Genomic DNA, 56475 nt, shown 5'->3' with positions numbered 1-56475 from the left:
GCCGCGCGTGCTGCCGACCGGTGTCCCGCACGTCCTGATCGACGGGCGTTTCGTCATGCGCGACGGGCGCCGGACGGACGTGCTCGCCGGACGGGCGGTTCGCCGAACCGCCCGCGATCTTCGGTAGATCCGACATCTACGATGGGCCGCATGGTCGCCTTCGCCCTCGCCGCCCTCCTCTTCCTCGCGTTCTGCATAAGCGTCCGGCAGGACCGGCGGCGCTTCCAGAACGCCGTGCTCCTGGGGCTGACCTTCCTCAGCGCGTTCTCCGCGCTGTTCCTCCAGGTCGGCAAGCTGCCCACCTGGGCGGCCGTCACGATCGTCGTACTCGTCTTCGCCTCACCCGCGTTCGCCGCCCTGGCCCTGGGCGTCTTCCTCGTCCGCAACGGCATGGTCATGATCCGCAAGGAGGGCTTCCGGCCGGCCAACCTGCTGTCGATGCTCGCGGGCCTCACGATCTTCGCGCTGATGGCGCTGCTGGTCGTCGTCGGCGTGGTCGGCTCCCCCCTCCTCGGCGGCATCGCCGGAACGGTCACCGTGGTCGCCGGCTACGTCTCCTTCGTCTTCTTCTGCTTCCTCGGCTACGCCTTCCTCTACGGGCGGATCAAGGTGCGCGGCGACGTCGACCACGTGGTCATGCTGGGCTCGGGCCTGGTCGGCGGCGACCGCGTGCCGCCGCTGCTGGCCTCCCGCCTGCGCAAGGGGCAGCAGATCTACGAGGCCCAGCTGGCCCGGAGCGGCCGGCCGCCGGTCCTCCTCGTCTCGGGCGGCAAGGGCTCGGACGAGAAGGTCGCCGAGGCCCGGGCGATGGCGGACTGGCTGATCGCGCAGGGCGTGCCCGAGCAGCACGTGGTGCTGGAGGACCGCTCCACCACGACCGAGGAGAACATGCTCTTCAGCCGGGAGATCATGACGGCGCACGACCCCGCCTACCGGTGTGTGGTGGTCACCAACAACTTCCACGCCTTCCGGGCGGCGATGCTGGCCCGCAAGACCGGCGTCAACGGGCAGGTGCTGGGCTCCCCCACCGCGAAGTACTACTGGCCGAGCGCCACCATCCGCGAGTTCGTCGCGGTCTTCTGGGAGCACCGGATCGTGAACCTGTCGATCTGCGCCGTGCTCACCGTCTTCGGCGCGCTCGGCACGCTGGCGGCGGTCCTCGTCTGACCCGCGCACACGGAGGTGCCGTGACTCCCCCCTTGGCAGTCACGGCACCGGTCCGCGCGTGCGCGGTTCGACGCCCTGGGCCTGTTCCCCGGTGTTGTGCCCGGGGCCGTCCGGCGGCCCGCGCGCGGTCGAGGTGCGTTCATGGGGCGGCGGCCGGAGGATGGGGCCAGGGGAAACCGTAGGAGGTACGCGATGGTCAGTGAACCCGACGAGCAGCCCACACGGTCGGACCGCCTCTTCACCGGCGGGGAGCGACCGTACGACCCCGAGGACCTCGTGATGGTGACCGGCCACGACCCGACTCCGGAGCGGATCGAGAAGGCCCGGAAGCTCATGGAGAAGGAGGGCCCGCAGGTCATCGAGCGCTACCTGCCGTAGCGACGGCACAGCCCGAGGACTGCCGCAACCGCCCCCGGCCCCGCCGGGGGCGTCCCCGATCTTCCAGCCTCGCCGGCGTTCGAGGCGCGGGGGCTCGCGGGCAGCGCCCCCGCAACGGCGCCGCACCCGCCCGGTGCGCAGTACGGGTCGGGCGCATCCAGAATCGTTAATGCTCGTTAGCCGCAAGGGGGACACGACCCTAAGGACAGTAAAATGCACGTACTCGATGTCGACTGGGACCACCCCACCGACCCGCGACCCGGCCCACGGCTCGACCACGTACGCGCCTACGTGAGCACCGCGGGAGCTGACGGGCACCTGTGGCATGGAGTCCGCACCCTCCTGCTGACCACGCTCGACCGCGTCGGCGGCCGCACCGTCCGCACCCCGCTGATCTACGCCGAGGACGCCGGTCGCCACATCGTCCTGGCCTCCGCCTACGGCGCCCCGGACCACCCCCACTGGTACCGGAACCTCACCGCCCACCCGGAGGTCCGCCTCCAGGTCGGCGCCGCCACCTTCACGGCGCGGGCGCGCACCGCCACCCCCCTGGAACGGGAGGTGTACTGGGAGATGATGACGGCCCTGTGGCCCCCGTTCGAGGACGACCGCGCCGCGGCCCGGCCCCGCGAGATCCCGCTGGTGATCCTGGAGCGCGAGGGCTGAGCACTCCACGCGCGTAGGTCAGGGTCAGGGCCAAGGTCAGGGTCAGAGCGTGGCCGCGGCGACCGCGCTGTACGTGCGCCCGCCCGCGACGAAGTCGCCCAGCGGGACCATGCCGAAGCCGTCGACGTGCACCTTCCAGGACGGCACGTTCCCGGCCTCGATGAAGGCGACCACGGCGTCGGCGCGCTCCGAGGCCGCCGCCACCGCCATGGTGAAGAGCGCCCGCGACACACCACGCCCCCGGTACGCGGCGGCGACCACGACCGGCCCGTAGAGCAGCCACCGCGCCTCGGCCAGCGGGCGCCCCTGCCAGTCCAGGGCTGCCTGGGCCTGGAGCAGGCCCGCGACCGGCGGCGAAGGGTCGGCAAGAGCCGCAGGCGCCGACAGCGCGAGCAGCCCGGCGATCCGGCCCCCGTCGTCCGCGACCAGCAGCTCCCGCGCACCGGCCATCGCCCGCAGCACGCCGACGTCGAAGTGCCCCTGCACGAAACCCTGTTCCGCCCGCTGCCGTTCCGTCAGCGCGTCGTGGTGGTTGGCGGCGAAGAGCTCAGCCATGGCGGGCGCATCGGCCTCGGTGGCGTACCGGTACTCCATCCCGCGATCGTGCCACGCCCCCACGGCCGGACCGTGCCGCCGACACCGGGCCTACGGGTGACACCGGGGGCAGTATTGAACACGTTCAACGCTCTGGCAGAATGGTCTCCGGTGAACCTGCCGGAACAGCGGGAACGCGAATCCGTCTGCCCTCGCGACGGGTTGCCACGAGACCGGAGGTGGGCACGACATGGGCCTTGTCCTGATCATCCTCGCCCTGATAGTCGCCTTCGCGCTCGCCCTCGTGGGCCTGGCCGTGATCCTCACGGCGAGCGCGGGCCTGGGCCTCGCGACGGCCGCGGTGAGCCGCAGGCTGCCGCTCTGGGCCAGGATCACCCTGCTGCTGACCCTTGCCGCCGCTCCGGCGGCGGCTCTGGTGAGCACCTTGGACGTCGCGACCGTCTGGCAGCTGGCCGCCTGGGCGCTGCCGTTCCTCACGACGGTCGCCTCAGGAGCCGTCTGGCTCGCCTTCGATGCTGACAGGCGCCGCACGCCCAGGCTCCCGAAGCCGGCATGGCCGGCCCGCCACGCACCGGCCGCCGGTCGCTGAGGAGGCGCCACTCACCCGTGGTCGTACACGGTCACTTCCACGTCACGCGCACACAACGCCCGGGTGATCAGCGGCTCGACACGCGACCACGTACCGCCCGCGAGCCCGCACCCGATGCGCGGCATGTGAACACTCGCCCCGAGCTCGACCGCGTGATCGGCGAGCGCGGTGAGGCACCGCTCCACGGCGTCGTAACGAATGGGCGGCCCCCCGCTCCCGGTCCGGATGCCGCGCTGACCGACCATGTTGGCCACCCACACGTCAGGCTTCACCCGCACCACTTGCACCGCGCCCAGCCCGAAGTCATTCCCGCTGCGCCCCCGATGCCAGGCCCGGAACGCGGCCTCGGGCTCGCCCCACCGCTTCGAAACGGCCAGCACGAAGCCCTTCCCCCACCCCCCGAGGTCGTTGCAGACATGCGCGATGACCTTGGGCCCTTTGGCCTGGGGACTCGTCGCATCCCCGGCAATGATCCTGAGCGGCTTCACACCTCGAACGGTATGCGCCGGCACTGACAGCGGGGGGATGGGCGGGGGCTTCGGTAGGCGGGGTCTGCTCGGGCGGTATCAGGGATGTGTACGGGGGTTTCCCGTCAGTCCCATCGTCCCTCCGTGTCGGGCCGGTCCCTCAAGGGCGCTCCTGCGTCGCGTCACTGCGTGATGGCCTTCGGCCACCCTTGACCGACCGACCCGCCCCGGAGAAACGAAAGACTGCCGGGAAGCCCCCAAAGGAACGGGCCGGGCGATCCAGGAGCAGGACGGGGCGATCAGAGACGCCCAGGGAGATCCGGGCGGGAGTGGTCCAGAGACGGGGCCCATGGCAGCGGCCTGCCGGGATGGAGGAAGCGCGTCCAATCGCTACGCGCTCCTCATCTCTCGGCGTCCGACGGCCGTCCTGGGCTGGACATAGGCCGCCTCAGATCGCTACACGCTCCTCCACGACCGCGACCGACGGCCTCCCGGGGCTGATGAGAGCCGCTGAGAGGGACGGACGGCCGGCAGCTCGGCCATTCCGTCGTGGAGCCGGGTCAACGCGAACATCACCCCGCAAGCTCCCGCCCAAACAGGGGTAATTGGCACAAACGGTCGGCCCTTCCGGCCACTCACCTGTACTGACCCACATCCACGACGAAATAGCCGCAGTTTCACGCCTTCCCACCCCAGTCGGTCGGCAGACGCCCCCCATGAGGAGCAGCCAAGGCTCGTGGGCGGCCTATGTCCAGCCCAGGACGGTCGTCGGACGCTGAGAGATGAGGAGCGCGTAGCGACTGGACGCGCTCCCCCCGACGCGGGCGCTGGTCCGTGATGGACCCCGCCTCTCGGTCGTGCCAGCCGAGATCTCCCCTCACATCTTTGGCCGCCCCGCCCCTGTCTTGATGTCCCGGCCCGTTCCTTTGGGGGCTTCCCGGCAGTCTTTCGTTTCTCCGGGGCGGGTCGGTCGGTCAAGGGTGGCCGAAGGCCATCACGCAGTGACGCGACGAAGGAGCGCCCTTGAGGGACCGGCCCGCCCCGGAGGGACGATGGGACTGACGGGAAACCCCCGTACGCGACTCTGATACCGGTCGAGTGGCTCCCGCCTACCGAAGCCCCCACCCCAGGTCCTGACCCCCGACCGACCGGCTCCCGCCCACCGAAGCCCCCACCGAAGCCCCCGCCCCCTCACAGGTACTCGCGGGCGAACTCCACCGCCCATTCCACCGCCGCCAGGGGGACGCTGCCCGAGTGGGGGTCGATGGCGAGGCGGGCCGATTCCCACTCCTGGCCGTGTTCACGGAAGATCGCGAAGCGGGCTTCCTCCAGGACTCCTTCCGGCCTGACCAGGAATTCGATCGCCCGGTCGTCGCCATCCGTGCCGACCGTGGCGATCTCCATGTCACCGACTACGAAAACCACTGTCCCGCGCTCCTCAGTTGCCGCTGTACACGTACACCGGAAGGACGGACCCGATGCGGACCGCTCCTGCCGCCATGAAGGCGCCCGCCACCGCGACGACGACCGTGCCGACCCGTTCGGTGCGCCGGCGGCGGTCCGCCGGCTTCCACTCGCCCTGGTTCATGCACCCAGCCTCCGCCGCGGCACCGGCGCCCGCATGAGTGCACGTACTCATGCGGGGTACTCATGCGGCCTACCCGGTCGTTCCCGATCCAGCCGGCCACCTGGGGTGACGAGCGCAACACCAGGTGCTCGTACGCGCCCGCGTCCCACTCATTCCGCAGGCCGGAACGCGGGCGCGGCCCCGGATTCCAAGGGGGGACCACTCCCCCACCCACGCATTGCCCGAAGTGGGACAAATCACCCCTCGGGCCTCTCTTCGAAAACACACGTCAAGCGCGCACCCGGGCCCGTAAGCTCCCGTCATGCAGGTGATCCAGTCAACCAAACTCGCCAATGTCTGTTACGAGATCCGCGGCCCCGTGCTCGAAGAGGCGATGCGGCTCGAAGCAGCAGGTCATCGCATCCTCAAGCTCAACACGGGCAACCCCGCGGCCTTCGGCTTCGAGTGCCCTCCGGAGATCCTTGAGGACATGCTCCGCAACCTGGGCACCGCCCACGGTTACGGTGACGCGAAGGGGCTGCTCTCCGCGCGCCGCGCGGTCATGCAGCACTACCAGACCAAGGGCATCGACCTGGACGTCGAGGACATCTACCTCGGCAACGGCGTCTCCGAGCTGATCCAGATGTCGATGCAGGCGCTGCTCGACGACGGCGACGAGGTCCTGGTCCCCGCACCGGACTACCCGCTGTGGACCGCCTCCGTGTCCCTCGCCGGCGGCACGGCCGTGCACTACCGCTGCGACGAGCAGTCCGACTGGATGCCCGACCTCGCCGACATCGAGCGCAAGGTCACCGATCGCACCAAGGCGATCGTCATCATCAACCCGAACAACCCGACCGGTGCCGTCTACGACGAAGAGATGCTGCGCGGGCTCACGGACATCGCGCGCCGCCACAACCTGGTCGTCTGCTCGGACGAGATCTACGACCGGATCCTGTACGACGGCGCCGTGCACCACAACACCGCCGCCATCGCCCCGGACCTGCTGACGCTGACCTTCAACGGCCTCTCGAAGAACTACCGCGTCGCCGGCTACCGGGCCGGCTGGATGGCGGTCTGCGGCCCGAAGAAGCACGCCACCTGCTACATCGAGGGCCTCACGATCCTCGCGAACATGCGCCTGTGCGCGAACATGCCCTCGCAGTACGCCGTGGCCACCGCGCTCGGCGGCCGGCAGTCGATCGAGGACCTGGTCCTGCCCGGTGGGCGGATCCTGGAGCAGCGCAACGTCGCGTACGACCTGCTCACCCAGATCCCGGGCGTCACCTGCGTGAAGCCGAAGGGCGCGCTGTACGCCTTCCCACGGCTGGACCCGTCCGTCTACAAGATCAAGGACGACCGGCAGATGGTCCTGGACCTGCTGCGGGCCGAGAAGATCATGGTCGTGCACGGTACGGGCTTCAACTGGCCCGAGCCCGACCACTTCCGGATCGTGACCCTGCCGAACGCCAAGGATCTGGCCGATGCCGTGACCCGGATCGGGAACTTCCTCGACGGCTACAGCCAGCTGTAGCCGCGCACGGTGCGACTCGCCGGAGTCCAGCCGGCGAGACACACCCCCCACCAGCAGGATTCAGCTCAACTTTAGAACCGATCCAATGTAAGATGGTCTCCTGACCACGCAGGAGGCCACCTCATGTACGAGCCGATCCGCACGAAGCCGGTCGTCCACCGCATGGGCGACACTCCGGCCGACTACCCGCACCGCAGCCGCGGCGAAGCCCTGGACATCCAGCTCGCCGGCCACCTCGCGGCCCTGCTCGCCGTGACCGACGAGCTCGGGCTCGACGAGGATGCCGCCGCGATCGCCGCCCAGGTCGCCCGGCTGCGCGGGGCCCGGCCCGCCCGCGCGCCGCACCACTCCCCCGAAGACGCCGCCGCGCTGCACCAGCGCGCCCACGACCTCGCCGCCCGCGCGCTCCTCGTCGCCGCGTCCCGCGCCGACACCACCGTCGCGATCCTCGCCGCCGAGCGCATGGACGCGCACGCCGCCGCCCTGAAGTCCTCGGACCTGGCCGGCGCCCTCTAGACGGCCCCGGTCCGGGGCCGCGGAGGCTCCGGACCGGGTGCCATGTTCCTTGCGCGAGGGCCTGCGGCGAGGACGGAAATTGGACAGAAGCCGGTGCTCCGAACACGATGATGGCTGAAAGATCGCGGCAGCACGGGGGAGGCCGCTCCACATGGTCGATCTCCTCCACTCCGCTTCGTCCCCGTTCGAGCATTCTGGAGAGACTCGCCCATGAGCTTCGGCGACCCGAACAACCCCTACGGCCAGCAGCCTCCGCAGGGCCAGCCCGGCTACCCGCAGCAGGCCCCGCAGGGCGTGCCCCCGCAGTACGGCTACCCCCAGCAGCCTCCGCAGGGCGGCGCCCCGCAGTACGGCTACCCGCAGCAGGCCCCGCCGCCGTACGGCGCCTACCCGCCGCCGGGGATGCCCGCACCGGGCATGCCGGGCACGGGGATGCCGCCGCTGGCCCACTGGGGTCTGCGCCTGGGCGCGACCCTGCTCGACGCACTGATCATCGCGGGCCCGATGTACGCGCTCATCGGTGTCGGCGCCGCCGTCGCCACCAACGAGACGGGTGAGACGATCGCCGGCGTCCTCAGCCTGATCGGCATGCTGTACACCCTCGGCATGGTCTTCTTCCAGATCTACAAGGAAGGCACCACCGGCCAGACGTTCGGCAAGAAGATCGTCGGCATCAGCGTGCACCGCGAGCTCGACGGGGCCACGCTCGGCTTCGGCATGGCGTTCGTCCGCAAGCTGGCACACTTCCTCGACAACATCGCCTGCTACATCGGCTACCTGTGGCCGCTGTGGGACGAGAAGAAGCAGACCTTCGCCGACAAGGTGTGCAGCACCGTCGTCATCAAGGTGAACAAGAACGGCTGATCGCCCCACGGTGAGGACCGGTGGCGACTCCCTGCGCAATCCCTTCTAGGCCGTCGGCGCGAACTCCGCGCCGGCCACCCCGCACCAGGGCACCGTCGCCACCGGCCACACCGGGCCGACCGCCTCCCCGTACTCGGTCGCGCCCGGGGCCACGCCCGGGATCTTCACCAGCGCCTGCGCGGCCCGCCTCTGCGGGTCCGCTTCGGCGCTGTCTCGGAACTCCACCGTGACGACGTACGCGCCGGGGCCCTCGGCCCGCCCCGTCGCCTCCACGGCGGCCACCACCCGGCGGCTGGCCGGATCGATTCGGCACCCGGTGACCCGTACGTCCTCCACCGCCGCCCGCGGTGGTGCCTGCGGCGGATCGCCGCCGCTCGCCCACACGTACAGACCCAGCGGGGCGAACACCAGCAGCCCGGCCACCGTCACCAGGCCGACCAGCCAGCCCTGCCATTTCAACGTGCTCACGCCCATGCGCCGATCCTCCCGGGCCGCCGCCCCGCCCACCAGCACCCGAGGGCTCACACAGCATTTCGAAGTGGGACCGCCTGGACACCTGACGTTCATTCAAATCGGCGCGGAATGTGGGTTTCCGCGAGCACTCTGCACCCGTGAGACGCATCCTAGGAATCGTCCTGGGCCTCCTCCTGATCGGCGGCGTGCTCTACGTCGCCGCATTCCAGGGGCAGGATCACCCAGCAACCACGGCAACGAAGACCGTGCGTGGCGTCATCGGCTCGGAGAAGTCCGAATTCTTCCGCGACCCCGACGTCGTCAAGGCCCTTGCCGCCAAGGGCTACACCGTCAAGACGGAGACCTCGGGCTCCTGGGCGATGGACCAGCTCGCCCTCAAGGAGTTCGACTTCGCCTTCCCCAGCAGCAGTGAACCCGCCAAGGAGGTCGCGGCCGCCGCCGGGCTCAAGGGGGCCCAGGAGACCAAGCCGTTCTTCTCCCCCCTCGTCGTCATCGCCCGCTCCGGCGCGGCCCAGGTGCTGGCCGACAACGGCCTCGCCAGGATGACGGGCAAGAACACCGGGACCCTGCTCATGGGTCCCTTCCTCAAGGCCTCCGGCGAGGACCGCACCTGGCAGCAGCTGCCCGGCTCCGCGGCCCACGCCGAGCTGACCGGCACGGTGTTCATCAAGACCACCGACCCGTCGTCCTCCAACTCCGGCGCCCTCTTCCTCGCCGCCACGTCCAACGTGGCGAACGGCAACACCGTGGTCGCCGACGACGCCGGCATCGCCCGCACCGCGCCGCTGATGCGCAAGCTGATCTCCGTCCAGGGCGCGCTGGAGCCCAGCACCGACGACCCCTTCCGGGCCTTCATCAGCGGCAGCGGCGAACCGCTGATCCTGGTGTACGAGTCCCAGGTGGCCTCGCTGCTGATGCAGAAGCAGGATCCGGGCGACATGGTCGTGCTCTACCCGGACACCACCGTCAACTCGGCGCACACCTTCGTGCCGCTGACCGAGCAGGCGAGGGAGCTGGGCACCCTCCTCGCCACCGATCCGAAGCTGCGCGAACTGGCCGTGCTCCGCGGGTTCCGCCCGCAGGAGGGCGTGGCCGAGTTCGCCGCGGCGACGGCCCCGCACAACGCCTACCTCAACACGGGGCTGACCGGTATCCGCCAGGTCGGCACACCCACCGTCAAGATCCTGATGGCGCTGGCCCAGCGCGCCAAGGGCCAGGGGGACACGCCATGACACTGACACCGCCCGAGGACACCTCCTTCCGCCTGAGTCCTCCGGAGCCCGTCGCCCCCGTACGCCAGGAGCAGGCCGCCGGGCTGGTCCCGCTGCAGGACGGCGTCCGCGAGGAGATGGCCCGCCGGGCCGGGGAGTACGTCGGCTCGCTCGCCGCGATCGATGCCCGCTCCCCCGAGTTCGCGCAGCGCATCGGGGAGATAGCCGGCCTCGGCCAGGCCGACATCCGCAGCGCCGCCCAGCAGTCCAACCGGATGCTGGAGCGGGCCGTGCGCTCGCTGGGCCCGGACGGCGGCGGCGACGCCCAGGCCCGGGTCGCCGGGTCCCTGGTGGAGCTGCGGCGCACGGTCGAGGACCTCGACCCGCGCGACACGCCCGCCAAGGGGGCCCGCAAGCTGCTCGCGAAGCTGCCGGGCGGCAACAAGTTCCGCGACCACGTGGCGAAGTACGCCTCCTCGCAGGCCACGCTCAACAAGATCGTGGGCTCGCTGCGCAGCGGCCAGGACGAACTGCGCCGCGACAACGCGGCCCTGCACACCGAGCGCTCGCGCCTGTGGGAGACGATGGGCAAGCTCCAGGAGTACGCCGTCCTGACCGAGGCCCTGGACAGCGCCGTGGAGCAGCGGGTCGCCGAGGCGGAGCACACCGATCCGGGTGCGGCCGACGCGCTGCGCGCGGACGTGCTCTTCCCGGTCCGGCAGAAGCACCAGGACCTGCTGACGCAGCTGGCCGTCTGCGCGCAGGGCTACCTGGCGATGGACGTGGTCCGGCGCAGCAACGACGAGCTGATCAAGGGCGTCGACCGGGCCGCGACCACCACCGTGTCCGCGCTGCGGATCGCCGTGATGCTGGCGTCGGCCCTCGACAGTCAGCGCAAGGTGACCGAGCAGGTCAACGCCCTGAGGGGGACCACCGAGGAGCTGATCCGGGGCAACGCGGAGATGCTGTCCTCGCAGAGCGGCGAGATCCAGCGGATCGCGGCCGATCCGGCGGTGGGCGCGGAGACGCTGCGGACGGCGTTCGCGCAGATCTACAAGACGCTGGACGCGATCGACACGTTCAAGGTGCAGGCGACGGAGAACATGGCGGCGACGGTGGAGTCGCTGGCCGGGGAGCTGCAGAGCGCGTCGGCGTACCTCGCGCGGACGCGGACCGCCGGTGCGCTCGACGGGGGTGCGCTGTGAGCGCGGCCGGGCGGGTACGGGCGGCGGTGGGGATCGCGCCCCGGCCCCCGCGGACGGGCCGTGGGCCGGGCCGGACGGGCTTCGCGCTCGCGCTCGCGCTCGGCGTGCTCATGGCGGCGACGGCCTGCACCTCCGGGGGTTCGGCCGAGCCGGCAGAGACGGCCTACAAGGAGGGCACCCTGCGGGTGCTGGCCTCCAGTGAGCTCAGCGACATGGAGCCCGTGCTGAAGGCCGCCAAGGCCGCCACCGGGGTCACCGTGAAGCTCACCTGGTCCGGGACGCTGGACGCCGCCGAGCAGGTCGCCTCCGGGCAGGCCGACGGCAAGTACGACGCGATCTGGCTCTCCTCCAACGACTATCTGCGGCTGCGGCCGGAGGCGGCCGGGAAGCTGTCCAGCGAGACCTCGGTGATGTCCTCGTCCGTCGCCCTCGGTGTGAAGCCGCAGGCGCTGGCCCGGCTCGGCTGGAAGCCCGAGGAGGTCACCTGGCCGGCGGTGCACGAGGCCGTCGCCGCCGGGAAGCTGACGTACGGGATGACGGATCCGGTGCGCTCCAACTCCGGTTTCTCGGCGCTGGTGTCGGTGGCGTCGGGGCTGTCGGGCGCGCAGGCGGCGCTGAGCGACGCGGACGTGAAGGCGGCCACGCCCCGGCTGAAGGAGTTCTTCACCGGGCAGAGGCTGACCTCGGGCTCCTCGGGCTGGCTCGTCACCGCGTACGGCAAGCGCGGGGACGTGGACGCGCTGGTGAACTACGAGTCGGTGCTGCTGTCCATGAACCGGGACGCGAAGGACGCCGGGGGTCCGCTGGCGGTGATCCGGCCGCGCGACGGGGTGGTCACCGCCCACTATCCGCTGACGCTGCTGACCTCGGCCCCGGCCGGGGCGCGTGACGCGGGGCGGGCGCTCACGGAGTACCTGCGGGGCCCGGAGGCGCAGAAGGCTATCACCGAGCAGACCTTCCGCCGCCCGGTCGCGGCCGGGGTGGCGCCGGCCGCCGGGCTGGACGCCGAGAAGCGGCGCGAGCTGCCCTTCCCGGGTTCGCGGTCGGTCGCCGACGGGCTGCTGGCCTCGTACGAGAACGAGCTGCGCCGGCCCTCGCGGACGGTGTACGTGCTGGACACCTCGGGTTCGATGAGCGAGGAGGACCGGATCGGGCGGCTGAAGTCGGCGCTCACCGATCTGACGGGCTCGGGGAGTTCGGGTACCGGGCAGCGGTTCCGGGACCGTGAGGAGGTGACGCTGCTGCCCTTCGGGTCCAAGGTGAAGAAGGTGCGCACCCACGTCGTCGAGCCCGGCAATCCGGGTCCGGCCCTGGACGCGATCCGGGGGGACGTGAAGTCGCTGGAGCCGGACGGGGGTACGGCGGTCTACGGCAGTCTGGAGGCGGCGTACCAGCACCTCGGCCAGGGCGGCGCGGACGCGTTCACCTCGATCGTGCTGATGACGGACGGCGAGAACACCGAGGGGGTCGGGGCGAAGCACTTCGACTCCTTCTACGCGGCCCTGCCGCCGGCGCAGAAGCAGACGCCCGTCTTCGCGGTGCTGTTCGGCGACTCGGACCGCAAGGAACTCACCCACATCACCGAGCTGACCGGCGGGCGGCTCTTCGACGCCACCGGCGGCACCGGTTCGCTGGCCGGAGCCTTCGAGGAGATCCGTGGCTACCAGTAGGACGGCCCGGGGCCTGATGTACCTGGAGTCGAAGAAGAACCTGGCCGGCTCCGCCTGCGGCGTGGCCGGCCTGGCCCTCACCCTCGCCGGGGTGGCCGGTGCGTACTGGCCGGTGGTGGTCGCCGGGCTGTACGGGGCGGGCGCGCTGATCGCACCGCCGGAGCGGACGGCGCCGCCGCCGTTCGATCCGCGGGAGGAGCTCGGCGTACTGCGCGAGGACTTCGGGCGACTGCGGGAGTACGTCGCCGGGGTGGAGCTGCCGTCGGGGGCCGGGGAGGCCCTCGCGGAACTGCTGGAGCTGTACGGGGCGCTGCTGGAGCCGGGGTGGGTGGCCGATGTGCTGGTCACCGATCCGGAGGCGGTGCACGCGGTGTCGCGGGCGGTCCGGCAGGACGTGCCGGAGAGCGTGGACGCGTACCACCGGACCCGTTGGTGGAGCCGGATGACGCCGGGCGGAGAGTCGCCGGAGCGGCACCTGGAGCGGCAGTTGGGGCTCCTGGGTGAGGAGGCGCAACGCGTAACGGCGGGCCTCCACGAGGTGGAGGCCCGCCGTCAGCAGACGCACACGGCCTACCTGGAGGAGCGCGGACGCTCCTGACAGGACGGGCCGGTGCTGCGGTGGGCGCCGCTTGGTCGGGGGCTCCCACAGCGGTGGGACGCCGCTTGGTCGGGGGCTCCCACGTTCATTGGCCCTTCTTCAGGGCGCGTCCTGGCTCAGCCCAGGCGCTCCACGAGTGCGTGGTACTGGTCCCACAGCTCCTTGGGAGTGTGGTCGCCGTAGGTGTTGAGGTGCTCGGGGACCAGGGCGGCCTCCTCGCGCCAGACCTCCTTGTCGACGGTGAGGAGGAAGTCCAGGTCCTCGGCCGGGAGGTCGAGGCCGTCGAGGTCGAGGGAGTCCTTGGTCGGCAGGATGCCGATGGGGGTCTCCACGCCTTCGGCGGTGCCGTCGAGGCGGCCGACGATCCACTTCAGGACGCGGCTGTTCTCGCCGAAGCCGGGCCACACGAACTTGCCCGCGTCGTTCTTGCGGAACCAGTTCACGTAGTAGATCTTCGGGAGCTTGGCCTGGTCCTTGTCGGCGGCCACCTTGACCCAGTGGGCCATGTAGTCGCCCATGTTGTAGCCGCAGAACGGCAGCATGGCGAAGGGGTCGCGGCGCAGTTCGCCGACCTTGCCCTCGGCGGCGGCGGTCTTCTCGGAGGCGATGTTCGAGCCGATGAAGACGCCGTGGTTCCAGTCGAAGGACTCGGTGACCAGCGGCACGGCGGAGGCGCGGCGGCCGCCGAAGAGGATCGCGGAGATCGGGACGCCCTTGGGGTCCTCCCACTCGGCGGCGATCGTCGGGCACTGCGAGGCCGGGACGGCGAAGCGGGCGTTGGGGTGGGCGGCCGGGGTCTCCGAGGCCGGAGTCCAGTCGTTGCCCTTCCAGTCGATGAGGTGCGCGGGCGCCTCTTCGGTCATGCCCTCCCACCACACGTCGCCGTCGTCGGTGAGCGCGACGTTGGTGAAGACGGTGTTCGCGTACATGGTCTTCATGGCGTTGGCGTTGGTGTGCTCGCCGGTGCCGGGGGCGACGCCGAAGAAACCGGCCTCGGGGTTGATCGCGTAGAGGCGACCGTCCTCGCCGAAGCGCATCCAGGCGATGTCGTCGCCGATGGTCTCGACGGTCCAGCCGGAGATCGTGGGCTCCAGCATGGCCAGGTTGGTCTTGCCGCAGGCGGACGGGAAGGCGGCGGCGACGTACTTGGTCTCGCCCTCGCCGGCCGGCGGGGTGAGCTTGAGGATCAGCATGTGCTCGGCGAGCCAGCCCTCGTCGCGGGCCATGACGGACGCGATGCGCAGGGCGTAGCACTTCTTGCCGAGGAGGGCGTTGCCGCCGTAGCCGGATCCGTAGGACCAGATCTCGCGGGTCTCCGGGAAGTGCGAGATGTACTTGGTGGTGTTGCAGGGCCACGGCACGTCGGCCTCGCCCTCGGCGAGCGGAGCGCCGAGGGTGTGGACGGCCTTGACGAAGAACCCGTCGGTGCCGAGCTCGTCGAGGACGGCCTTGCCCATGCGGGTCATGGTGCGCATGGCGACCGCGACGTAGGCGGAGTCGGTGATCTCGACGCCGATCGCGGAGAGCTCGGAGCCGAGGGGGCCCATGCAGAACGGGACGACGTACATCGTCCGGCCCTTCATGGAGCCGCGGAAGATCCCCTTCTCGCCCGCGAAGATGTCCTTCATCTCGGCGGGGGCCTTCCAGTGGTTGGTCGGGCCCGCGTCCTCCTCCTTCTCGGAGCAGATGAAGGTCCGGTCCTCGACGCGCGCGACGTCGGAGGGGTCGGAGGCGGCGTAGTACGAGTTCGGGCGCTTCGTCTCGTCGAGCTTCTTGAACGTTCCCTTGGCTACGAGCTCCTCGCACAGGCGCTCGTACTCTGCCTCGGAGCCGTCGCACCAGACGACGCGGTCCGGCTGGGTGAGGGCAGCGATCTCGTCCACCCAGGAGATGAGCTCCTGGTGAGTCGTCGGGATGGTGGGAGCCGCGTTGTCGCGCGCCACGATTGCTCCTTGTTGAGGGGTTTGTTTGGTGTAGGCCCCGTGGGGGCTGCGACCCGGACGCTTCGCGCTCCGCTCATCCGGTGTCGACCGCACTCATCTGATCATCCGGTGGATGTGCGCATATGTCCAGAGGGCCTCTCACGTGAGCATTGCCACGTCCGTCAATCTTCCGTAAAGACCACTAACGGAAACCTACGGACCCGTAGGTAGCATGGCGCGCATGACTTCTGATGCCGCGGCCATCCCGGCCGCCGAGGCCACACCGGTAGTCGAGGCCCTGGAGGCGGCAGAGACCGCCCTGGAGGAGAAGCCGCTGTTGCGCGGCTGGCTGCACCTCGGGATGTTCCCCGCCGTGGTCGTCGCCGGCCTGGTGCTCATGGCCTTCACCGACTCCACCCGGGCCCGCGTCGCCTGCGGTGTGTACATCCTCACGGCCTGCCTGCTCTTCGGCGTCAGCGCGGTCTACCACCGCGGCACGTGGGGACCGCGCGGCGAGGCCATCCTGCGCCGGCTCGACCACGCCAACATCTTCCTGATCATCGCGGGCACCTACACCCCGCTGACCGTCCTGCTGCTGCCGCCCTCGACCGGGCGGACCCTGCTGTGGGCGGTGTGGATCGCGGCCGCCGCCGGCATCGCGTTCCGGGTCTTCTGGGTCGGTGCCCCGCGCTGGCTCTACACCCCCTGCTACATCGCCATGGGCTGGGCGGCGGTCTTCTTCCTGCCCGACTTCATGCATACCGGCGGGATCGCCGTCCTGGTCCTGGTGGTCGTGGGCGGCCTCCTCTACAGCGTGGGCGGGGTCATCTACGGCATGAAGCGCCCGAACCCCTCCCCGCGCTTCTTCGGCTTCCACGAGGTCTTCCACTCGCTGACCCTCGCGGCCTTCGTGGCCCACTACGTCGGCATCTCGCTCGCCGCGTACCAGCACTGACCGAGGGGCGGCCCGGCCCCGGCCCCGGTCGCGTTCCGCGCGCTCAGGCGGAGCCGGAACCGGAGTCGTCCAGGGCCGCGTCGAAGAGCCGGTCGGCCAGCTCGCCGAAGACGGAGCTCAGCTTCTCGTCGGCGAAGCCGTCGGCGCACCCCTGGAACGCCAGCCGGGCCACCGCCGCAACCAGGACCCCGCCGCCCCTGGGGGTGGCGGGGTCCTGGTCCGTGGCCGTCGCCGGGTCCGGCTTCAGCAGGCGTAGCCGTCGCGGTCGGGGTCCAGGCGCAGCGGGTCGCTGCCGTTGACCTTGAGGCGCTTCGGGTACGTGTGGGAGGCCAGCCAGTCGCAGCGGGCCTTCGTCGTCGCCTGCACCTCGGCCGGGAAGCGGGTCGGTACGCACACGTTGACCGTGCCGTAGTGCCGGTCGCAGCCGGCCACGCTCGGCGCGACCGGGGCAAAGTCGCGCGCGGCCCCCTCTTTATCAGGAACAGCCTCCTTGGCGGGCCCCAGCTTGTCGGCGAAGGTGTGCTCGTGCGCGGAGGGCTGCTCCTGGGTGGCCGCGAGCGCGGACGGGCCGCCGAGGTGCACCCAGGTCGCGATCGACGGGATGCCGTTCGCGTCGACCGCGAAGAGCATGTACCAGCCGGGCGGCGCCAGGTTGGGGTTGCTGGTGACGTTCAGGTCGATGTTGTTCCCGTCGACGGTCATGGGCAGGTCCACGAACCGCTGGTTAGGGTCCGAGGAGTGGGTGACCGCCGCCGGACGGATCAGCTCCGCCTTGGCGACCGGCCGGTTGACGGTGATCCGCTGCGTGTCCCCGTACACCCACTGCGTGTCGATCACCGAGGTGATCTGCGGGCGGGCGCCCTTGAAGAGATAGGGCGGGGTGTAGATCGACACGTTGTGGTTGTACGTCCCGTTGCCCGGATTGTCGCCGACCGACATGACCCGGCCGTCCGGCATCAGGAACGACGCCGAGTGGTAGGTCCGCGGGATCGGGTCGGTGGCGAGACCCGCCTGGTAGGTGTTGGTCGCCGGGTCGAAGAAGGAGGCCTCGAAGACCGGGTCGGCCCGGTCGTGCAGCCCGCCGCCGGTCTCCAGCACCTTGCCGTCCGGCAGCAGCACCGCCGACACGAACATCTTGCCCTCGGCGCCGGTCTGCGGCCGCTTGCCCTGGCCCTGGTCCACCAGGCCCTGCGGGATCGGCGGTCCGGCCGTGTAGGCGGGGCTGGGCTGCTTGAGGTCGATGATGTCGGTGAGCCGGTTGGCCGCCGGATTGCGCTCGTTGTTGCCGCCGCCGATGGTCAGCACCCGCTGGTCCTGGGCCGGGGGCAGCAGCACGCTCGCCGACTCGTCCCGCTCGTCCTTGTTCCGCAGGCCCGGCACGTCGGTGATGGTGTTGGCGTCGTAGTCGTAGATCGAGGCCCCGGTGCCCTGCGTGCCGTTGCCGAAGGTGTGGCTGCCCGAGTAGAAGAGCCGCCCGTCCTGCATGAGGATCATCGACGGGTACAGGCCCCAGTACGACCAGGTCTGGTTGACCTCGTTCATCGGCAGCCACTTGTTCTGCGCCGCCGAGAACTTCTCCGCCGTCACATTGCCCGTGGAGTCCTCCTTCAGCCCGCCGAAGGAGATCACGTCACCGTTGCCGAGGATCGTCGCCGACGGGTACCAGTGCCCGCCGTTCATGTCGTTGGTCCTGGTGTACTTCTCGGTCGCCGGGTCGAAGGTGTACGAGTCCTTCAGCCCCTGGTAGCCGATCTTGCCGTCGGCCGACGGGTACCCCTTGTTGCCGCTCATCACCAGCACCCGGCCGTCCGCCAGCTGCACATGGCCCGCGCAGAACATGTCGACGGGGGTCGGGATCGTCTTGAAGGAGCCGTTCGCCGGGTCGTAGACGGCGGAGGTGAAGGTACCCGCGTTGAACTGGGCGATGTCGTTGCCCGAGCCCGCGATCAGCAGCACCTTTCCGTTCTTCAGTACGACCGCGTGCATCGAGCGCACCGGGTTCTGCGCCGGGATCACCTGCCACTTGCCCTTGGCGCACTCCTCCGCGGTCCCCGAACAGGACGGCTGCGGCGGGACGGCGCCCACCTCCTCCAGCGCGTAGTCGTCGGTGGTGAGCGTGCCCACCCCGTAGACCGACAGACCCCACGCGATCTTGTCGGTGCCCGGCGGAACGACCGGCGTACGGACCTCCGTACGCGCCCAGGCCGCGCTGACGGGCGGATTCTGCAGGTCGGTCCAGTACTGCCAGCCCGCCGTCGTGTCACGGCGGAACACGGTCACCGACACGTCCGGGGTGTTCGACTTGTACCAGGCGGACAGGTCGTACTGCTTGCCCGGCGTGACGGTCGGGGCGCAGGTGCTGTTCTCCGTGACCAGCGCCTTGCGGTCGCCGTCCACGCGGCGGGTGAGCGAGACCTTCATCGCCTTGGTGCCGCCGTGCGCGTCGGCGACGGTGGCGAAGGTGAAGTCGTTGTTGCCCCAGCCGGACCTGGACCAGCAGGACGGCATGTCGGAGCCGGGGGCCCCGGCGGTCTCGAAACCGGGATTGGACAGCAGATTGGGCGGGCCGGCCGTGGCCTGCTGCGGTGCGGTGAGCAGCAGGCTCGCGGTCATCGCCCCGACGGCAAGCAGGGCGGCCCTCCGCCCGGCCCTCCGCCGGATCGTCAGACGCATGGAAAGGTTCCTTTCTGTGCGGCTCAGCTCCTGTTGTGGCGCGGCAGATAGACGAGGGCCTCGGTGGCCGCGAACCGCAGGACGAAGGTCGTGACCAGGGCAAGGGCGGTGGCGGGCAGCACCTCCATCCCGAGCTCGGCGACGAACACCGCGATCAGCGGGATGCGCAGCAGCAGATCGGCGTTGGCGAGCAGCGCGAACCGCCCCACCCGGTCCGCCCAGTGGCGGTGCCGGCGCCGGTCGCGGAAGAGCAGGGTCTCGATGAGGAGGAAGTTCCACAGGACCCCCGCCTGGTTGGCGACGATCTCGGCCGGCAGGTAGTGCATCCCCGCATGGGTGAGCAGCCACAGCGCGGCCAGGTTCGGGACGAAGCCGGAGAGCCCGATCAGCCCGAAGCCGATCATGCGGGCCAGCGGGGCGGCCGAGCGCAGCGAGGCGAGGTGGGCGAGGAAGCGCATGCCCTCGCGGGCGGTGGACTTCGACTCGCCCGCATAGCGGTCCTGGAAGACGAACGGCACCTCGGCGACCTCGCCGGGGCGGCAGCGCACCGCCAGCTCCAGCAGGATCTTGTAGCCCAGCGGCTTCAGGGCCTCGGCGGTGACGACGGAGCGGCGCATCGCGAAGAAGCCGCTCATCGGGTCGCTGATCCCGCGCAGGGCGCGCGGGAAGAGCGCCTTCGTCAGCCAGGTCGCGGCGCGGGAGACGGCGATGCGGTAACTCCCGGCGAGCCCGGCCCGGCTGCCGCCGCTGATGTAGCGGGAGGCGACGACGAGGTCGGCGCCGGTGCGCAGGCCCTCGCCGACGAGCTCGGGGACGAGGTGGGGCGGGTGCTGGAGGTCGGCGTCCATGACGACGATCCAGTCGGTGTCCGCGCGCTTGATCCCTTCGACGACGGCACCGCCGAGCCCGCCGTCGGCCGTCTCCCGGTGCAGGACCGACACGGGGAAGGGGTGGTCGGCGGCGGCCTTCTCGATGACGGCGGGGGTGTCGTCCGTGGAGTCGTCCACGAACAGCACCTCGCAGGGCAGGTGGTCGGGCAGCGCCTCACCGAGCCGGCGCAGCAACTCGGTGATGTTCCCGGACTCGTTGAAGGTCGGGACGATGAGGGTCACGCTTCCGGTCAGGGCCTGCGGAGCGCTGAGCTCCGCATCGACGGGGGCATGGAGGTGCCACAGGTCCTCGCTCATACTCGCTCAGCTCCCACTCGTACGGTCGGTCCTGCGTATCTCGATGCGGTCCTCACCCGACCCGAAGACCGCCACCACCGCCGAATGCTCCAGCGCCGCCTTCACGTTGGGCAGGTTCACCGCGTCACGGCGCACGGTGGGCGAGGAGACCACGTAGTCGATGTCCCGCCAGCCCCGCGGCAGGGTCCTGGTGACGGCCGGGTCGAGGTCCGCCTTGTAGAACCAGATCGCGCCGGGCCCCGGCGTGAAGCCGTGGTGCACCGCGTCCAGCCAGAGCGCGTCGTCCACCAGCACCCGGGTGTTCACCGGATCGGCCACCTCGCTGCCGAGCCAGGCCGCGGCCTGCCGGTACGGGGCGTTCGCGTCCACCGTCAGCGCGGTGCGGTTGGCGTCGTACCAGCGCGGCAGCACGTACACGGCGGCCGACGCCGCGAGTACGCCGACCATCGCCCGGCGCGCCCACACGCGCGACCGGCGCTCGCCCGGACCTCGGCGGCGGCGCAGCACGGCGTGCGTGATGCTGGCCGCGCCCCCGGCGAGGACGAGCGCGAGGAACGGCAGCGCCTGGATCACGTACATCGCCGGCAGGTAGCCGGAGGGCCGCATCGCGACGGCGGCGAGGATCACGGCGGCGAGCGCGGGGCCGGCCAGCGCGCGGGCGGTGACCGACCAGCGAAAGGTGGCCAGCAGCAGGACGGCGCCGGCCAGCCCGCCGAGCGGCAGGACGGTGTCGTAGTAGAGCCAGGACCGCAAGGCGCCGTTCGAGCCGGACCCGGGGGTGAGGATGAAGCCGGAGCCCTCGCGGCCCATCTGGTAGGTGATGCCGTCGATGAGCGACACGTGCCCTGAGCCGGGCAGCAACTCGCCGTTGAGCAGGGCGTACAGCGGGTACGACAGCCCGATCAGCGCACAGGCGGTGATCGCTCCGGTGACCGCGAACTTACGGGTGTCCCGGTGGCTGTGGCGCCACATGGTCACCAGCAGCGCCGGGAGCACCACCAGCATCGTCTCCTTGGTCAGGACGGCGGTGGCGGCCGCCAGCCCGGAGCCGAAGTGGTGCCACAGGTGGCGGCTCGGGGACGCGGCGAGGCAGAAGGCCAGCAGCATCCACATCACGGCGAGGTTGTCGAGGAAGATCTCCCGCTGGAGGACCACGGAGAGCGGCGACAGGCCGAAGAGGGCCATCGCGAGCCCGGCCGCCCAGCGCGGCAGCCACAGCCGGCGCGCCAGGACGTACAGCAGGACGGAGGAGGCGGCGGAGACGGCGAGCATCGAGAACCGCATCGGCGCGACGGTCATCCAGTCGGGCACGAAGAGCGACGGCAGGTACGTCAGGCCCGCGATCTGGATCCAGCCGAGCGGCGGATGGTCGTACCAGTAGGTGTAGTGGGCGAGGCCGTCGCCCTGCTGGACGGCCCAGGCCTGCGCGAGGTACGTGCCCTCGTCGTCGCTCAGGGTCGGGAAGTTCGTGATGTTCCAGCCCTGGACCAGCACGATCACCAGCAGCAGGGCGCCGCACAGCAGCAGGTCGGGGCGGGAGGAGCGGAAGCGCACGAGGGGCCGGGCGGGCGCGGCCGGGCGCACGCCGAGGCCGCCGGCGACGGGCGTCCGCCGGTCCGGGACGGTGCGGGTCTCTGGCTGGGGATCAGTGGCCGTGGGCAGGGTGGCGGTCACTGGCGGCTGTCCTCTCGGATCGCGGTGGAGGCGGAGACGACACCGGGTGCGGCGGTGGCGGGGAAGGGCGCGGGCGCGCCGACGCCGACGGCGGCGGCGGCGGTCGGGGTCGCGGTCAGGTGGGCGCCGGTGTGGCTGGTCAGCTCCCATTCGTTGCGGCCGCGCTGCTCGCGCCAGACCGCACGGATCGCGGCCCCCGCGAGCATCACCTGGTAGAACGGGCCGCCGACCACGAGCTTGACGTAGTGCACGAAACGGACCCGCAGACCGTACTGGCGGCCGAAGTCGTGCAGGCCGACGATCTCGAACACGAAGGTCACCATCGCCGTGATCATGGGGAGGAAGGTGATGATCGCGATGCCGACCGGTACGTCGAGGAGGACCGCGACGGCGAAGTTGAGCGGAATGATCACCCCTGACGCGGCCTGCATGAAGGGCGTCATCAGCGTGTAGCGGGCCAGCCAGCGCTGGCCGCGCCCGGGCAGCTGCTGCCAGTCCTTCTTCCGGTACACCTGAAGGAACCCCTGGTTCCAGCGGGTGCGCTGCTTGAGCAGGCTCACCAGCGAGCCGGGCGTCTCCTCGCGGGTGACCATGTCGCAGTCGTAGGCGACGACCACCTTCTTGCCGACCGACGACAGCCGCACCCCGAGGTCGCAGTCCTCGGCGAGGCAGTTCTGGTCCCAGCCGCCGGCCTCGCGCAGCACCTCGGTGCGCACGAAGACGGTGTTGCCGCCGAGCGGGATGAAGCCCTTCTCGGCGTGCAGGTGCAGCCGGGAGCGGAACCAGAAGAAGTACTCCAGGCAGTTGCGCAGGCTGTACCAGCTGGAGTGGAAGTTGATGAGCTGGACCCCGCCCTGGACCACGTCGGCGCCGGTGGAGCGGAAGGCGTGGTCGACGTGGGCGAGCAGCTCGGGGTGGACCTGGTCCTCGGCGTCGAAGACGCCGACGATGTCACCGCGGCAGGACGGGAGGGCGGTGTTGAGGGCCTTCGGCTTGTTCTTCGTCTCGTGGTGGTCGACCACGACCCGTACGCGGGCCGGGGCGCGGGCGGCGGCCCGTTCGGCGACGGCGGCCGTCTCGGGGTCGTCGTGTCCGACGATCACGAGGATCTCGTAGTCGGTGTGGCTCGACTCCAGCAGCCGGTCGATGGTGTGCTCCAGGACCGCCTGCTCGTGGCGTGCGGGCAGCAGCAGCGAGAAGGCGAGGCGCCCCTCCCCGTCGGGGCGGTCGAAACGCGTGGAGGCGAGCACCTCGGGGGTCCGCCACGCGTGCATCTGCCACCAGAGCGTGAATGCGGCCATCCAGAAGAGCGCCAGGGAAATGACAGTGATGAACACAGATGTGTACAACAGGCCCCCCACAGACCCGCCGCCCCCCGGCGGCGATCAGCAAACCCCCCGGGGGCTCACGGCGGGCCCCCCGGCCCGCCGCCCCCGCTTCCCCCTTGCGCGCACCCCCCAGTGCGCTGTCTCGGTAACTCCCGAAGCCAAGAGATTAGGCAGTGAACATGACACTCAGCTGCATCGCAGATAAAAAGCACGTTTCTTAACTCATATGCGAGCAACCGGAATTGACGGTACTCCGGCCACTTCAGGGACGAATCGCACCCAACTGCTCGGCCAGTTCGACCGGTTCCGTCGTAGGCCGCGCGCAGACGAAATGTCGACACACATACGCCGTTGGACGGTCGTGCTCGAGTGTGCGCTCGGCAAGAAGGGGGAACTCCCCGCCAGTGCCGTCCGCCGCACGCGGCAGACCGGCCGCCACCACCGCCCCAGGAGCCGTCCCCAGCAACGCGGTCCGGTGCAGCAGCGCCAGCGCCGGATCCTCCGGATGGCCGACGACCGCCACCTCGCGCGGCCCGTCCAGGAGCGCCTCGGCCACCGACAGCCCGTGCCCGATGAAGCGCGGCACCCGCGGCCCGAGCGCGTGCACCACCCCGAGCGCCCGCTCCGCCGCCGTACGGTGCGCCTCCGATCCGGTGTGCGCCGCGTACGAGAGCAACGCGCCCGCGGCGGCCGTCCACCCCGACGGGGTGGCCGTGTCCGTCGGATCCTGCGGCCTGCGGATGAGCTTCTCCGCGTCGTGCGCCGTGTCGTACAGCGACCCGTCCTCGGCGGTGAACCGGTCCAGGACCAGGTCGACGAGGAATCCGGCGAACTCCAGCCAGACCCCCTCGCCGGTCACGGACGCCAGCGCGAGGAAGCCGTCCGCCACGTCGCCGTAGTCCTCCAGCACCCCGTCGTTGACGCCGACCTGTCCGTCCTTGCTGGTGCGCGACAGCCGCGCCCGGCCGTCCATGTGCACACGCACCAGCAGATCGGCCGCCTCGGTAGCCTGCTCCACCAGGTCGGGCCGCTCGAAGTACGCCCCGCACTCGGCGAGCGCGGCGATCGCCAGCCCGTTCCACGCGGCGACGATCTTGTCATCCCGCCCGGGCGCGGGCCGCCGCCCGCGCGCGGCCAGCAGCCGCTCCTTGATCGCGGCGAGCCTGCCCGCCTCCACCACGGGCCCGTCCTGGGGCAGCTGCAGCACGGACGCCCCGTGCTCGAAGGTTCCCTCCTCGGTCACCCCGAAGTACCCGGCGGCCAGATCTCCGTCGTCCTCCCCCAGCACCTCGCGCAGCTGGGCCGGGGTCCAGGCGTAGTAGACCCCCTCCACGTGCTTCCCGGTCAGCGGGTCCTCGCTGTCGGCGTCGAGCGCGGAGGCGAAGCCGCCCTGGTCGGTGCGCAGCTCCCGGACCATGAAGTCGGCCGTCTCCAGCGCGACCCGGCGCGCGAGATCGGACCCGGTGGCGCGCCACAGGTGGGCGTACACCCGGCACAGCAGCGCGTTGTCGTAGAGCATCTTCTCGAAGTGCGGAATCACCCACTCCCGGTCCACGGAATAGCGTGCGAACCCGCCTCCGAGCTGGTCGTAGATCCCGCCGCGCGCCATCGCCTCGCACGTGTCCACGGCCATCTGGAGCGCGCCCTCGGAACCCGTGCGCGCGTGGTGGCGCAGCAGGAACTCCAGCACCATGGACGGCGGGAACTTCGGTGCCCCGCCGAATCCGCCGCGCGCGGAGTCGTACTCCCGCGTCAGTCCGAGCAGTGCCTGCGCGAGCTCCCCGGGCCCGGGCGTGCCGGCCTTCCCGTAGTCCAGCTCCCGGCCGGCCAGGTCCCGGGCGATCCGCTGCGCGACCTCGGCGACCTCCTCGGGCCGCCCCACCCAGGCGGTCCGCACCCCTTCGAGCACCTGCATGAACGAGGGCATCCCCTGCCGGGGCTCGGGCGGGAAGTAGGTGCCGAAGTAGAAGGGCTCGGCGTCGGCGGTCATGAAGACCGACATGGGCCAGCCGCCCTGGCCGGTGGCGGCCTGGACGGCCTCCATGTAGACGGCGTCGATGTCGGGCCGCTCCTCGCGGTCGACCTTGATGTTGACGAAGTGCTCGTTCATGTACGCGGCGGTCAGCTCGTCCTCGAAGGACTCGTGCGCGAGGACATGACACCAATGGCAGCTGCTGTACCCCACGCTCAGGAAGACGGGCACGCCGCGCCTGCGCGCCTCGTCGAAGGCAGCGGGCTCCCACTGCCACCAGTCGACGGGGTTGTCCGCGTGCTGGAGAAGGTACGGGGACGTGGCGTGCGCAAGTCGGTTGGGCATGCCTCCATCCTCGCGCACCCGGTGGGGACCGGCCCGAAGGCGGGGGTGCGGCCCGCCGTGCGTCGCGTGTTCGGGGGCGTCGCAGGGCCGGTCGGCCCCGTGTGCTCGCGAGCGGGACGGGGTGCGTAGCGCAGCGGTAGTCGCGCCTTCACCGCATGCAGGAGGACGCCGGTTCGAATCCGGTCGGCCCCGTCCCGCCTTCGCACCGGCCTCGCCAGCTCCCCGCGGGAGCGGGGCCCCGCTTCAGGAAGCCGGCGCTGTCGCGCTAGGCGACGTGGCGTCATGTCGCCCTCTGAATATGCCAGTTGACTGATTTCGACCCGACTGTGGGAGAGAGTGCGCAGTTCCCTCTGAACTAGCTCAGATTCCCTCGCGCTCGGAGGAGTCCCGAAGGACACTTGGGTCTCGTTGCCGGAGCTCTCTGAGGGGGATGCCGATGCGGGACAGCCATCGCGGTGAGGCCGAGCGGCTGTTGGAGCGGGCCGTGGACGACGCCGCGCAGCGGGGAACGGGTGCGGGCATCGACCGGGCGACGCTGCTGGCCCGGGGCCGGGAGGCGCTGGACGCGCTCGCCGCGAGTGCCGCGCCGGAGTACGAGGCGTACGTGCGGGCTCTGGACGAGGCGGCGGCCGGGGACCAGTCGCTGGGTGAGGCCTTCCGGCGGGGCAACCACTCCACGGCGTTGCTGGTGACGGCGGTCGCGGCGGCCACGGCCGTGGGTGCGGACCTGTCGCTGGGTGTCGCGGCCGGTACGGCGCTGACCGCGGGGGCCGTGGTGGGGATCTCCGGTGCGGTGGCGACGGTGGTGAAGGTGACGGCGCTGCACCTGCCGGCCGCGAACCGGCGGGCCGGGGAGCGGGGCCGGCCGGGCGGGCCGGAGCAGTTGAAGCTGCAGTGGCTGTCGGCGCTGGAGGTGCGCGGGATACGGCCGTTCCTGGAGCAGCAGCGTGCGGTGGCCGCGGCGGCCCGGGCGGCCCGGCCCGCGGCGGCCCGGCCCGCGGCGCGGCCCGCTCCGCGGCTGCGGGGTGCGGACCGCAGCGCGGAGGCGCGGCGGCGCAGTGCGCTGGAGCATTCCTTCGGGCAGCTGCCGGCTCCGGCGGAGGTGTTCGCGGGGCGGCGGTCCGAGCTGACGCGGATCGCGCAGTGGGTGCAGGCGGCCCGGGCCAGTACGGAGACCCGGCCGGTGGTGGTGGTGCTGCACGGTGAGCCGGGGGTGGGCCGTACGGCGCTGGCGCTGCGGGCGGCGCACGCTCTGCGGGACCAGTTCCGGGGTGCGTGCGTGGTGGACCTGCGGGGCGGTTCGGCCGGGGAGGCGTCCGGGGAGGCGCCGCTGGCCACCCGGGAGGCGCTGCTGCACCTGATGAACCGGCTGGGCGCGCCGCGCGAGCAGTTGCTGTTCCGCGAGGGCGCGTCGGCGGAGCAGCAGGTGCGGCGCCTGGGCGAGCTGTACCACCAGCATCTGCAGGGGCTGCCGGTGACGGTGCTGCTGGACGACGCGGTGGACGCGGCGCAGGTGCGGATGCTGGTTCCGGAGCGTTCCGAGAGCCTGGTGCTGGTGACGGCGCGGGAGCCGTTGGAGCTGCCGGCGGATCTGGCGGCGTGGGTGTACCAGCTGCCGGTGGAGCGGCTGGCGCCGCAGGAGGCGGCGGAGCTGCTCCGGGCGCCGCGGGCGGGGGCGGCGGGTGCGGCGGGTGCGGCAGCTCCGGCGGGTGTCGCGGAGGAGGATCTGGCCGCGGTGGTGGAGCTGAGCGGCGGGCTGCCGCTCGCGCTGCGGCTGCTGGCTCCGCTGGCGGGCGAGGGCCGGGCCCTGGCGGGCGGTGCGGCGGCGCACCCGGTGGAGGCGGCGCTGCGTGCGGCGGACGCGCGGCTGGCCGAACCCGCCCGGCAGCTGCTGCGGCGGTTGCCGCTGGCCGGCCGGGCGTCGCTGGGAGGTGCGGCGGCGGCCGCGCTGGCGGACGTACCGGAGGCGGCGGCGCTGCGCACGCTGGAGGAGCTGTGGGAGGCGGGGCTGATCGAGCGGGTGCGCGGCCAGCGGTTCCGGATGCACGACGCGGTGCGTGCGTACGCGGCGGCGCGGTCGCTGGCGGACGAGGACCGGGCGCAGGCCGCGGCGGCGCACGAGCGGCTGATCCGCGACTACGCGCGGCTCGCGGACTCGGTGATCCGGATGGTCGACGGGAAGATGTCGACGCGGGCGAACACCTTCCTGAAGGGGCCGGTCGGGGGGCACGGTTTCACCTCGCTGGATGCGGCGCTGCGCTGGCTGGACGACGAGTCGAGCTTCATCACGGCGGCGTTGCGGCATTCGGAGGGGGTGGATCAGCAGGCGGTGCTGGATCTGCTGGGTGCGCTGTGCGATTTCTGTCTGCTGCGCGGGGACCTGTACCGGCTGGGCGAGATCGATGAGCTGACGCAGGTGGTGGCGGCGGGTCAGAACGGGCTGAAGGGGCAGCAGGGGCGCCTGGTGCGGTCGGTGCAGTGGCGTACGGGTATCGCGGCGCGCCAGCTGGGCGAGCTGGACAAGGCCCGCACCACGCTGGCGTCGGTGGTGGACCAGTACATGGAGGCCGATCAGGAGGCGGCGGCCGCGATGGCCCTGGTCTCGCTCGGGATCACGCTGCACCACCAGGGCAATCTCCCGGAGGCGGCGGTGCGGATCCGGGAGGCGCTGGTGCTGCAGGAGGCGCCGGAGCTGGCGGGTGACCGGGCGTGGGGGCTGCACGCGCTGGCGGCGGTGGAACGGGACCGGGCGCGGCTGGCGGAGGCGGCGCGGCTGCTGGAGACCTCGCTGGCGTTGCACCGGGAGAGCGAGAGCGTGCACGGGGAGGCGTGGGCCCATTTCCAGCTGGGGCAGGTGCACCTGCGGTTCGGGGACGTGGAGCGGGCGGAGGTGGAGCTGCGGCTGGCTCTGGACCTGTACGGGCGTACCCGCGACGACCGCGGTGAGGCCTGGGCGCTGACGCAGCTGGGCCGGGCCCGGGTGGTGGACGGGGATCCGGGGCCGGCGGTGGACGGGCTGCGGGAGGCTCTGGCGCGGCACCGGGAGGCGGAGGACGCGCGGGGGGAGGCGTGGACGCAGTACTACCTCGGGCAGGCGCTGGAGGTGGGCGGCGCGCGCGACGAGGCGGTACGGGAGCTGGAGCGGGCGCGGACGATGTTCTCGCGGATGCGCGACGTGTACGGGCTGGCGTACGCCCGCCACCATTCGGGCCGGGTGACGCGGGACCAGCGGGCGGCGCAGACGGGGAACCTGCGGAACTCCGGCTTCGCCCGTCAGCTGCTGGTGGACGCGCGGGCGGATTTCCGGCGGATCGGGCTGGCGCACGGCGAGGCGTGGACGTGTCTGGAGCTGGCGGTGATCGACGCGGGCAACGGCCGGCTGTCGCAGGCGCTGGGCCTGTGCGAGGAGGCGGTGCGGCTGTTCATCGCGTACGGGGACCGGCGCGGGGAGGACTGGGCGCGTTTCCTGCGGTGCACGATGCTGCCGTACGCGGTGCCGGCGGCGCCGGAGGAGGCGCGGGCGGAGCTGGGGCGCCTCGCGCAGGCGCCGCATCCGGCGCGGGACGGCCGGCTGGAGGACTGCCTGGAGACCTACGGGGTGATCCTGGGCCGGGGGGTGGATCCGGCGGAGGGCTGGCAGGCGTGGCGGCTCGGCCTGGTCCCGAACCTGCACTCGCGGGAGGTCATGGGGGTCCCGCGGGCCTGACGCGCTCGCGTCCCGACGGGCAGGGTGGGGCACCGCGGGTCCCGGGCGCGCTCCTCGGCCGGCCACCGGCCCGACGAGCCGCTCCGTGGCGTGGCTGCCCAGGGACCGGAAGGGCGGGAACCCGCCGGGGGCCGCGGGCCGGGCGCGGACCGAGGGCGGAGGGAAACGGCGGGAAGCGCCCCGCGGCGGACCCGGCAGCCGGATCGCGCACGCGCGGAAGGCCCGGCCCCGGCTTCCCGGCCGGGGCGGCGGCATGCGCGCGAAGGTCCCCGCAGCGCCGCGCCGGTCCCGGCCCTACGGGGCCCGGTGGGCGCCGCGCCGGAGGCGGCCCGGGCGACGGGCATGCACGCGAAGGACCCCGCAGCCCCCTGCCGACCCCGGACCGGCCTTACGGGGCCCGAGTGCCGTCCCCGCCGGAGGCGGCCGGCTCCGGGGCTTCCTCGAAGTTCACCCGGCCCATGTGCCGGTTCATGGACTTCATCAGGGCCCACACGCCTACGGCGAGGGCCGCGAACACGATGAAGCCGAGGAGGCCGGGCGTCACCTTGTTCTTGTCGAAGGTGTCACCCGCCAGCGGAAGGAGCTGGGTCAGTGCTGCCTGCGTAGCGCTCATAGCTACGCATTCTCCCGGATGCCCGCGAAGAGGTCGGACTCGGGGAGGGAGGTGTCGACGAGCGACTTCGCGAGCTCGTACTCCTCGGTGGGCCAGACCTCCTTCTGGATGTCCATCGGAACGCGGAACCAGCCGCCGTCCGGGTCGATCTGGGTGGCGTGCGCGATGAGCGCCTTGTCACGGATCTCGAAGAAGTCGGCGCAGGGCACGTGGGTGGTCAGGGTCCGCTCCTTGCGCTCGAACTCCTTCCACCGCTCCAGCCACTCCCCGTAGGGGGACTCCAGGCCGCGGGCGAGCAGCGCCTCGTGGAGGGCGACGGTGCGCGGCTTGTTGAAGCCCTGGTTGTAGTAGAGCTTCTGCGGCTGGTAGGCCGGGCCGTACTCGCTCTCCGGGTACTTCTCGGTGTCGGCCGCGCTGTCGAAGGCCAGCATGGAGATCGTGTGGGTCATGATGTGGTCGGGGTGCGGGTAGCCCCCGTTCTCGTCGTACGTGGTGACGACCTGCGGCTTGAAGGCGCGGATCTTCTTCACCAGCTCGCCGGCGGCCTCGTGGACGTCCGCGAGCGCGAAGCAGCCCTCGGGCAGCGGGGGCAGCGGGTCGCCCTCGGGGAGGCCGGAGTCCACGTAGCCGAGCCATTCCTGCTCGATGCCGAGGATGTCGCGCGCCTCGTCCATCTCCCGGGCGCGGACCTCGTGGATGTTCTCCTCGATGTACTTGTCGCCCTGGAGCTTGGGGTTCAGGACCGAGCCGCGCTCGCCACCGGTGCAGGTGACGACCAGCACGGGAATCCCCTCGGACACGTACTTGGCCATGGTGGCCGCGCCCTTGCTCGACTCGTCGTCGGGGTGGGCGTGGACGGCCATCAGTCGAAGCTGCTCGGTCAAAACAGGATCCTCTGCGATTCGGCGCGACACTCAGCTCCTATAGTGACCGAACTGGGGGGCGGAAAATTCCAGGGGTGACCAAGCCGTCCCCGGCGAGAGGAACGATCATGAGCGCGGTGCGCGAGGGACTGCCCGAGGGCCGCTACGGCCGGTCGGCGGACGAGCGTGCGGACCGGAAGCTCAAGATCATCGGATCGGTGCTGGGTGCGGCGCTGCTGGGCGTGGTCGGCTGGATCGGCTGGGACTACGTCGCGGGACAGAGCGTGAGCGCCGAGGTGATCAAGTTCCAGGTGATTTCGGACACCGAGGTGAAGGTGCACCTGGAGGTCCGCAAGGACGCCTCGGTCACCGGGGTCTGTTCCCTCAGCTCCCAGGACAAGGAGCACGCCGAGGTGGGCCGCGCGGACTTCACCTTCGCGCAGAACCGGTCGCGGGTGGACGAGATCGTCACCTTGAAGACCACCGGCCGGGCCACGATGATCGAGCTGGTCGGCTGCCAGCCGGCGCCTTCCGCCCACTGAGGTCCGAAGAGGATTGAAGTGGCGCCCCACGAGGCAATGAGCCTCTGGGGTCCTCCCCCTTTTCTTCCCGAATTGTTAGGCTCGTGGTTTCGTCCGCCGACGGCGGCCAGTAGTCCCCTGTACCGACGAGGAGCACCCGTGACCCAGACGAGCGAAAGCGTCACCTGGCTGACCCAGGCGGCGTACGACCAGCTGAAGGCGGAGCTGGACTACCTCTCTGGTCCCGCCCGCACGGAGATCGCCACGAAGATCGCAGCCGCCCGCGAGGAGGGCGACCTGCGTGAGAACGGTGGCTACCACGCGGCGAAGGAGGAGCAGGGCAAGCAGGAGCTCCGGGTCCGCCAGCTCACGCAGCTCCTGGAGAACGCCAAGGTCGGCACCGCGCCCGCGTCCGACGGCGTGGTGGCCCCCGGCACGCTCGTGAAGATCGCCTTCGACGGCGACGAGGACGACACCATGGAGTTCCTCCTGGCCTCGCGTGAGTACGCGTCCTCGGACTTCGAGACGTACTCCCCCCAGTCCCCGCTGGGCAGCGGCGTGCTGGGCAAGGCGATCGGCGAGGACGCCGAGTACGAGCTGCCGAACGGCAAGAAGGCCTCGGTCAAGATCCTGGACGTCAAGCCCTTCACCGGCTGATCACCCTCGGTCACCGTTTTCTTCCTGAGTGATGACGCGCGATGCCCGGCCGGGCTCTCCCGGCCGGGCATCGCGCGTTGCTGCGGGTGCGGGCGTCCCTGCGGACCTCAGCCGTCGGCCCCGCGGTACTTGCGGACCGCGAGCGTGCGGAAGAACAGGATGATCAGCGCCGACCAGATCAGCGAGGCCCATACCGGGTGGACCATCGGCCAGGCGTCGGACGGGGAGACGCCCGGGTTCCCGAAGAGCTCGCGGCAGGCCTGGACGGTGGCGCTGAACGGATTCCACTCGGCGATGGGCTGGAGCCAGCTCGCCATGTTCTCCGTGGGCACGAACGCGTTGGAGATGAACGTGACGGGGAACAGCCAGATCAGCCCGCCCGAGGTGGCCGCCTCCGGAGTGCGTACGGACAGCCCGATCAGGGCGCCGATCCAGGAGAACGCGTACCCGAGCAGGAGCAGCAGGGCGAAGCCTGCCAGCACCTCGCCGACGCTGGTGTGGGTGCGCCAGCCGACGAGGAGGGCGACCATCGCCAGCACCACCATGGTCAGGGCCGTCTGCATCAGGTCCGCCAGGGTGCGGCCGGTCAGGACGGCGCCGCGGGCCATGGGCAGCGAGCGGAAGCGGTCGATCAGCCCCTTGTGCATGTCGTCGGCGATGCCAGCGCCGGCACCCGCGGTGGCGAAGGTGACGGTCTGGGCGAAGATGCCGGCCATCAGGAAGTTCCGGTAGTCGCTGGCGCTGGTCGAACCGCCGATCATCATCGAGCCGCCGAAGACGAAGCTGAACAGCACCACGAACATGACCGGCTGGATCAGCCCGAAGATCAGCATCTCGGGAATCCGGCTGAGGCGGATCACGTTCCGTTTGGCGATCACGAGGGAGTCGTTCACGCTCTGGACGACGCCGCCGCGCGGACGGGGTGCCGTGAGATCGCGGTGCGGGGAGGCGCCCGGGTTCGGGGAGGCGCCCGGGTCCGGGGAGGTGAGGGTCACTTCGCCACCTCCTTGCGAGCCGTCTTGCGGTCCTTGGCCGCGGGAGCGGCCGGCGCGTCGCCGTTCTCGTTCTCCTCCGCGGCCCGTTCGGCGGCGTGCCCGGTCAGGGAGATGAACACGTCGTCGAGGGTGGGGCGGCGCAGGCCTATGTCGTCGATCTCGATGCCCCGGCCGTCGAGTTCGCGGATGACCTCGGCGAGCAGCTTGGCGCCGCCCGACACGGGCACGGTCAGTTTGCGGGTGTGTTCCTCGACCGTGGTCTCGCCCTTGCCGAAGCCGGCGAGCACCTCGCGCGCGGTGGTGATGTGCTGCCGTTCGTGGACGACGACCTCGACGCGCTCGCCGCCGGTACGGGCCTTGAGCTGGTCGGAGGTGCCGCGGGCGATGACCTTGCCGTGGTCGACCACGCAGATGTCGTGCGCGAGGTGGTCGGCCTCCTCCAGGTACTGGGTGGTGAGGAGCAGGGTGGTGCCGCCTGCGACCAGTTCCTGGATGATGCCCCACAGCTGCTGGCGGTTGCGGGGGTCGAGTCCGGTGGTCGGCTCGTCCATGAACATCACGGGCGGGCTGACGACGAGGGCGGCGGCGAGGTCCAGGCGCCGGCGCATGCCGCCGGAGTACGTCTTGGCCGTGCGGTCGGCGGCGTCGGAGAGGTTGAAGCGTTCGAGGAGTTCGGCGGCCCGGGCTTTGGCCGCCTTGGCCTTCATCTGGTAGAGCTGGCCGACCATCTGGAGGTTCTCGCGGCCGGTCAGGTACTCGTCGACGGCCGCGAACTGGCCGGACAGGCCGATGGCGCGGCGGACTTCGTTGGGATGCCGCAGTACGTCGATGCCGGCGACGACGGCCTTGCCGCTGTCGGGCCGCAGGAGGGTGGTCAGGACACGTACGGTCGTGGTCTTGCCCGCGCCGTTCGGGCCGAGCAGACCCAGGACGGTGCCTTCGGGGACATCGAGGTCCACGCCGTCGAGAGCCCGTACATCGCCGAAGGTCTTGACCAGACCTTCGGCGTAGATAGCGCCTGGCATATGGATTCTCCCAGTGAATCGGGCCAGTAGAATCAGGATATTCAGGGCATTTCTACGCAAATCCTATGAGTGCCGGGCAGGTCCTGCTCGGCCGAACGGGGGATGTCCGGCGCCGGCCGAGGACGCCCCCACGGCATCGCCTAGCTCATCACCTTGTATCCCGCGCCGTGCAGGGAACGCGCGACTTCCGTGCAGTGCTGCGGGCCCTTCGTCTCCAGGTGCAGCTCCACCTCCACCTCCGTGAGCCCCAGGCGCGGGTCCGTCCGCACATGGCTCACGTCCAACACGTTCGCATCCACCACTGACAACACCGCCAGGAGCCCGGCCAGGGCGCCCGGCCGGTCGGCCACGCGCAGCCGCAGGGACAGGTACCGGCCCGCCGCCGCCATGCCGTGGCGCAGGATCCGCTGGAGCAGCAGCGGATCGACGTTCCCGCCGGACAGGACGGCCACCACCGGGCCGCCGCCGTACAGTTCGGGCTCGCTGAGCAGGGCCGCGACCGTGCTGCACCCGGCCGGTTCGACCACCAGCTTGGCCCGCTCCAGGCAGAGCAGCAGGGCGCTGGAGAGGGCGTCCTCGGAGACCGTACGCACGTCGTCGACGAGCTCGCCGATGATTTTGAAGGGGACGTCTCCGGGGCGGCCGACCTTGATCCCGTCGGCCATCGTGATCGGTTCGTCGATCGAGATCGGATGTCCGGCCTTGAGCGAGGGCGGGTACGCGGCCGCGCCGGCCGCCTGTACCCCGATGACCCGCACGTCCGGCCGCAGCGCCTTCACGGCGACCGCGACACCGGCCGCGAGACCGCCGCCGCCGATCCCGACGAGGATGGTCCGCACCTCCGGGCACTGCTCCAGGATCTCCAGGCCGACCGTGCCCTGGCCCGCGATGATGTCGCGGTGGTCGAAGGGGTGGATGAACACCGCGCCGGTGCGGTCCGCGTACTCCTGGGCGGCCAGGAAGGTCTCGTCGACGACCTGCCCGTGCAACCGCACGTCGGCGCCGTACTCCTGGGTCGCGGCCACCTTCGGCAGCGGCGCCCCGACCGGCATGAACACGGTCGAGCGGACCCCGAGGAGGGAGGAGGCCAGCGCCACTCCCTGCGCGTGGTTGCCCGCGCTCGCGGCGACGACACCGGCGGCCCGCTGCTCGGGGCGCAGGCCGGCGATGCGTACGTAGGCGCCTCGGAGCTTGAAGGAGCCGGTGCGCTGGAGGTTCTCGCACTTGAGGTGGACCGGGGAGCCGGTGAGTGCGGAGAGGTGCCGGCTGCCCTCCATGGCGGTGACCCGCGAGACGCCGGACAGCATCTTCTGGGCCCCCCGGACGTCGTCGAGGATGACCTGGGGGACGGGCTGGGGCACGCGGTAGTTCATGCCGCCAGTCTCGCAGCCCGGGCGGGAGCCGGCTCCGGGCCGCGGGAGGGGCCGCGGGAGCGCCTGCGCGAGGGCCTGCGCGAGGGCCTGCGCGAGGGGCGATATCTCGCCATCCGGGACACGTGCGGGGCAGGGGCCCGAACCGGCCGCATCAGTTCTCGTACGAGGCGTACGAGCCGCCGCACGGCCGCGTACTCTGTCCCCCATCCTTGTCGGACCCACGCGAAGAGAGCCCATGGCCATGCCTTCCACCCCGGCCAATTCCGATCTGCCCGCGGCGCCCGACGCGCCCGCCGGAGCCGGTCTCCTCGACGCGCTCCAGCACCAGGTGGCGGTCTTCGCCCGCCGCGCCGAGCAGACCCGTCTGGGCGGTGTGGGCCAGGCCCGCAACTCGATGGACCGCGCCGCCTACCTGCTGCTGAACCGGCTCGACCTGGAAGGCCCGATGGGCGTGAAGGCGCTCGCCGGCGGCATGGGGATCGACTCCTCCACGGTGACCCGGCAGGTCGCGCCGCTGGTCGACAGCGGTCTGGTCAAGCGGACCTCGCACCCCGAGGACGGGCGGGCCGTGGTGCTCGCGCTGTCCCCGCGGGGGCTGGCCCGGCTGGAGGAGGTCCGCTCCTCGCGGCGCGAGCTGATGGCCCGGGTGACGGAGGGCTGGAGCGAGGGCGAGCGGGAATCCTTCACCGGTCTGCTGACGCGCTTCAACCTGTCGCTGTCGGAGCTCATGGCGGCCGTGGCCGAAGCCGGTCCCGCCTCCTGAGCGGAGTCCGTCCGTCCTCTTGACCGGGGCGGCCCCGCTGCCCGCACTATGTGGACTATGCGGGTGGTTGATCAACAGGCGGGCTCCTACGCGGAGTTCGAAGCCTTCGTCGCGGGCGCGGCCGGGCGTCTCCTGCATGTCGCGCTCCTGCTGACCGGTGAACCGGAGTCGGCCCGGCGGCTGCTGACGGGCGCCCTGGCCCGTACGTACGCGAACTGGCGGCGCCTGCGCGGGGACGATCCGTACGACTTCACCCGCCAGGAGCTCTGCGCGGCCTTCGCCCGGACCGGCTGGCGCCATCACGGCGGCGCCGGTGTACTGGCACGGCTGAGCCCGCCGGAGCGGATCGTCCTGGTCCTGCGGCTCTACGAAGGGGTCGCGGAGGAGGTCACGGCGGCGCAGCTCGGGATGCCGGTGGAGCGGGTGCGGGTGCTGTGCAACCGGGCCGTGGAGGCGCTGCGGAACCGGGAGGCGGCGTGAACGGACTCCCCGACCGGAAGGAAGCGCAGGTCAGACGGCTCCTGGACGGCCCGTACCCGCCGGTGCCGACGGGGCTCGCGGCGGGCGCCGCGGCCCGGGGCGACCGCCTGCTGCGGCGGCGGCGGGCGCTGCGCAGGTTCGGCTGGGCCGTGCTCTTCGCCGCGGCGGTGGCCTTCGCGGTGTGGGCCTCCCTGACCCACCCCTGGACCACCCCCCCGAGCGGCATCTCCCCACCCCTGCAGGGCTGGTAGCCCGGGCGGAGCCCATTCCGGCTCCGCCGGGCCACATTCGGCCTCGCCGGCGTTTGAGCAGGGGGCACCTCCCAGCGGTAGCCGGGGGAGGGTCCGGGCGGAGCCCGGTGCCCGGCGGAGCCGGGTTTCCTGGGGCTCCGCCCCAGACCCGCGCCTCAGACGCCGGCGAGGCTGGAGTTGGCCCGGCGGGCTGGAATTGCCCGGCGCAGCCGTAAGGGCCGGGCCCGGGAGTTGCCCGGCGGAGCCGGAATGGCCGGGGGCCGCCGGGCCCGGGTGGGCCCGGCGGGGGGGGAGTGGGCTAGCCCAGGGCCTGCGTGAGGTCCGCCACGAGGTCGTCGGCGTTCTCGATGCCGACCGACAGGCGGATCAGGTCCGCCGGGACCTCCAGCGCCGAGCCGGCCACCGACGCGTGCGTCATGCGGCCCGGGTGCTCGATCAGGGACTCGACGCCGCCCAGGGACTCGGCCAGGGTGAAGATCTTGGTGCGGCCGCAGACCGCGACGGCCTCTTCCTCGCCGCCGGCGACCTGGAAGGAGATCATGCCGCCGAAGTTGCGCATCTGCTTGGCCGCGACCTCGTGGCCCGGGTGCTCGGGCAGGCCCGGGTACAGGACGTTGGTGACCTTCGGGTGGCGCTTGAGCAGCTCGACGATCTTGCCCGCGTTCTCCGCGTGCCGGTCCATGCGCACGGCCAGGGTCTTGATGCCCCGCAGCACGACCCAGGAGTCGAACGGACCGGCCACCGCGCCCATCGCGTTCTGGTGGTAGGCCAGCTCCTCGCCCAGCGCCGCGTCCGCGGTGACCAGCGCGCCGCCGACCACGTCGGAGTGCCCGCCCATGTACTTGGTCAGCGAGTGCACGACCACGTCCGCGCCCAGCGCCAGGGGCTGCTGGAGGTACGGCGAGGCGAAGGTGTTGTCCACGACCAACTTGGCGCCGGCCGAGCGCGCGATGCCGGCGACCACGGCGATGTCGGTGATGCCGAGCAGCGGGTTGGAGGGGGTCTCGACCCAGATGACCTTCGTCTTCGGGGTGAGGGCCGCCCGTACCGACTCGGGGTCGGAGGTGTCGGCCACCGACCACTCCACGCCCCAGCGGGAGACGACCTTCGCGAAGAGGCGGAAGGTGCCGCCGTACGCGTCGTTCGGGATGACCACGTGGTCGCCCGGGGCGAGCAGCGTACGCAGCAGGCAGTCCTCGGCGGCGAGTCCGGACGCGAAGGCGAGGCCGCGACGGCCGCCCTCCAGGGCCGCGAGGTTCTCCTCCAGCGCGGTCCGGGTCGGGTTGGCGCTGCGGCTGTACTCGTAGCCGCCGCGCAGCCCTCCGACGCCGTCCTGCTTGTAGGTGGAAACCTGGTAGATCGGGGGCACGACCGCGCCGGTCAGCGGGTCCGCCGTGTTGCCCGCGTGGATCGCGCGGGTCTCGAAGCTCTGGTGCTCGTGGCTGTCGTCGCTCATGGTCCGATGCTATGCCCGCCCGGCGCCCGCCCCCCTATTGGCCTGCTCCCCCCTCGGTCTGGTTCGCTGGAGGCATGGAGATTCTGTGGTTGGTGTTCGCGATGCTCATGATCGTGTTCATTCTCGGTCCGTACATACGGCGCCGGCGCGGTGGTATCCGCCTGGTCGCGCCGGGCAGCCCCGACGCCGCAGACCCGGCGAACTACGGATTCGACCGGCAGGAAGAGCTCGAGATCCGCATCCCCGGGCCCGACCAGGACCTGATGGACGCCCTCGACAACGTACGGCTCACCGGCCGGTGGCAGGCGGCCTCGCAGCTGCTCGCCGGAACCCCGCGGGAGGGCGAGCGGCGCTGGCAGCGCGTGCAGGCCTTCGGCGGGGCCGCGGCCCTGGAACTGATGGCGCAGCCCGGGACGGGCGCGCAGTGGCTGAAGGCGTGGCGGCTGGAGGCGGAGAAGGACCCGGGCGGCGCGCAGGTGCACGCGGAGCTGCTGGTGCAGCAGGCGTGGCGGCACTCGGGCGGGGTCGGTTCCGAGGACCACCGGATCATCCTGGAGGAGGCCCGGGACGCGTGCCGCAGGGCCGCGCTGCTGGCTCCGGGGGACCCGGTCCCGTACATCACGGAGCTGGCGATCGCGCGGGGACTGGCGTACCCGGAGGCGGAGTTCGACGAGCTGTGGGCGAAGGTCGTCGACCGGGCCCCTGAGCACATGGGCGCCCATCTCGCCGCGCTGCACTACTGGGGCGAGAAGTGGCACGGCTCGCGGGAGAAGGCCGACACCTTCGCGCACGCGGCCGCGGCGCGCGCCCCGCAGGGCTCGCTGCTGGCGGCCCTGCCGATGTTCGCGCTGCGCGAGAACCAGCCGGACATCGTGCTGAGCCCGAGCTTCTACCGGGGCGCGGTCGTCACGCGGGCGGTGGAGGGCGCGCTGTACGCGGTGCACACGGCGCGGGAGGACGACCCGATGGTGGTGCACGTACGGCACATGCTGCTGATGTTCCTGGTCTGCATGGAGCGTTGGGCGGAGGCGATGGAGCAGGTGCGGCACGTGGACGGGTACGTGGGCGCGCTGCCGTGGTCGGAGGCGGACGACCCGGCCGCGGCGTACGCGGTGTACCGGGCGATGGCGGTGGCGGGGTACGAGGCGAACGGCGGTTCGCCGGCGACCCTGGCACGGTAGCCCTCCGGGCCGGTCGGCGGATCCACGGTCTTGGCCGGCGGAGCGGTGGTCCGGCCCGGTGCGTCCGGCCCAGGGCGTCCGGCCCGGTTCGGCCACCCCGGCCACCCCGGCCGCCCCGGCCGCCCCGCGGGGATCCTTGGGGAATAAAGTTGCTGTAAGTAATCACAGGCCGCATGATGCGGCGGTGGCCGTGGCCTTCTGCCCTGCCACCCATTCTTTTTCGTTCCCGTGGGGGGATCTGTCCATATGGGCGCTTCACTGCGCGCCTTGCGCGCTCTCGTCCTGCTCGCAGGCTTCTACCTGCTCGGCGTGTTCCTGCTCGCCGCGCTCGGCGGCATCGACTACGCCGTCGTCACGACCCTGCACGGCCCGATCGTGGCCAAGCTGGTCCTCGTGTCCGTGGTCCTCACCGTCCCGATCGTGCGCGGCATGTTCATGCTGCGCACCCCCCAGGGCGAGCCCCCGGCCGGTGTCACGGTCAGCGAGGCGCAGGAGCCCGAGCTGTGGGCGGTCGTGCGTGACATCGCGCAGCAGGTCGGCACCCGCGCCCCCGACGAGATCGTGCTGATCGACGAGGTGAACGCGGCCGTCGGCGAGGACGCCAAGCTGCTGGGCCTGCGGCCCGGCACCCGCCGCCTCTACCTCGGCCTGCCGCTGATGACGGGCCTGGACGAGATGCAGCTGCGCGCCGTGCTCGCCCACGAGATGGGCCACTACGCCAACTTCGACACGCGTCTCACCCCGCTGATCGCCCGCGGCCGCGCCCAGCTGATCCGCACCATCGGCTACTTCCACGACCGTGCCGACAAGAAGGTGGCCAAGGAGCGCGCGAAGCAGGAGCGCAAGGACGAGAAGCGGATCGCCAAGGGCAAGAAGGCCAAGGGCGTCGACACCGCGGGCGAGGGCGCGATGTACCGCGCCATGGCCAAGATCTACATCGCGTACGGCAACTTCTACATGCGCGCCACCCGCTCCACCTCCCGCCGCCAGGAGCTCGCCGCCGACCTCGCCTCGGTCCGGGTCGCCGGCCGCGACTCCGCGGCGTCCGCGCTGCGCGAGCTGAACGTCCTCGACTCGGCGCACGACTTCTACATGGGCTCCTACGCCACCCTCGGTGTCGGCGCCGGTCTGCTGCCCCGCCCGGGCGAGGTCTTCGGCGGCCTGCGCCGGCTCCTGGACGCACGCTCGGCCGACCTGGACGAGCTGCGCCAGGAACTGTCGACCGAGCCCACCTCCCCCTACGACTCCCACCCCGCGCTCGCCGAGCGCGTGGCCCGCATCGAGGCCCTGCCCGACGACGGCCGCTCCGGGCAGGCCGCCCGGCCGGCCCTGGAGCTGCTGGCCGACGCCGACGCGGCGCTGGCCGCACTGGAGCAGGTCGTCCTCACCCCGGAGGCGCTCGCGCTCAAGCGGGTCGACTGGGAGGACCTCGTCCACGAGTCCATGACCGTGTACGTCGGCCAGGGCGCGGAGGACATCCGTGAGGCCTTCGCCGCCGAGGGCGCGGGTCCCGGGCTCGACGCCGTGCTGGACGCGTTCGACGCCGACCCGGCGGTGCGCTGGCGCATCGCCGACCGTTTCCCGAAGTCGGAGGAGGCGGAGGCCGCCACCGGCCGTACGGCCCGCGAGTTCGCCCGCCCGGTCGTCCGGCGCGCCCTGAACCAGCTGGTCACCGTCGAGCTGACGGCCCGCGGCGCCGCCCGCTGGCAGCTGTCGTGGTCCGACTCGGCCTCCCTGAGCTACCCGGCCGACGGCTTCGGGGACCGCCTGGGCGCGGCCCTGGACGCGGCCGTCGCCGACCTGCCCGACACCGAACCCCTGCGGAAGCTGGTGCTTGCCCCGTGATCGGCCTGTACGTACTGGGCGCCATGCTGCTGTTCGGCGCGTTCAAGGTTCTGCGCGGCGTCTACTACATCCGCAAGGCGAAGCGGCTGGAGGCGGAGATAGCCGTCATCGAGGGCCGGACGGAGGCCACGAACGCCGAGACCGCCGCCCTCAAGGCGGAGCGCAAGGCGCAGCAGGCCGCCGCGGTCGTCGCGCTGGGCTTCGTACCCGAGGCCGACCTCGACACGGACAACGTGCTGCCCGTGCCGCCCGAGCGGACCGCCGTCCTCGCGAAGGTCAAGGCCGGCGACTGGGAGGCGGGCGCGGCCTATCTCGACGCGGCCGGACAGGACTGGGAGGAGCGCTGGCAGCGCCTGCGTCCGCTGTCCGGCCTGGCGGCCGAGGACGACGCCTGGCTGCTGGCCTGGCGCGCGGCCAGGCCGACGGACCCGTCCGCGGCGCTGGTGAACGCGGACACGGGCGTCCTGGTGGCATGGAACGTACGGGGCTCCGCGCGGGCCAGCCACACCACCCAGGAGCAGTTCCGGATCTTCCGCGAGCTGCTGCTCAAGGCGCAGGAGCAGGCGCGCGAGGCCCAGCGGCTCGCGGACCCGGCGGACCCGGTTCCGTACATGGTGGAGCAGTCCATCAGCCAGGGCCTGGGCTACTCGCACGAGGAGTACCAGCAGCTGTGGTCGCAGATCGTCAAGCGTGACCCGAAGGGGCTGTCGGCCCACACGAACGCCCTGCAGTACTGGTGCCAGAAGTGGCGCGGCTCGCACGAGCTGGCGCTCTCGTTCGCCCGCGAGGCCGCCGCCTCCGCCGAGCCGGGTGAGCTGCTGTCCCTGCTGTCGCTCGTGGCGTACGTCGAGCAGGAGATGCACGAGTCGGAGCTCAAGCCGGAGACCTTCTTCAAGGAGCCGGAGGTCATCGCGGCGGTGGAGGCCGCCCTCGTCGACCTGGCGGCGGCCGACCCGGACGACTGGCGGTCGATCCGGCTGCGGCATCTGCTCGCGTGGTTCCTGTTCTGGCAGGACCGGGACGCGGAGGCGGTCGAGCAGTTCCGCCACATCGACGGACACATCGGGGCGATGCCCTGGTACTACTGGCCGAAGTCCCGCTACGTGTATGCCCGGGACTACGCGGTACGCGAGGTCACGCCGGGCCTGTGAGCCGGCGGCGGAGGGCGGGTCGGGGAATCCCGGCCCGCCCTCCGCACGTTGTCACTCCCACAAGGAGGGAATCCATGTTCTCGTACCGCCGTACGCCCGAGCTCCCCACCCGCGAGGAGGCCCTGACGGGCCGCGCGGAGCCGCTGTTCGCCGTGCCCGACCGGCACACCGTGCTGGGCAGCCCGCTGTCGGGCCCCTACCCCGCGCACCTGGAGGTCGCCGACTTCGGTCTGGGCTGTTTCTGGGGTGCGGAGCGCAAGTTCTGGCAGACCCCCGGGGTGTGGACCACGCTGGCCGGCTACCAGGGCGGCTTCACCGAGAATCCGACCTACGAGGAGGTCTGCTCGGGTCTGACCGGCCACACCGAGGTGGTGCGCGTGGTCTTCGACCCGTCCCAGGTCTCCTACGCCGCGCTGCTGAAGCTGTTCTGGGAGTCCCACGACCCCACCCAGGGCTTCCGCCAGGGCAACGACGTCGGCACCCAGTACCGCTCGGCGGTCTACACCCACTCCCCCGACCAGCAGGCGACGGCGGAGGCCTCCCGGACGGCCTACCAGCAGGTCCTGGCCTCCTCGGGCTACGGCCCGATCACCACGGCGGTGCTGCCCGCCGCGGAGCGGCCCTTCTGGCCGGCGGAGGCGCACCACCAGCAGTACCTGGACAAGAACCCGGGCGGCTACTGCGGCGTCGGCGGCACGGGCGTGTCCTGCCCGATCGGCGTGGCCAAGGCGCCCGGGGCGTGACCCAGGGCTGCTGAGGCCGGTCCGGGCGGGTCAGACGACCGTCACGTAGGGGCGGGCCCAGGAGGTGTGGTCGAAGGAGGAGCGGGCGTTCGCGTCCTCGACCAGCAGGTGGAGGAGGCGGACGCCGGTCACGTCGAGGTCGATGGCCGTGGGGCCGGTGGCTCCGGTCAGGGTGGCGGTGGTCAGCAGGGTCCGGCCGTCGGCGCGGACGACGGCGCGGGTGGCGCCGGCCGGCGACTGCTTCGTGGAGAAGTCGTCGATGCCGACGAGGGCCGTGAACCGGGACGCGCGCCCGCCCAGGTGGTAGACGATCTCCGAGGGGGCGTGGACGCCGAGGCCCTTGGCGTAGGTCACGCCGCCGAAGGCGATCGGTGTGCCGTCGCCCGCCGCCTGCTTGCCGTTGGAGCGGTCGATCTCCACCGGGCCCCAGCCGTTGGCGGCCGAGACCCACGGGAGGTCGCTGAGGTGGCTGTCCCGGGTGGGCGGCGCCGGGAGCGGGGTGAAGCGCGTCGCCGCCGTGAAACGCAAGGACGAGGACGTGGTCGCCTGCGGGACGAGCACGGCCGGGAAGGTCGAGGGCGCGGCCACCCGCCAGGTCGTGGTCAGGGCCTGGCCCGGGGCGAGGGAGGCCGTGGCCTCCGGGCCGGTGGGTGTGGCCGTCCAGCCGGACGGGAGCGGGAGGGTGACGCGTACGTCGGGCCAGGGGCGGGCGCTGCCGTTCGAGACGGTGGTGGTGAGCGTCGAGGCCGACGGGTCGGCCACCGCGGTCAGGCCCCACGGGCGGCGTACGTAGGTGTCGGTCCACGAGGCGCGCAGCAGGGTGGTCAGCGAGGCGACCACCGAGGGGTTCCCGGCCGCCACGTCGTTCTTCTCGCCGGGGTCGGCGGCCAGGTCGTAGAGCTCGAACGCCCACGCGGAGTCGGCGACCGTGCGGTCCCGCCCGGGGGCGAACCGTACGGCCTTCCACCGGTCCTTGCGGATGGCTTCGGCGACCTGCTTGGCCCGGCCACCGTCCTGGCCGTTCGCCCGGGAGGTGACGCCCTGCTCGTCCCGGTACCAGTAGAGGTGGCCGTGGAGGGGGGCCAGGGCGGCCGCCCCGCCCAGGACCGGGGCGGCGGAGAGGCCGTCGATGTCGGTGGGGGCGGGTGCCGCGGCGAGCTCGGCGAGGGTGGGCAGCACGTCGTACAGGGGGGTGGGCCGGGCGCTGGTGGTGCCGGGGGCGATGCGGCCCGGGGACCAGGCGATCAGCGGGACCCGGACGCCGCCCTCGTAGAGGTTGCGCTTGTAGCCGCGCAGCGGGCCGTTGGCGTCGAACAGGTCGGGGTCGACCCCGCCCTCCTCGTGCGGGCCGTTGTCGGAGGCCACCAGGACCACGGTCCGCTCCGCGATCCCGCGTGCGCGCAGCCGGTCCACGACGGCGCCGACCTGCGCGTCGAGGAGGCTGATCTGGGCCGCGTGGGCCTTGTTCGCCTGGGTCCACGACCGCGCGGCGTAGGCGCCGACGTCGGGGATCTCGCTGGGTGCGTGCGGGAGGTTGGGGGCGAGGAGGAGCAGGAACGGGTCGGGTCCGGCCGCGTGGGTGTCGATGAAGTCGAGGGCGCGCGCCGCGATCACGTCGGGGGCGTAGGTGCCCTCGGGGAGCGTCTCCTTGGTGTCGTTGTGCCACAGGTACGCGGGGCGGTACTGGTGGGCGTGGCTGTGGTCGATGTATCCGTAGAACTCCTCGAAGCCCCGCGCGCCCGGGTGGCTGGGCTGGTCCGCGGCCTCCGGCCCGAAGCCCCACTTGCCGAACAGGCCCGTACGGTAGCCCCGCGCGCGCAGCACTTCGGCGAAGGTGGTGTCCCCGGCGGCGAGGCTGCCCTGGCCGCCGGCGGCCGGGTTGGCGCGGACGGCGGCGTGGCCGGTGTGCAGGCCGGTGAGGAGTGCGGCGCGCGACGGGGCGCAGACGGCGGCCGCGGAGTAGGCGTCGGTGAAGCGCAGGCCCTCGGCGGCGAGCCGGTCGATGTGCGGGGTGGTGATCAGCTTCTGGCCGTACGCGCCCAGGTCGCCGTAGCCGAGGTCGTCGGCCAGGATCACCACCAGGTGGGGCGGCGGCGCCGCGCTCCCGGCGGCGGACGCCGCTGCGGGGGCGGCCAGTTGGGGCAGGGTCGCGAGACCGGCGGCGGCCGCCGCCGATCCGGCGAGGAAGTGACGGCGGGTGGGCATGGCGGACTCCTGCGCGGTCGCGGGCGGCGGTCGGTGTGTGGAGATCATCCGCGGCCGTGCGCCGTGGAGGCCATGCACGCGGCATGAAGAACGTGTGACACCGCCGCCGGCCGCCGGTCCGGCTCCCGCCCCGCTCCGGCTCCCGCTCCCCCTCCCGGGTCAGATCGTCGACGCGTCGATCACGAAGCGGTAGCGCACGTCGCTCGCCAGCACCCGCTCGTACGCCTCGTTGATCTGCTCCGCGGTGATCAGCTCGATCTCCGAGCCCAGTCCGTGCTCGGCGCAGAAGTCCAGCATCTCCTGGGTCTCGGCGATCCCGCCGATCATCGATCCGGCGAGGGTCTTGCGGCCGCCGATGACGGAGAAGAGGTCGAGTGCGACGGGCTCCTCCGGGGCGCCGACGTTCACCAGCGCGCCGTCGACCTTCAGCAGGCCCAGGTAGGCGTCCAGGCCGAGCGGCGCGGAGACGGTGGACAGGATCAGGTCGAAGCGGCCGGCCAGTTCCTCGAAAGTGGCCTCGTCGCTGGTGGCGTAGAAGTGGGAGGCGCCCAGCTTCAGGCCGTCCTCCTTCTTGCGCAGGGTCTGCGACAGGACGGTGACCTCCGCGCCGAGCGCGTGCGCGATCTTCACGCCGATGTGGCCGAGGCCGCCGAGGCCGACGATCGCGACCTTCTTGCCGGGGCCCGCCTGCCAGTGCCTGAGCGGGGAGTAGAGGGTGATCCCGGCGCACAGCAGCGGGGCGGCGACGTCCAGGCCGAAGCCGTCGGGGATGCGGACGGTGTACTTCTCGTCGACGACGAGGTGGGTGGAGTAGCCGCCGTAGGTGGGCTCGCCGCTGCGGTCGAGGGCGTTGTACGTGCCGGTCATGCCCTCGGAGCAGTACTGCTCCTGGCCGCGCAGGCAGTACTCGCAACGGCGGCAGGAGTCGACGAAGCAGCCGACGCCCACCCGGTCCCCGACGGAGAACCGAGTGACGGCCGGGCCGACCTCGGAGACGACACCGGCGATCTCGTGGCCGGGGACCATCGGGTAGATGCCCTCGCCCCAGCCGTCGCGCACCTGGTGGATGTCGGAGTGGCAGATGCCGGAGTACTTGATGTCGATGAGGACGTCGTGCGCGCCGACGGGGCGGCGCGTGATCGTGGTGCGCTCCAGCGGGGCCTTGGCGGCGGGGGCGGCGTACGCGGCGACCTGCGTGCCCCGGACGGGCTGCGCGCCCTGGGTGGCCTGGGCGTCGTGGGTGGCCTGGGTGACGGACATGGGGGTGTGCTCCTCGAACGGGGTCGTGCCATCTGCGGTGGTCCCCACGCTGCCGGTTCGTCCGGTGGGCAGCCATCCCCCTGTCCTGCCTACGCCCGGTGAACCTACTCCTGGCGGGGTCAGGCTGACGCCTGCCCCGGGGTCCGCCGCCCGGGGATACTGACGGGATGGACCAGCTTGATCAGCGAGCCTGCCTCGGCGAGTTCCTCCGCTCCCGCCGGGCACGGCTGCGCCCCGAGGACGTGGGTCTGCCCGACCACGGGCGCCACCGGCGCGTGCCCGGGCTGCGCCGGGAGGAACTGGCGCAGCTGGCGGGGGTGTCGGTCGCGTACTACACGCGGCTGGAGCAGCGCGACGGGCACAACGTGTCGGTGGAGGTCCTGGACGCGCTCGCGCGGGCCCTGCGCCTGGACGGGAGCGAGCGTGCGCACCTGATGGACCTGGCGCGGCCTAAGGCGCACCGGCGCCGCCACAGCCGGCGCCCGCAGCAGGTGCGCCCGGAGCTGCGCACGCTGATGGACGCGATGGACGGCGTACCGGCGTACCTGGTGGGGCACCGGCAGGACGTCATCGGCTGGAACCGGCTGGCGGCCGCGGTCTTCGGGGACTTCGGGGCGCTGCCGGCCGCCGAGCGGAACCTGGTGCGGCTGGTGTTCCTGGACCCGGCGACGGCGGAGCTGTACGGGGAGTGGGAGTGCCGCGCGTGCGAGGTGGTGAGCAACCTGCGGATGTACGCGGGCCAGCACCCCGACGACGAGCAGCTGTCGGCACTGGTCGGGGAGCTGTCGGTGAAGAACGAGGAGTTCCGTCGGCTGTGGGCGGCGCACACGGTGGCGGACAAGACGCACGGGGAGAAGCTGCTGCGGCACCCGATCGTGGGTGAGCTGCGGCTGTCCTTCGAGACGCTGAAGCTCCCGGACGACCCGGCGCAGTCGCTAGTCACCTTCCATGCCGCGCCCGGCTCCCCGTCGGCGGACGCCCTGCGTCTGCTGGCGTCGTGGTCGGCCCCGTCGGAGGGGGCCGGGGCGCGGAACCCGGCGGCTGGGCCGTCTCTTCCGGATCTTGCCGGATGAGCCCGGGTCGTCCGGTGCGGTGCATCGCAAGGCGGAGGGCCCTCGTGTACTGGACGTACTCGAGTGCCCCGACAACCTGGGGGTCCCCCCGGACGGAGTCTGGGGGATGAGGTGCCGTGCCGGGCGGGCCGGGCCCGGCAGGATCCGGAAGAGACGGCCTAGAGGCTGAGCTGGAAGTAGGCGGCGGGGCGGTCGAGGCGGTAGCCCAGGCTCTCGTTCACCGCGCGCATCGGAGTGTTCTCGTCCGCCACCGTGGTGGCGATCCGGCGCAGGGCGGGGTAGCGGCGGCGGGCCAGCTCCAGCATGTGCAGCTTGACCGCGCGGCCCAGGCCGTTGCCCCGGTGGGCGGGGGCGACCACGGTGTCGTACTGGAGGGCGCGCGGGCCGGCCGGGTCGGGCAGGACCAGTTCGGTGTACGCGGCCACCTCGCCCGCGGCGGTGACCGCAGCGACGGTGGTGATCTCGCCGCCACGCTCCAGGATCAGCCGGTGCGCGGCGTGGAGCTTCTCCGGCGTCCAGGTCTCGGTCTTCTCGTCGATGTCGCCCGTGGGCGCGTCCTCCATCGCCGCGTGGGCCGTGGCCAGCGGCCCGGCCCAGGCCTGCGGCACCAGGCCGTGCCAGGCGCGCAGTGCGTACCCCGGGGCGATCGCGGCGGTCGCCGGGGACATGGCCCCGGCCGCGGCCTGCGGCTGTCGCGTCACGTCCTGCTCGTACCAGGCCATGGGCAGGACGTTCTGGAAGCCGAGCGACCGCGCGAACCACTCCCCCGGCCCGCCCAGGTCCACGAGCGTCATGACGGAGGACCGGCCCTGCGCGAGCAGCTCGGCCCGGACCTGCTCCCACAGGGCGCGGCCCAGGCCTCGGCGCCGGGCGTCCGGGCGTACGGCGAGCACGTCGAGATAGGCGGTGTGCGCGTTGGCCTCGTCCGTGAACAGCAGCAGGGCGGCCACACCGGTCCCCCCGTCCGCCGCCCAGAGCGCGGCGCGGCCGCGTGCGGGTGTCACGCGCAACCGTCCGGCCACCTCCGTACGGGCGGGCGGCGGGGCCTGCGGCAGGTCGACGGCCTGGGCGGCGGTGAGGACCGCGATCCAGGCGTCCGTCTCGGCGTCGGTGGGGGGAAGCGGCAGCGCGCGAATGGTCATACCGGCGACCCTAGGTGATCACGTGCGGGCGGATCCGGCCGTTTTCACGCCGAACGGCGGGGACCCCGTGAGGGATCCCCGCCGTTCGCGGTGTGCGGTCGCCAGGTCAGGCGGCCGAGCCGGCCTTCCACTCCGCCCAGCCCATGTTCCAGCCGTTGAGGCCGTTGTCGGGCTTGATGGTCTTGTCCGGGGAGTTGACCACCTTGACCACGTCGCCGATGAGCGAGTTGTCGAAGAACCACGCGGCGGGCTGGTTCGGGTCGCCCGCGCCCTTGGCGTCGTTCAGGCCGACACAGCCGTGGCTGGTGTTCGCGCTGCCGAAGACCGAGTCGGCTCCCCAGTAGTTGCCGTGGATGAAGGTGCCGGACTGGGACAGCCGCATGGCGTGCGGGACGTCCTTGATGTCGTACTCGCCCTTGCCCTCACTGTCCTTGAAGCCGACGGTGGAGCCGTCCATCCGGGTCTCCTTGAACTTCTCGGAGATCACCATCTGGCCGTTGTAGGTCGGGTTCTCCGGGGAGCCCGCCGAGATCGGGATGGTCTTGAGGACCGCGCCGTCCCGGGTGACCGTCATCTTCTTGCTCTTCACGTCGACCTCGGAGACCTGGCTGCGGCCGATCTTGAAAGTGACGGTCTTGTTCTGGACGCCCTGGACGCCGGGAGCGCCCTGGACGCCCTCCAGCGCCAGCTTCATGGTGACGGTGGAGTTCGCCTGCCAGTAGTTCTCCGGGCGGAAGTCCAGGCGCTGCGTGCCGAACCAGTGGCCGACGACTTCCTGGCCGCTGCTGGAGCTGACCGAGATCGCCGCCTGGACGGCCTTCTTGTCCTGGATCGGCTTGTTGAAGGTGATCGAGACCGGCATGCCCACGCCGACCGTCTGGCCCTCGTCCGGTATGAACGAGCCGACGAAGCTGTTCTCCGGGGAGACGGTGGTGAAGGAGGCGTTCTCGTGCGCTTCCTTGCCGTCCGCGTCCTTGGCGGTCGCCGCCAGGGCGTACTTCGTGGAGCGCTTCAGCGCGGCGTCGGGCTTCCAGCTCTTGCCGTCGGCGGCGATCTTGCCGGCCACTGCCGTGCCCTCGCTGGTCTTCAGCTCGACCAGGGTGAGGGTGCCGTCGGCGACGGCCACGTTGGCCGCGTCGTTGAGGCCGACGTTCGTGGCCCCGTCCTTCGGCGTGATGGTTATTTTGGCCTTGGAGGTGTCCTTGGCGGCTGCCGCGTCGGCGTCCGCCTGGGCCTTGCCGGCCTCGGAGCCCTTCGGCTTCGCGTCGTCCCCGCCGCCGCATGCCGTGAGCATCAGTACCCCACCGAGCAGGGCGGATATGGCCACCAGGGACCTTCTCCGCCGCATACTGTCCGTCCTCACACGCCACTCCATCGTTGCCGGATACCCCGGAGGCTGGCCGTCCCCGGGGTTGGCCGGGCAGGGGGGCAGACCCCCTGCCTGGTCCTGACAACGCGTTAACGGCACCGGCCGGTTCCACATTCCGTTCGGATGTGGTCCACCACACGGTCAGGCGTTGTCGGGTTCCTCGTCGAAGTCACCATCTTCCTCGTCCAGGTCCCACTCCATGGACTCGGGGTCGTATTCGACGGGCTCGCTGCTCCAGGAGGCCTGCGCGAGCTCCACCCCGGGGATGTCCGCGACCAGGTCGGTGGGGTCGACGAGGTAGGCGAGGGCCTCCGACTCGTCCTCGCGGACGGCGGACTCGGCGTGGCCGCGCTCCTCGTCCGGCATGAACTCGTCGGCCTTGATGTGGTCGAGGGCGGCTCCGGTGAGTGCCTGGACGTCCGGCACCTCCAGCACCAAATCCACCCGAAGTCGTACGTAACGTGATGTCTCAGAAGCGTTCATACGACGGAGAGTAAGCCCGCGGAAGCCCCGACTTTCCCACGACCCGCCCCTTTCCGTAGCATCACCGCACACGGCCAATTCGCTGCTGCCACAAGGGGGATCGCACCGTGTCCGCACGCCGACCGCTGCTCACCGCTCTCGGAGCGACCACCCTCCTCGCCGCCTTGTGGTTCGTACCCTCGGCGGGCGCCACCTCAGCCGGTGCCGAGGAGACCCGTTCCGGCGTGCCCGCGGGCGCGAACGCCGCCCAGGCGGCCGCCGACGTGACCGGCTCCGACGGCTCCGACGCCCCCGGGACGGTCACGGGAACGGCCTCCGGTCCGGCCGCGCGCCCGCAGTCCCTGCTCGCCGACACCGGATCCGTGGACACCACCCCCTACCTCCTGGGCGGCACCCTCTTCCTCGGCGTCGGGGCCGGCTTCGTGGCCTTCTCGGTCCGCCGCTCGCACGCGCTGTAGACACGGGCCGCAGACACGCACTGCAGACGCGCGAAGGGCCGCCCGGGAGCTGATCCCAGGGCGGCCCTTCGCCGCGTACGCGGCCTGGGGTCAGGCGAGCGGACCCGTCACCGGCTCCACCGCGGCCAGGAGGCCGCCCGTACGGATGAACTCGTCGGCGGCGGCCAGGTCGGGGGCGAGGAAACGGTCCGGCCCGGGACCCTGCACACCCGCCGCGCGGGCGGCCGCGATCGCGGCCTGGCTGGCCGGGGCCGGGGTCAGGCCGTGGCGCAGCTCGATGGCGCGGGTGGCCGCGTAGAGCTCGATCGCGATGATCCGCGTCAGGTTGTCGACGGCGGTACGGAGCTTGCGCGCGGCCGACCAGCCCATCGAGACGTGGTCCTCCTGCATGGCGGAGGAGGGGATCGAGTCGGCCGAGGCCGGGACCGCGAGCCGCTTCATCTCGCTGACCAGGGCGGCCTGCGTGTACTGGGCGATCATCAGACCGGAGTCCACGCCGGCGTCGTCCGCGAGGAACGGCGGCAGGCCGTGCGAGCGGTTCTTGTCGAGCAGCCGGTCGGTGCGGCGCTCGGCGATGGAACCGAGGTCGGCGGCCGCGATGGCGAGGAAGTCCAGCACGTAGGCGACCGGGGCCCCGTGGAAGTTGCCGTTGGACTCCACGCGCCCGTCGGGCAGCACCACCGGGTTGTCTACGGCGGCGGCCAGCTCGCGGGAGGCCACCAGGGCGGCGTGCGCCATGGTGTCGCGGCCGGCGCCGGCGACCTGCGGGGCGCAGCGCACGGAGTAGGCGTCCTGCACGCGCGGGGCGGTCTCCTCCTGGTAGTGGCGGACGAGCCCGGAGCCCTTCAGGACGGCGGCCATGTTCGCGGCGGAGGCACCCTGCCCCGGGTGCGGCCGGATGGCGTGCAGCTCGGGCTGGAGCACCTTCTCCGTCCCGAGCAGCGCCTCCAGGGTGAGGGCGGCGGTGATGTCGGCGGAGGTGTAGAGCTTGCCGAGGTCGGCGAGGGCCATGACCAGCATGCCGAGCATGCCGTCGGTGCCGTTGAGGAGGGCGAGGCCCTCCTTCTCGCGGAGCACGACGGGCTCGATGCCGGCTTCGGCGAGCAGCTCGCCGGCGGGGCGAACGGTGCCGTCCGGGCCCTCGGCGTCGCCCTCGCCCATGAGGGCGAGCGCGCAGTGGGACAGCGGCGCGAGGTCGCCGGAGCAGCCCAGGGAGCCGTACTCGTGGACGACGGGGGTGATCCCGGCGTTGAGCACGTCGGCCATGGTCTGCGCCACGGAGGGGCGTACGCCGGTGTGACCGGAGGCGACGGTCTTGAGGCGGAGGAACATCAGCGCGCGGACGACCTCCCGCTCGACGCGCGGGCCCATGCCGGCGGCGTGCGAGCGGACGATGTTGCGCTGGAGCTGGGCACGCAGCTCGGGGCTGATGTGCCGGGAGGCGAGCGCACCGAACCCGGTGGACACCCCGTAGACGGGCTCGGGCTTGGCGGCGAGGGCGTCGACGATCTCGCGGGCCCGGGCGAGGGCGGCGAGCGCCTCCGCGGAGAGCTCGACGCGTGCGTTGCCGCGGGCTACGGCGATGACGTCCTCGGCGGTGGTCCCGGACGTCCCCACCACGACAGTGTGCATATCCATATTCAGCACCCTACGGATTGAATCGCTTCATGTCACTAGGCGAAATTGTCACGATCGCGACGCGGATGGACCCCTTACGGGCCGGTAGCGCGAGCGGCCGGTCACTGCCGGCCGCGGAAGCGGCGCCGCTCCCCGGGAGCCTCCTCGGCGGCGGCGTCCGCGAGCCGGACCACCGCGGTGTCCCGGCCCGCCACGACGGGCTTCGGCGAGCGCGCGGCCTTCGCCTTGTACTGGGCGGCGTCCGCCAGCCGGAACAGCCTCCGGGAGGACTTCACCAGCCCGATCGGGTCCCCGGTGGAGGCCACGCCGCAGGCCACCCCCTCGCCCAGCTCCAGCTCGGCCGCCCGGGTGCACACCTCCTCGGTTACGCGCACGATCTCGTCCGCCGTCGGGCCCACCCCGACCAGGCAGAACTCGTCGCCGCCGAGCCGGGCCACCAGCGACCCGGGCAGCATCGCCCCGCACAGGCTCAGGACCGATCCGAACCGCTCCAGGAGCCGGTCGCCCATGGCGTGGCCGAGGGTGTCGTTGACCTTCTTCAGCCCGTTCAGGTCGCAGACGACGAGGCTGACGACCACCCCGGTCCGCCGGTGCTCCTCCAGGGCCTCGTCGAGCCGCATGTCGACCGCCCGCCGGTTCGCGAGCCCGGTCAGCGGGTCGGTGAAGGCGAGCCTCCGGGCCTCCTCCAGCCGCTCGTTCTGCGCGAGACCGGCCGCGACCACGGCGGCGAGCACGGTGGCGAAATCGGCGTCGTCCTCGTCGAAGTCGGGCAGCCCCTCGTCCCGCGCGACGTACAGCTCGCCCCAGGCGCGGCCGCTCAGCACGATGGGCGCGACCACGCAGGTCCCGCGGCCGCGGCGGCGCAGGGCCTCCCCGCGCCGCCCCGGCCGGTCGCCGACCGCGCTCTCGACCCAGGCGTGCGGGCCTCCGCCGCCCACCCAGAGCTCGTGCAGGAACTCGGTGATCTCGGGGAAGTCGTGCACGGGGTAGGACTCGTCCTCGGGGAATTCCTCCTCGCCCGCCCGCCGCTCGCCCTCGTTCACGAGCACCCGCAGGCGCCCCCGCTCGCGCTCCCACGCGGAGATCGCGGCGAACGAGCCGTCGAGCGCCACGCGCGCCCCCCGCGCGGCCGCCCGCACGCTGTCCCGCGGCGCGCACGCCGCGGCCATCGCCTGAGCGAGTCCCACCACGGCTCGTAGCCGCCCGTCAACTCCCATCACCCCAGGCTAGGTACTTTTGTCAGATTTGGAGACAATTGGCGCGACTTTCGGTGCCGCCAAGATCACCAAGGGTGATCGGCGGCACCGCGGCGCGGGTGGCTACTCCCCCGGCCAGTTCGGCTTGCGCTTCTCGTTGAACGCCGCGACGCCCTCCACCCGGTCGCCCGAGAAGGCCACCGTCCGCCAGGCCGCGTCCTCGATCTCCAGACCGGCCTCCAGGTCCATCCCGTGCCCCAGCCGCAGCGCCCGCTTGGCCGCCCGCAGACCCACCGGGGAGTTCGCCGCCATCCGGGACGCCAGCGCCAGCGCCTCCGCCGTGTCCTGGCCGGCCGGGACCACCGAGTCCACCAGCCCCAGGGACAGCGCCTCGGCCGCCTCCACCCGGCGCGCCGTGAAGATCAGCTCGGCGGCCCGCGCCGCACCCACCCGGCGCGGCAGCAGCTGCGTACCTCCGCCGCCGGGGATCACGCCCACCGACACCTCGGGCAGGCCCACCACCGCGCTCTCGTCGGCGACGATCACGTCGCAGGCCAGGGCCAGCTCGAAGCCGCCGCCCAGCGCGAATCCGTGCACCGCCGCGATCGTGGGCATCGGCAGCGCCAGCACACCCCCGTACGCGCCCCGCGTGGTCGGCCGCTGCCGGACCAGCTCGGTGTCCGAGAAGGAGTTCCGCTCCTTGAGGTCCGCGCCGACGCAGAAGGCCCGCTCCGCCGTGGAGGACAGCACCACCACCCGCACCGACGGGTCCGCCGCGAGCGCCGCGCAGGCGGCGCCGATCGACCGGGCCATCTCCGTCGACACCGCGTTCATCGCCTTGGGGCGGTCCATCGCCAGCTGCGCGACGTGCCCGTCGCCCTCCCGGCGTACCGCGACGAACTCTCCGAAGCGCTGCTCAGACATGCCTGCGACCCTCCCGGTTAACGAGCGTTATCGCCGCACTCTAGTGCGCGGGGAGGCCACCGGGTCAAGGCTGCGCCGCTGCGCGGCTCGGCTGCGCCCCGGCCCGTCGGCAGGAGGCACGGGCACCCCCCAGGGCCCGCAGTCGCGTCAGGCGGGGTTCTTGGGCTTCCTGCGCGTCAGCGACCAGGGCTCCACGACGCCGAGCCCGCGCACCGGCCGCTGCCACATCGGCTGCAGTGCGAACCGGTAGGACGCGCCCTCGTCGGGGGCCGTCTCGGCCTCCTTCTCCGACACCGGAGCGGCCCCGGTCCGGGAGAGCTCCTCGGCCATCGCCCCGTCCACCAGGACCGCGTCCTTGGGGGCTATGGACGTGAGCCGGCTGGCCAGGTTCACCGTGGTCCCGAAGACATCGCCCATCCGGGTGGTGACCGTGCCGAAGGCGATCCCGACCCGCAGCTCGGGCATCTGCGCGTCGAGCTCCATCGTCTCGATCAGCCGCAGCGCGATCTCCGCCGCCGTCGCCGCGTCGTCGGCGCAGTACAGCACCTCGTCACCGAGGGTCTTGATCAGCCGGCCGCCGTGCGCGGCCACCAGGTCTGCCGCGGTCGTCTCGAAGGACTCGACCAGCTCGCCGAGCTCCTCCTCCTCCAGCCGCCGCGTCAGGCGCGTGAAGCCCACCAGGTCGGCGAAGCCCACCGCGAGCCGCCGGTCGACCATCTCGTCGTCGTCGGCCACCTGCACCACGCGCCCGGTCGCGGCCGCCAGCTGGCGCCGCCACACGTAGACGAGGAACTCCTCCAGCTCGGGGAGCAGCAGCTCCACCAGGGGGTACGTGACCTCCGTACGGGTCATGCCCGGCTCCGGCGGCTCCGTCAGCCCCTCCAGGAACGAGTCGATCTGCCACTCCGCCAGCCGGGCCGTGGTCTGCCCGGTGGACCGTGCCACCTGCACGGCCATCGGCTCGGACAGCAGCCCGGCCTCCACCAGACCGGCCAGCCGGCGCAGGGCCAGCACGTCGGCCTCGGTGAGCGCCCGGGCCTGCCCGATGTCGGCGAAGCCCATGGCCCGCCAGAAGCGCGAGGCCAGCTCCATGGACACGCCCGCGCTCCGGGCGGCCTGGAAGGGCGTGTACCGGCGCTCGGCACCGAGGATCAGCTGCTCCAGCCGGATGGCCAGCGGATCCGCCGTCGGCTGGGCCGTGTGATCGACCTCGTGATGCGGAGTGTGCTGGTCACGGCCGATCGGGGTGCCCGGGCCGGACGCGGAGCCGCCACCGGCGGACGCGCTGGACGTAGGGTCGTCGACGGTCAAGGGCCGCCTCCTGTCCATTCCGTGCGCACTGCCCTGCGAACCGGTTGATCACCACGAGCACCGGGATCGCCTAAACCATACGGCAGGTGTGCCGTAGCTCACTCCCCCTCCCCGCTTCCGGCCGGCCCGCGACCTGGGTGCGGGGTCCGGAGCCGCGGCCCCGGGGGGGGGGGGCCCCCCCCCCCCCCCCCCCCCCCCCCCCCCCCCAAACCCCCCCCCCCCCCCCCCCCCTCCCCCCCCCCCCCCCCCGCCCCCCCCCCCCCCCACCCCCCCCCA

General features: G+C 72.0%; 52 protein-coding genes (1 of these 52 running past the window's edge). 25 read left to right on the top strand and 27 right to left on the bottom strand.

Features of this window, described 5'->3' with window-relative positions:
* From ACZ573_RS02250 to ACZ573_RS02235, 4 genes are all read left to right on the top strand, one after another.
* Positions 1-127 carry the end of an N-acyl-D-amino-acid deacylase family protein gene (locus ACZ573_RS02250; protein ID WP_471297865.1) on the top strand. It extends 1454 nt beyond the left edge of the window, so only the last 127 of its 1581 coding nucleotides appear in the window; its start codon lies beyond the left edge, outside the window; the stop codon is at positions 125-127.
* A gap of 23 nt (positions 128-150) precedes the next feature.
* On the top strand, positions 151-1167 hold the full coding sequence (locus ACZ573_RS02245) for a YdcF family protein (protein ID WP_471297862.1): 1017 nt from the start codon (positions 151-153) through the stop codon (positions 1165-1167).
* 192 nt (positions 1168-1359) lie between these two features.
* Positions 1360-1545, top strand: a complete 186-nt coding sequence (locus tag ACZ573_RS02240) for a hypothetical protein (protein WP_030013293.1) — start codon at positions 1360-1362, stop codon at positions 1543-1545.
* Positions 1546-1758: 213 nt separating this feature from the next.
* The gene (locus ACZ573_RS02235; protein ID WP_471297860.1) at positions 1759-2211 is read left to right on the top strand and encodes a nitroreductase/quinone reductase family protein; all 453 of its coding nucleotides are present in this window, start codon (positions 1759-1761) and stop codon (positions 2209-2211) included.
* A gap of 42 nt (positions 2212-2253) precedes the next feature.
* On the opposite strand, the gene ACZ573_RS02230 is transcribed toward ACZ573_RS02235, so the two are convergent.
* A complete protein-coding gene (locus ACZ573_RS02230; protein ID WP_471297857.1) occupies positions 2254-2805 on the bottom strand; it encodes a GNAT family N-acetyltransferase in 552 nt (183 codons plus the stop codon).
* A 190-nt stretch (positions 2806-2995) separates the two neighbouring features.
* Here ACZ573_RS02230 and ACZ573_RS02225 point away from each other — a divergent pair, with 190 nt between their 5' ends.
* Positions 2996-3355 (top strand): hypothetical protein, encoded by a 360-nt coding sequence (locus ACZ573_RS02225; RefSeq protein WP_471297855.1) that lies wholly within the window; start codon positions 2996-2998, stop codon positions 3353-3355.
* Between the two features lie 11 nt (positions 3356-3366).
* Here the strand turns inward: ACZ573_RS02225 and ACZ573_RS02220 are convergent, their stop codons facing one another.
* From ACZ573_RS02220 to ACZ573_RS02210, 3 genes are all read right to left on the bottom strand, one after another.
* Complete coding sequence (locus tag ACZ573_RS02220; protein ID WP_471297852.1) at positions 3367-3843, bottom strand: macro domain-containing protein; 477 nt, start codon at positions 3841-3843, stop codon at positions 3367-3369.
* A 1170-nt stretch (positions 3844-5013) separates the two neighbouring features.
* Positions 5014-5247 (bottom strand): hypothetical protein, encoded by a 234-nt coding sequence (locus ACZ573_RS02215; protein WP_471297849.1) that lies wholly within the window; start codon positions 5245-5247, stop codon positions 5014-5016.
* 13 nt (positions 5248-5260) lie between these two features.
* Positions 5261-5410, bottom strand: a complete 150-nt coding sequence (locus tag ACZ573_RS02210; protein WP_471297846.1) for a hypothetical protein — start codon at positions 5408-5410, stop codon at positions 5261-5263.
* A gap of 301 nt (positions 5411-5711) precedes the next feature.
* Here ACZ573_RS02210 and ACZ573_RS02205 point away from each other — a divergent pair, with 301 nt between their 5' ends.
* The 3 genes from ACZ573_RS02205 (at position 5712) to ACZ573_RS02195 (ending at position 8303) form a co-directional block, all read left to right on the top strand.
* On the top strand, positions 5712-6923 hold the full coding sequence (locus tag ACZ573_RS02205) for a pyridoxal phosphate-dependent aminotransferase (protein ID WP_150258960.1): 1212 nt from the start codon (positions 5712-5714) through the stop codon (positions 6921-6923).
* Between the two features lie 123 nt (positions 6924-7046).
* Positions 7047-7439 (top strand): SCO4983 family protein, encoded by a 393-nt coding sequence (locus tag ACZ573_RS02200; RefSeq protein WP_471297843.1) that lies wholly within the window; start codon positions 7047-7049, stop codon positions 7437-7439.
* Positions 7440-7649: 210 nt separating this feature from the next.
* The gene (locus ACZ573_RS02195; protein ID WP_471297840.1) at positions 7650-8303 is read left to right on the top strand and encodes an RDD family protein; all 654 of its coding nucleotides are present in this window, start codon (positions 7650-7652) and stop codon (positions 8301-8303) included.
* A 45-nt stretch (positions 8304-8348) separates the two neighbouring features.
* Here the strand turns inward: ACZ573_RS02195 and ACZ573_RS02190 are convergent, their stop codons facing one another.
* Entirely contained in the window at positions 8349-8771 is a 423-nt protein-coding gene (locus ACZ573_RS02190) for a hypothetical protein (protein ID WP_471297838.1), read from the bottom strand.
* Between the two features lie 143 nt (positions 8772-8914).
* Between ACZ573_RS02190 and ACZ573_RS02185 the strand changes: the two genes are divergently transcribed.
* The 4 genes from ACZ573_RS02185 (at position 8915) to ACZ573_RS02170 (ending at position 13461) form a co-directional block, all read left to right on the top strand.
* Complete coding sequence (locus ACZ573_RS02185) at positions 8915-10009, top strand: hypothetical protein (RefSeq protein WP_471297835.1); 1095 nt, start codon at positions 8915-8917, stop codon at positions 10007-10009.
* Complete coding sequence (locus ACZ573_RS02180; RefSeq protein ID WP_471297832.1) at positions 10006-11193, top strand: toxic anion resistance protein; 1188 nt, start codon at positions 10006-10008, stop codon at positions 11191-11193. The genes ACZ573_RS02185 and ACZ573_RS02180 overlap by 4 nt, the downstream gene beginning before the upstream one ends.
* Positions 11194-11303: 110 nt before the next feature.
* Entirely contained in the window at positions 11304-12863 is a 1560-nt protein-coding gene (locus tag ACZ573_RS02175; protein ID WP_471299019.1) for a substrate-binding and vWA domain-containing protein, read from the top strand.
* The gene (locus ACZ573_RS02170; RefSeq protein ID WP_471297829.1) at positions 12850-13461 is read left to right on the top strand and encodes a hypothetical protein; all 612 of its coding nucleotides are present in this window, start codon (positions 12850-12852) and stop codon (positions 13459-13461) included. The genes ACZ573_RS02175 and ACZ573_RS02170 overlap by 14 nt, the downstream gene beginning before the upstream one ends.
* 116 nt (positions 13462-13577) lie before the next feature.
* Here the strand turns inward: ACZ573_RS02170 and ACZ573_RS02165 are convergent, their stop codons facing one another.
* Positions 13578-15404 (bottom strand): phosphoenolpyruvate carboxykinase (GTP), encoded by a 1827-nt coding sequence (locus tag ACZ573_RS02165; protein WP_471297826.1) that lies wholly within the window; start codon positions 15402-15404, stop codon positions 13578-13580.
* Positions 15405-15624: 220 nt separating this feature from the next.
* On the opposite strand from ACZ573_RS02165, the gene trhA reads away from it, so the two are divergent.
* Positions 15625-16338 (top strand): PAQR family membrane homeostasis protein TrhA, encoded by a 714-nt coding sequence (trhA, locus tag ACZ573_RS02160; RefSeq protein WP_471297823.1) that lies wholly within the window; start codon positions 15625-15627, stop codon positions 16336-16338.
* Positions 16339-16381: 43 nt separating this feature from the next.
* Here trhA and ACZ573_RS02155 read toward each other — a convergent pair whose 3' ends face one another.
* The 6 genes from ACZ573_RS02155 to ACZ573_RS02130 all read right to left on the bottom strand — a co-directional run bounded on the left by ACZ573_RS02155 (position 16382) and on the right by ACZ573_RS02130 (position 25517).
* On the bottom strand, positions 16382-16510 hold the full coding sequence (locus ACZ573_RS02155) for a hypothetical protein (protein ID WP_471297820.1): 129 nt from the start codon (positions 16508-16510) through the stop codon (positions 16382-16384).
* 71 nt (positions 16511-16581) lie between these two features.
* A complete protein-coding gene (locus ACZ573_RS02150; protein ID WP_471297817.1) occupies positions 16582-19011 on the bottom strand; it encodes a galactose oxidase-like domain-containing protein in 2430 nt (809 codons plus the stop codon).
* Between the two features lie 23 nt (positions 19012-19034).
* Positions 19035-20198, bottom strand: coding sequence for a glycosyltransferase (locus tag ACZ573_RS02145; RefSeq protein ID WP_471297815.1), 1164 nt, complete (start codon positions 20196-20198; stop codon positions 19035-19037).
* A 6-nt stretch (positions 20199-20204) separates the two neighbouring features.
* Positions 20205-21872 (bottom strand): ArnT family glycosyltransferase, encoded by a 1668-nt coding sequence (locus ACZ573_RS02140; RefSeq protein WP_471297812.1) that lies wholly within the window; start codon positions 21870-21872, stop codon positions 20205-20207.
* The gene (locus ACZ573_RS02135) at positions 21869-23221 is read right to left on the bottom strand and encodes a glycosyltransferase (RefSeq protein ID WP_471297809.1); all 1353 of its coding nucleotides are present in this window, start codon (positions 23219-23221) and stop codon (positions 21869-21871) included. The genes ACZ573_RS02140 and ACZ573_RS02135 overlap by 4 nt, the downstream gene beginning before the upstream one ends.
* A 241-nt stretch (positions 23222-23462) precedes the next feature.
* On the bottom strand, positions 23463-25517 hold the full coding sequence (locus ACZ573_RS02130; protein ID WP_471297806.1) for a thioredoxin domain-containing protein: 2055 nt from the start codon (positions 25515-25517) through the stop codon (positions 23463-23465).
* A 436-nt stretch (positions 25518-25953) separates the two neighbouring features.
* Between ACZ573_RS02130 and ACZ573_RS02125 the strand changes: the two genes are divergently transcribed.
* Entirely contained in the window at positions 25954-29223 is a 3270-nt protein-coding gene (locus tag ACZ573_RS02125) for a tetratricopeptide repeat protein (RefSeq protein ID WP_471297803.1), read from the top strand.
* 388 nt (positions 29224-29611) lie between these two features.
* Here the strand turns inward: ACZ573_RS02125 and ACZ573_RS02120 are convergent, their stop codons facing one another.
* Together ACZ573_RS02120 and mca are read right to left on the bottom strand one after the other, a co-directional pair.
* Positions 29612-29836 (bottom strand): hypothetical protein, encoded by a 225-nt coding sequence (locus ACZ573_RS02120; protein WP_389115996.1) that lies wholly within the window; start codon positions 29834-29836, stop codon positions 29612-29614.
* 2 nt (positions 29837-29838) lie between these two features.
* Complete coding sequence (mca, locus tag ACZ573_RS02115) at positions 29839-30720, bottom strand: mycothiol conjugate amidase Mca (protein WP_471297800.1); 882 nt, start codon at positions 30718-30720, stop codon at positions 29839-29841.
* Positions 30721-30827: 107 nt separating this feature from the next.
* On the opposite strand from mca, the gene ACZ573_RS02110 reads away from it, so the two are divergent.
* A complete protein-coding gene (locus ACZ573_RS02110; RefSeq protein WP_471297797.1) occupies positions 30828-31241 on the top strand; it encodes a DUF4307 domain-containing protein in 414 nt (137 codons plus the stop codon).
* Between the two features lie 138 nt (positions 31242-31379).
* On the top strand, positions 31380-31877 hold the full coding sequence (greA, locus tag ACZ573_RS02105; protein WP_030009952.1) for a transcription elongation factor GreA: 498 nt from the start codon (positions 31380-31382) through the stop codon (positions 31875-31877).
* Positions 31878-31984: 107 nt separating this feature from the next.
* Here greA and ACZ573_RS02100 read toward each other — a convergent pair whose 3' ends face one another.
* The 3 genes from ACZ573_RS02100 to ilvA all read right to left on the bottom strand — a co-directional run bounded on the left by ACZ573_RS02100 (position 31985) and on the right by ilvA (position 35270).
* Positions 31985-32770, bottom strand: a complete 786-nt coding sequence (locus ACZ573_RS02100; RefSeq protein ID WP_471299017.1) for an ABC transporter permease — start codon at positions 32768-32770, stop codon at positions 31985-31987.
* 98 nt (positions 32771-32868) lie between these two features.
* Positions 32869-33897 carry an ATP-binding cassette domain-containing protein gene (locus ACZ573_RS02095; RefSeq protein WP_471297795.1) on the bottom strand — a complete coding sequence of 343 codons (1029 nt, stop codon included), beginning with the start codon at positions 33895-33897 and terminating at the stop codon, positions 32869-32871.
* 140 nt (positions 33898-34037) lie between these two features.
* Positions 34038-35270, bottom strand: coding sequence for a threonine ammonia-lyase (ilvA, locus tag ACZ573_RS02090; RefSeq protein ID WP_471297792.1), 1233 nt, complete (start codon positions 35268-35270; stop codon positions 34038-34040).
* Between the two features lie 241 nt (positions 35271-35511).
* Between ilvA and ACZ573_RS02085 the strand changes: the two genes are divergently transcribed.
* The 3 genes from ACZ573_RS02085 to ACZ573_RS02075 are packed head-to-tail and all read left to right on the top strand — an operon-like array spanning position 35512 to position 36764.
* On the top strand, positions 35512-36033 hold the full coding sequence (locus tag ACZ573_RS02085) for a MarR family winged helix-turn-helix transcriptional regulator (RefSeq protein WP_030009956.1): 522 nt from the start codon (positions 35512-35514) through the stop codon (positions 36031-36033).
* Positions 36034-36090: 57 nt separating this feature from the next.
* Complete coding sequence (locus ACZ573_RS02080) at positions 36091-36513, top strand: sigma factor-like helix-turn-helix DNA-binding protein (protein WP_471297789.1); 423 nt, start codon at positions 36091-36093, stop codon at positions 36511-36513.
* Entirely contained in the window at positions 36510-36764 is a 255-nt protein-coding gene (locus ACZ573_RS02075) for a hypothetical protein (RefSeq protein WP_471297786.1), read from the top strand. The genes ACZ573_RS02080 and ACZ573_RS02075 overlap by 4 nt, the downstream gene beginning before the upstream one ends.
* Positions 36765-37062: 298 nt before the next feature.
* Here ACZ573_RS02075 and ACZ573_RS02070 read toward each other — a convergent pair whose 3' ends face one another.
* Positions 37063-38220, bottom strand: a complete 1158-nt coding sequence (locus ACZ573_RS02070; RefSeq protein ID WP_390799253.1) for a cystathionine gamma-synthase — start codon at positions 38218-38220, stop codon at positions 37063-37065.
* Between the two features lie 74 nt (positions 38221-38294).
* On the opposite strand from ACZ573_RS02070, the gene ACZ573_RS02065 reads away from it, so the two are divergent.
* The 4 genes from ACZ573_RS02065 to msrA all read left to right on the top strand — a co-directional run bounded on the left by ACZ573_RS02065 (position 38295) and on the right by msrA (position 43140).
* Positions 38295-39401 (top strand): hypothetical protein, encoded by a 1107-nt coding sequence (locus ACZ573_RS02065; protein ID WP_471297783.1) that lies wholly within the window; start codon positions 38295-38297, stop codon positions 39399-39401.
* A gap of 246 nt (positions 39402-39647) precedes the next feature.
* Positions 39648-41246, top strand: coding sequence for a M48 family metallopeptidase (locus ACZ573_RS02060; protein ID WP_471297781.1), 1599 nt, complete (start codon positions 39648-39650; stop codon positions 41244-41246).
* A complete protein-coding gene (locus tag ACZ573_RS02055; protein ID WP_471297778.1) occupies positions 41243-42397 on the top strand; it encodes a hypothetical protein in 1155 nt (384 codons plus the stop codon). Before ACZ573_RS02060 ends, ACZ573_RS02055 begins: the two co-directional genes overlap by 4 nt.
* A 74-nt stretch (positions 42398-42471) precedes the next feature.
* Positions 42472-43140 carry a peptide-methionine (S)-S-oxide reductase MsrA gene (gene msrA, locus ACZ573_RS02050; protein ID WP_471297775.1) on the top strand — a complete coding sequence of 223 codons (669 nt, stop codon included), beginning with the start codon at positions 42472-42474 and terminating at the stop codon, positions 43138-43140.
* 30 nt (positions 43141-43170) lie between these two features.
* Here the strand turns inward: msrA and ACZ573_RS02045 are convergent, their stop codons facing one another.
* Both ACZ573_RS02045 and ACZ573_RS02040 read right to left on the bottom strand, forming a co-directional pair.
* Positions 43171-45345 (bottom strand): sulfatase-like hydrolase/transferase, encoded by a 2175-nt coding sequence (locus ACZ573_RS02045; RefSeq protein WP_471297772.1) that lies wholly within the window; start codon positions 45343-45345, stop codon positions 43171-43173.
* A gap of 159 nt (positions 45346-45504) precedes the next feature.
* Positions 45505-46605, bottom strand: a complete 1101-nt coding sequence (locus ACZ573_RS02040; RefSeq protein WP_471297769.1) for an NAD(P)-dependent alcohol dehydrogenase — start codon at positions 46603-46605, stop codon at positions 45505-45507.
* 167 nt (positions 46606-46772) lie between these two features.
* Between ACZ573_RS02040 and ACZ573_RS02035 the strand changes: the two genes are divergently transcribed.
* A complete protein-coding gene (locus ACZ573_RS02035) occupies positions 46773-47678 on the top strand; it encodes a helix-turn-helix transcriptional regulator (RefSeq protein WP_471297766.1) in 906 nt (301 codons plus the stop codon).
* A gap of 158 nt (positions 47679-47836) precedes the next feature.
* On the opposite strand, the gene ACZ573_RS02030 is transcribed toward ACZ573_RS02035, so the two are convergent.
* The 3 genes from ACZ573_RS02030 to ACZ573_RS02020 form a co-directional block, all read right to left on the bottom strand.
* Positions 47837-48820: a GNAT family N-acetyltransferase gene (locus ACZ573_RS02030; RefSeq protein WP_471297764.1), complete on the bottom strand. Its 984-nt coding sequence runs from the start codon at positions 48818-48820 to the stop codon at positions 47837-47839.
* A 106-nt stretch (positions 48821-48926) separates the two neighbouring features.
* Positions 48927-50195, bottom strand: coding sequence for a L,D-transpeptidase (locus ACZ573_RS02025; RefSeq protein WP_471297761.1), 1269 nt, complete (start codon positions 50193-50195; stop codon positions 48927-48929).
* Positions 50196-50330: 135 nt separating this feature from the next.
* Entirely contained in the window at positions 50331-50672 is a 342-nt protein-coding gene (locus ACZ573_RS02020; protein ID WP_382542457.1) for a hypothetical protein, read from the bottom strand.
* A 107-nt stretch (positions 50673-50779) separates the two neighbouring features.
* On the opposite strand from ACZ573_RS02020, the gene ACZ573_RS02015 reads away from it, so the two are divergent.
* Positions 50780-51130 carry a hypothetical protein gene (locus tag ACZ573_RS02015; protein ID WP_471297758.1) on the top strand — a complete coding sequence of 117 codons (351 nt, stop codon included), beginning with the start codon at positions 50780-50782 and terminating at the stop codon, positions 51128-51130.
* A 90-nt stretch (positions 51131-51220) separates the two neighbouring features.
* On the opposite strand, the gene hutH is transcribed toward ACZ573_RS02015, so the two are convergent.
* From hutH to ACZ573_RS01995, 4 genes are all read right to left on the bottom strand, one after another.
* Positions 51221-52762 (bottom strand): histidine ammonia-lyase, encoded by a 1542-nt coding sequence (hutH, locus tag ACZ573_RS02010; protein WP_471299013.1) that lies wholly within the window; start codon positions 52760-52762, stop codon positions 51221-51223.
* Between the two features lie 107 nt (positions 52763-52869).
* Complete coding sequence (locus ACZ573_RS02005) at positions 52870-53985, bottom strand: GGDEF domain-containing protein (protein ID WP_301367017.1); 1116 nt, start codon at positions 53983-53985, stop codon at positions 52870-52872.
* A 102-nt stretch (positions 53986-54087) separates the two neighbouring features.
* On the bottom strand, positions 54088-54888 hold the full coding sequence (locus tag ACZ573_RS02000; protein ID WP_471297756.1) for an enoyl-CoA hydratase/isomerase family protein: 801 nt from the start codon (positions 54886-54888) through the stop codon (positions 54088-54090).
* A 147-nt stretch (positions 54889-55035) separates the two neighbouring features.
* Entirely contained in the window at positions 55036-56199 is a 1164-nt protein-coding gene (locus ACZ573_RS01995) for an adenylate/guanylate cyclase domain-containing protein (protein ID WP_301367019.1), read from the bottom strand.
* Positions 56200-56475 lie beyond the last annotated feature (276 nt).

It is taken from the genome of Streptomyces sp. NPDC040545, from assembly GCF_055595065.1.
This window is presented reverse-complemented; position numbering and strand designations above follow the sequence as displayed.

Coding starts and splice junctions, on each gene's coding strand:
- ACZ573_RS02245 (WP_471297862.1), top strand. CDS start 151: ATGGTCGCCTTCGCCCTCGCCGCCCTCCTCTTCCTCGCGTTCTGCATA.
- ACZ573_RS02240 (WP_030013293.1), top strand. CDS start 1,360: ATGGTCAGTGAACCCGACGAGCAGCCCACACGGTCGGACCGCCTCTTC.
- ACZ573_RS02235 (WP_471297860.1), top strand. CDS start 1,759: ATGCACGTACTCGATGTCGACTGGGACCACCCCACCGACCCGCGACCC.
- ACZ573_RS02230 (WP_471297857.1), bottom strand. CDS start 2,805: ATGGAGTACCGGTACGCCACCGAGGCCGATGCGCCCGCCATGGCTGAG.
- ACZ573_RS02225 (WP_471297855.1), top strand. CDS start 2,996: ATGGGCCTTGTCCTGATCATCCTCGCCCTGATAGTCGCCTTCGCGCTC.
- ACZ573_RS02210 (WP_471297846.1), bottom strand. CDS start 5,410: ATGAACCAGGGCGAGTGGAAGCCGGCGGACCGCCGCCGGCGCACCGAA.
- ACZ573_RS02205 (WP_150258960.1), top strand. CDS start 5,712: ATGCAGGTGATCCAGTCAACCAAACTCGCCAATGTCTGTTACGAGATC.
- ACZ573_RS02200 (WP_471297843.1), top strand. CDS start 7,047: ATGTACGAGCCGATCCGCACGAAGCCGGTCGTCCACCGCATGGGCGAC.
- ACZ573_RS02195 (WP_471297840.1), top strand. CDS start 7,650: ATGAGCTTCGGCGACCCGAACAACCCCTACGGCCAGCAGCCTCCGCAG.
- ACZ573_RS02180 (WP_471297832.1), top strand. CDS start 10,006: ATGACACTGACACCGCCCGAGGACACCTCCTTCCGCCTGAGTCCTCCG.
- ACZ573_RS02175 (WP_471299019.1), top strand. CDS start 11,304: ATGGCGGCGACGGCCTGCACCTCCGGGGGTTCGGCCGAGCCGGCAGAG.
- trhA (WP_471297823.1), top strand. CDS start 15,625: ATGACTTCTGATGCCGCGGCCATCCCGGCCGCCGAGGCCACACCGGTA.
- ACZ573_RS02150 (WP_471297817.1), bottom strand. CDS start 19,011: ATGCGTCTGACGATCCGGCGGAGGGCCGGGCGGAGGGCCGCCCTGCTT.
- ACZ573_RS02145 (WP_471297815.1), bottom strand. CDS start 20,198: ATGAGCGAGGACCTGTGGCACCTCCATGCCCCCGTCGATGCGGAGCTC.
- ACZ573_RS02130 (WP_471297806.1), bottom strand. CDS start 25,517: ATGCCCAACCGACTTGCGCACGCCACGTCCCCGTACCTTCTCCAGCAC.
- ACZ573_RS02125 (WP_471297803.1), top strand. CDS start 25,954: ATGCGGGACAGCCATCGCGGTGAGGCCGAGCGGCTGTTGGAGCGGGCC.
- ACZ573_RS02120 (WP_389115996.1), bottom strand. CDS start 29,836: ATGAGCGCTACGCAGGCAGCACTGACCCAGCTCCTTCCGCTGGCGGGT.
- ACZ573_RS02110 (WP_471297797.1), top strand. CDS start 30,828: ATGAGCGCGGTGCGCGAGGGACTGCCCGAGGGCCGCTACGGCCGGTCG.
- ACZ573_RS02095 (WP_471297795.1), bottom strand. CDS start 33,897: ATGCCAGGCGCTATCTACGCCGAAGGTCTGGTCAAGACCTTCGGCGAT.
- ilvA (WP_471297792.1), bottom strand. CDS start 35,270: ATGAACTACCGCGTGCCCCAGCCCGTCCCCCAGGTCATCCTCGACGAC.
- ACZ573_RS02085 (WP_030009956.1), top strand. CDS start 35,512: ATGCCTTCCACCCCGGCCAATTCCGATCTGCCCGCGGCGCCCGACGCG.
- ACZ573_RS02080 (WP_471297789.1), top strand. CDS start 36,091: ATGCGGGTGGTTGATCAACAGGCGGGCTCCTACGCGGAGTTCGAAGCC.
- ACZ573_RS02070 (WP_390799253.1), bottom strand. CDS start 38,220: ATGAGCGACGACAGCCACGAGCACCAGAGCTTCGAGACCCGCGCGATC.
- ACZ573_RS02065 (WP_471297783.1), top strand. CDS start 38,295: ATGGAGATTCTGTGGTTGGTGTTCGCGATGCTCATGATCGTGTTCATT.
- ACZ573_RS02060 (WP_471297781.1), top strand. CDS start 39,648: ATGGGCGCTTCACTGCGCGCCTTGCGCGCTCTCGTCCTGCTCGCAGGC.
- msrA (WP_471297775.1), top strand. CDS start 42,472: ATGTTCTCGTACCGCCGTACGCCCGAGCTCCCCACCCGCGAGGAGGCC.
- ACZ573_RS02045 (WP_471297772.1), bottom strand. CDS start 45,345: ATGCCCACCCGCCGTCACTTCCTCGCCGGATCGGCGGCGGCCGCCGCC.
- ACZ573_RS02040 (WP_471297769.1), bottom strand. CDS start 46,605: ATGTCCGTCACCCAGGCCACCCACGACGCCCAGGCCACCCAGGGCGCG.
- ACZ573_RS02035 (WP_471297766.1), top strand. CDS start 46,773: ATGGACCAGCTTGATCAGCGAGCCTGCCTCGGCGAGTTCCTCCGCTCC.
- ACZ573_RS02030 (WP_471297764.1), bottom strand. CDS start 48,820: ATGACCATTCGCGCGCTGCCGCTTCCCCCCACCGACGCCGAGACGGAC.
- ACZ573_RS02025 (WP_471297761.1), bottom strand. CDS start 50,195: ATGGAGTGGCGTGTGAGGACGGACAGTATGCGGCGGAGAAGGTCCCTG.
- ACZ573_RS02020 (WP_382542457.1), bottom strand. CDS start 50,672: ATGAACGCTTCTGAGACATCACGTTACGTACGACTTCGGGTGGATTTG.
- hutH (WP_471299013.1), bottom strand. CDS start 52,762: ATGCACACTGTCGTGGTGGGGACGTCCGGGACCACCGCCGAGGACGTC.
- ACZ573_RS02005 (WP_301367017.1), bottom strand. CDS start 53,985: ATGGGAGTTGACGGGCGGCTACGAGCCGTGGTGGGACTCGCTCAGGCG.
- ACZ573_RS02000 (WP_471297756.1), bottom strand. CDS start 54,888: ATGTCTGAGCAGCGCTTCGGAGAGTTCGTCGCGGTACGCCGGGAGGGC.